Raw genomic sequence first — 57,390 nt, 5'->3', positions numbered from 1 at the left:
CGGTCGCATTGAATGAACGTTTACCGCCCGGGTTGGCGGGCTTGCCTCCAGAGCGACGCCCTGATGTTCGCCATCAAGCGGGCAAAGACCGAGATGTGGCGACGGCAAGCGCCTACGTCGAGCATGGAATTGTGGCAGATGTCACTCCTTTTATTGACGATATGGCGGCTGCGTATAAGTGGGCAGATTTAGTCGTTTGCCGTGCCGGAGCGCTAACAGTGGCAGAGCTTGCCGCAGCTGCAAAGCCCGCCTTGCTAGTGCCGTTTCCATTTGCTGTTGATGATCATCAGCGAGTCAATGCTGGCGTTTTAGTAAAGGCCGGGGCGGCACTTTGTGTCACACAGTCTGAACTGACCCCCGAGCGATTAACACACTATTTAGATGAGCTATTAGTCCCGAGCGTTTTGTCAGATATGGCTTCTAAAGCCCGCCAAGCGGCTTGCTTAGAGGCGACTGAGCGTCTTACAAAGGGATGTTTAGCGCTGGTTAAACAAGGAGAGACTGCGTGACCGACTCTATTAATAATACGTTGCACTCAGGTGTCCGTCCAAGCGGCCCTGGTATGCGCCGTATTAAGCGTTTGCACTTTGTTGGTATCGGTGGCGCAGGTATGTGTGGAATCGCGGAGGTGCTCGCGAATCAGGGTTACAGCGTCAGCGGTAGCGATATGAAGGCATCGAATGTTGTTGAGCGCCTTCGTCAGTGTGGCGTTAACGTTGCTATCGGTCATGCTGAAGAGAATGTGGTAGGCGCTGACGTCGTGGTTGTCTCCAGCGCCATTGATGCAACAAATCCTGAAATTCGTTGGGCTCATGAGCATCGTGTGCCCGTGGTTAGGCGTGCTGAAATGCTGGCCGAACTAATGCGCTTTCGCCATGGTATTGCTGTCGCAGGAACCCATGGCAAGACGACTACAACCAGTTTGACGGCAACGCTGCTGGCGGAAGGCGGATTGGATCCCACCTTTGTGATTGGTGGAAAACTCACCAGTGCTGGCGCTAACGCTCGGTTGGGGGAGGGTGATTATCTAGTCGCTGAGGCTGATGAATCGGATGCGTCTTTTCTTCATCTTCAGCCAATGGTCTCTATTGTGACGAACATAGATGCAGACCATATGGCGACCTATGGTGGGGATTTTGAGCGCTTAAAAAGCACATTCATCGAGTTTCTGCATAATTTGCCGTTTTACGGGCTGGCAGTGCTGTGTATTGATGACGCTAACATTCGGTCGATGCGTGATCAGGTGAAGCGTCAGTTTGTCACCTACGGTTTCGATGAAGATGCTGATTACCGCATTGTGGACTTCACTCAGCAAGGCGGTGAAGTCTCGTTCACCGCAGTGCGTCCTGGGGAAGCTGCTCCATTAGCTATTCGGCTAGCAATGCCTGGTCGCCATAATGCGTTAAACGCTATGGCGGCGATTGTTGTAGCAACGGATGCTGGGGTCAGCGACGATGCCATTCTTCGTGGGCTTGCAAGTTTTGCTGGTGTAGGACGCCGTTTTCAAGTGCATGGCCACTTCAGCGCCCCCAAGGCTGATGGCGAGATCATGTTAGTCGACGATTATGGGCACCATCCCCGTGAAGTTGACATGGTCATTCAGGCGGTTCGTGCAGGTTGGCCGGATCGTCGACTGGTCATGTTGTACCAGCCGCATCGCTACAGTCGCACCCGCGATCTTTATGAAGATTTTGTTCGTGTGCTTTCTCAAGTGGATACGCTCGTTCTATTGGATGTTTATAGCGCTGGGGAAGCCGTGATTCCAGGCGCCGAAGGCCGCACCCTTGCTGGGTCTATTCGTCAGCGAGGAGAAGTCGATCCAGTGTTCGTTGAGCATAAACAGGAGCTACCTGCACTGTTAAGCAAACTTCTGCGCCCTGGGGATATCTTTATTACTCAAGGTGCCGGTGATGTGGGTGGTATTTCGCTGCGTTTCGCGCAAGCCAAGTTGGCGCTAGATAAGGTAGAGCTATGAGTACAGCAATGTCATTGAATGACCCCTTGGCACGCGTCGTTGTTGTTTATGGTGGTACTTCAGCAGAGCGCGAAGTGTCGCTTAAAAGCGGTGCAGCTGTGCTTGACGCATTAAAGCGTCAAGGTATCGATGCCATTGGCTACGATCCAAAAGAAGAGGGTTTGGTAGGGCTAGAACGCCTTGCCCCAACGGCTGTTTTTGTGGCTCTTCATGGTCGTGGTGGTGAAGATGGTACGCTGCAGGGAGCGCTAGAGCTTTTAGGGCTGCCTTACACCGGCAGTGGGGTGCTGGCGTCAGCGTTAGGAATGGATAAGCAGCGTACGAAGCAGGTTTGGCAGGCTGTAGGGTTACCCACACCTGAAAGCATCATGCTCAGCGAGACATCTGATTGGTCTATGGTGGTGTCGCAATTAGGTTTACCAATGATGGTAAAGCCTGTTCACGAAGGTTCCACGCTGGGGATTAGTATCGTTAAAAGCCAGGAAGCATTAGAAGCTGCTTATCACGAGGCGGCGAACTATGACGCCCGTGTTATGGCTGAGCGGTTCATTGTAGGTGAAGAGTATACCGTTGCTCTGCTTGGTAATGACGTGTTGCCGGCAATTCGTGTCGAAGTCCCAGGCGGTTTTTATGATTACGAAGCGAAATACATTGCTAACACTACTCAGTATCACCTGCCCAGTGGCTTAGCATCTAGTGATGAGCAGGCCTTGGCAGAACTATGCAAGAAAGCGTTTGATGCTGTAGGTGGCGAAGGCTGGGGGCGTGTAGATGTGATGCGCGATGCGATGGGCAAGTTTTGGCTGATTGAAGTTAATACTGTGCCAGGAATGACGGATCATAGTTTAGTGCCTCAAGCGGCGGCGCATGCGGGCATAGAGTTTGATCAGTTGGTGTTGAGTATATTGAATACTGCGGTTCAACGCAGCTGCTCATGAAGAAGCGTAATGCGTGGTTAGGCCTCATATTGCTGACACTGTTGCTCGGTGCTGGTGGGCGTGCCTTATGGCTATGGTTAGATAAGCCTATTGAGCGTGTGTCTATTCGTGGCGAGTGGGAGTATGTGAGTGCTGATTACCTCCGTACTCAGCTAGCGCCGCTCGTTCAAGAGGCAACTTGGCTCTCGGCAGATTTAGGTGAGTTGCGTAGGCGTGCGTTGAGAATTGGCTGGCTGAATGAAGTTAGAATTTCCAGAGAGTGGCCAAATGCACTTGTATTTGAGCTGGTAGAGCAAACGCCAGTGGCCCGCTGGAACGATGATTTTCTACTTAACCCCAAAGGTGAGTCGTTTGCGTTTGCGCCACTAGGCGTGCCTCAAGGGCTTCCTGATTTGGCTGGGCCGACGGGAAGTGGTGAAGAGGTGCTTACCTATTATCGCCGCTTAACGCCTCATTTCCAGGGATTATCGTTGTCACTTTCTCAATTACGCCTAGAACCCCGTGGTGCATGGCGGCTCCAGTTAAGCAATGGTGCCTGGGTAATGTTAGGAAGACGTCAGCATGAAATCCGACTAGCTCGTTTGTCGGCATCGTGGCAGCGTGAGCTTGCTCAGGTTGGGGAACATATTCGCTATATCGATTTGCGTTACCCCAATGGTGTTGCAGTTGCCTGGCACGGAGAAAGTGACTTTGCAGAAGAGAATGAGTAATAAGCGACTTACAATGTGCAAAAAGTAGGTAAATGTAAGTGGTTGCCAACAGCGAAAAGCCATGAATAGGGTTTAAATCGCACACAAAGGCGATTATCGTAGGCGTGCGCTAGTCGTATTGTCAGTATTGTTTCTATACTATGTTATAGCTGATGTTTTTTTATGGGCTTTTTTATTTAATTACGATCAGCATTTGGCTTGATATTACGGTAGGCGTCAATGTTATTACGTGTGATTTTGTATCGCCGTTTTAACAATGTTGGCGCAGTTACGACTAACAAGTTTTTTTAAAATTTTTCTAGGAGATTATCCGACTCATGGCAGGCTCACCCAACGCATCCAATATGGTTGTCGGGCTGGACATTGGAACGTCCAAAGTCGTCGCGATAGTCGGTCAACCCACCGATGACGGCGGGATTGAGATAGCGGGTATCGGCTCTCATCCATCACGCGGCATGAAGCGTGGTGTGGTCATTAATATCGAATCAACAGTGCAATCTATTCAGCGCGCTGTTGAAGAAGCGGAATTAATGGCTGGTTGTGATATTCACTCTGTCTATGTCGGCGTTGCTGGTAGCCATATCAGTTCAATGAACTCAGACGGCGTGGTTGCGATTAAAGAAAGGGAAGTCACACCATCCGATATTGAGCGCGTTATTGACTCAGCCCGCGCACGTGCGGTCTCGGAAGGGCAGCGTGTATTACATGTATTGCCCCAAGAGTTCTCAATCGATGCTCAAGGTGGTATCCGTGAACCTTTAGGAATGTCAGGCGTTCGTTTAGAGGCGCAGGTTCACCTTGTGACAGCGGCATTGAACGCCGTTCAAAATATTGAGAAATGTGTTCGGCGATGTGGTCTGGCCGTTGACGCAATTATTCTTGAACAGCTAGCTTCTAGTATGGCGGTGCTTACCGAAGACGAGCGAGAATTAGGCGTTTGTATGGTGGATATTGGTGGGGGGACCACTGATATGGCCATTTTCAGTGAAGGTGCCATTCGCCATACTGCCGTTATACCGATAGCGGGCGACCAAGTCACTAATGACATAGCAATGGCATTGCGCACGCCAACGCAGCATGCCGAAGAGATTAAAGTTAAATACGCTTGCGCACTGACACAGCTAGCGGCAAGCGATGAAATGATTAAAGTTCCCAGCGTAGGAGATCGTCCGGCTCGTGATTTATCGCGACAGGCACTTGCTGAAGTGGTTGAGCCGCGTTACGAGGAACTATTTACGTTGGTGAGAGACGAATTACGCCGTAGTGGCTATGAAGATATGGTGGCTGCTGGTGTTGTGCTCACTGGTGGCACCTCGCGTATGGAAGGGGTTAGCGAATTGGCAGAAGAGATTTTTCATATGCCTGTTCGTATTGCATGTCCGCAAAATGTCAAAGGGTTGGCTGATGTGGTACGCAATCCAATTTATGCAACAGGTGTGGGTTTACTGCATTATGCATTGCAAGAAGCGCGACATGGGCAAGGCCTAGAAAGCCACGGGGAAGTCGTTGCTGCGCATAAAGGGCGCAACGAAGTCGTCAGGCGTGATATCAAGGAAGGTCAATCGGCGCTGGTAAGAATTAAAGGCTGGTTCAAAGGAAATTTCTGACAGGGCCGCAAGCGCGGTTCAGGAGACGGGGCTTATGTTCGAATTGGTAGATAACGCACCCTCGAGCAGTGCGGTCATCAAAGTGGTCGGTGTTGGCGGTGGCGGTGGCAACGCGGTCAACCACATGGTCGAAAGTAATATCGAAGGCGTTGAGTTTATCTGCGCTAACACCGACGCTCAAGCGCTTAAGCGAGTGTCTGCAAAAACAGTCTTGCAGCTTGGTGGTGAAATCACCAAGGGGCTTGGGGCCGGTGCCAATCCTGAAGTCGGCCGCCAAGCAGCCATGGAAGACCGTGATCGCATCGCTGAGTTATTAACCGGTGCAGATATGGTATTCATCACGGCTGGCATGGGTGGTGGTACAGGTACCGGCGGTGCGCCTGTCGTTGCTCAGGTTGCCAAAGAGTTAGGTATTTTGACGGTTGCTGTGGTAACTCGGCCCTTCCCGTTTGAAGGGCCGAAGCGCATGCGCGCCGCAGAAGAAGGTATGAAAGAGCTTTCTGAGCACGTTGATTCGTTGATCACTATTCCAAACGAAAAACTGCTTTCTGTGCTAGGAAAGAACGCCACACTGCTAACCGCCTTCAGCGCTGCTAACGATGTGTTGTTGGGAGCCGTTCAAGGTATCGCAGAGTTGATTACCAGTCCGGGCATTATTAACGTCGATTTTGCTGATGTACGCACCGTTATGTCAGAAATGGGCATGGCGATGATGGGCACAGGTGGAGCAACTGGCGAAAATCGTGCTCGCGAAGCGGCTGAAAAAGCCATTCGTAGCCCGCTGCTTGAAGACATTGATCTGCACGGTGCTCGCGGTATTTTGGTTAATATTACTGCCGGTCCCGATTTGTCGATCGGTGAGTTCAATGACGTAGGCGCTACAGTTCAAGAGTTTGCCTCTCAGGAAGCGACCATTGTGGTGGGTACCTCTATCGACATGGAAATGTCCGATGAGCTGCGTGTGACCGTGGTGGCTGCTGGGCTGGATGGTAACAAAGGTAAAGTTGCTTCACGTGAGCCAGTGCGTCGGTCTGCTGCTGAAGCGTCATCAGATTACCGCAAGTTGCAACAGCCAACTGTCATGCGTCAGCAGGCAACGGCGCGTAAGGAAGCGCCTGAGCCAGCTGCGAAGCCTCGTTCCGAGAAGCGTCGCACCCCTGATGCAGATGACTATTTGGACATTCCCGCATTTTTACGCCGTCAGGCAGATTAACTGACGCTATCGGGGTCATTGAAACAGTAAACGAGAGTTTTATTGGTTAAAACGCTCGTTTGCTGTTAAAGTGAACACTGTTTCTTAACCTTCTTTCCCCTAGCGGTACTTGTCGGCACTTTTGCCGGTGACCGCCGTCATTAGAGTTCGACCACTGCCCATGATCAGACAACGCACATTACAAAACGTCATTCGCGCTACCGGAGTGGGTCTGCACTCTGGCAAAAAAGTCCACTTGGCTTTGCGCCCGGCGCCAGCTAATACCGGAATTGTGTTTATCCGGACCGACCTGGAGCCTGTGGTTCACGTACCGGCCCGTGCCGAATTGGTGGAAGACACCACATTATGCACTGCTCTTTCTTACAAGGGTGTGAAAGTCGCGACGGTCGAGCATTTGATGTCGGCATTTGCTGGATTGGGCATTGATAATGCCTATGTCGATGTAAGTGCGCCTGAAGTGCCTATCATGGACGGCAGCGCCAGCCCTTTTGTGTTCTTAATTCAGTCGGCGGGCATTTTAGAGCAAGATGCGCCTAAGAAATTCATTCGAATTAAGCGCCGCGTTGCCGTCAGTGATGGCGATAAAGAAGCCGTTTTTTTGCCGCATCAAGGCTTTAAAGTTTCTTTTGCAATTGACTTTGATCACCCTGTGTTTGAGCAGCAAAAACAAACTGCGTTGATCGATTTTTCAACGACGTCGTTTGTTAAAGAGGTTTCTCGTGCACGTACCTTCGGGTTTATGCGCGATCTCGAATTTTTACGCTCCAATAATCTTGCGCTTGGTGGTAGCTTAGATAATGCTATTGTTGTGGATGACTACCGCATCGTGAACGAAGGTGGTCTGCGTTACGACGATGAGTTCGTCAAGCATAAAGTGCTGGATGCTATTGGTGATTTGTACCAGCTGGGCCACAGTTTGATTGGCGAGTTTCAGGGTGTTAAATCGGGACACGCGCTCAACAACCAGTTGTGCCGCGAGCTATTGGCGCAGCCCGACGCCTATGAAATCGTCACTTTTGAAGAAGATAAAGCGGTTGCGCCTATCTCTTACTCGGCACCTGCAATGGCATAGATTGAACGCTTGTTGGGCGGGTGAGTAAGCATACAGCAATAGTAAAAAGCACCGCTTTAGCGGTGCTTTTTGCGTATTGGCACTGGCAATACGTGGCTATGAATGTTTGTCATCTGAATGATTAGGTGCATGCGCCGCAAGGCGCTCCAGGGCGTTTTTAAGTGAGGGGTTGTCAGTGTCTTTAGCGCATTCGGTCAGCGTTTTTCCTGCATTTTCTGAGAGGGTGCGCGTGTAGCGTTTGGGGCTTTCAATTGGCCGAACGGGCCGCACTTTCAGGGTAAAGCCGGTAACGCTTTCAAACCCTGGCAATTGATGCAGTAGGGTTAGCAATCGCGGCTGTTCATAGCGTAACCACGTTAACCAGCTTGCTTGGCCACTTATTAACGTCAATCGGCCGTCCCGAAAGCCCCCGACGAAAATATGCTCACGCATTGCTTCAGGAAGGTGGGCGCGTAAATGACGCTGAGCCTGATCAATTAAGCGGGACTGTCGCATAAGCTGTCCAGCGCTGCCCGACTTGGTCAGCAGTTGGGTAATGGGCTGTGCGCGGGATCGCTTAACCTTTATACTCATTAACTTGATTCCTGGAACGTTGCTGGCTGCGCCACACTCACGGTTGCCACCAGCGTTCTGTATTGTCTTTTAATTGATAGAGCCTAACACGCTCGGGAGCCAGTCCACAGCATGTCATCAACGCCAGATGTTTTGTCTGCTTCGCCGCGGCGGCAACGCCGAAATGGCCTAGCGCGTTGGTGGCTGGCAGGCCTCTTAGTGAGCTGTTTGTTACCTGCTAGTTTACATCCTTCAGATGCATTTCGTAGTGGTGAACGCGGCGTCATCATCTGCTTTTGGGTACCCGCAATGCTGCGTGCCCAATCTGAATGGATCGCTAAGAAGCGCTTTGCGCTGCGCCGCTGGGTAAGAAAAAAAGCGCGTATCCATCCTGTCGTCTTGCACTGTTCCCGCTACTTTCTTCATATCCCACGTCGATTGGTTGCCGCGATTGATGTGCTGACCCCTCGTGGCCCGCCAGCTCAGCTGTCCGTTTACTAAATTTACCCTTATTTGCCTTATATAAAGGGCGCGCCTGAATGGAGCGCTCGTGAAGATTTGGAACTTTCATGATTAATAATTTGTTACGTAAAGTCGTTGGCTCTAAAAATGATCGCGACGTTAAACGCATGCAAAAAAGTGTGCTCAGTATTAACGTTTTAGAGCAAGCGCTTGAAGGGGTGAGTGACGCTGAGTTGCAGGCAAAAACAGGGCTGCTCCGTCAAAAATTAGCAGAAGGCGCGTCTGTTGATAGTTTATTGCCCGAAGCGTTTGCCGTCGTGCGAGAGGCCAGTAAGCGGGTAATGAAAATGCGCCACTTTGACGTCCAGATGGTCGGTGGCATGACGTTGCATCGTGGCCGTATTGCGGAAATGAAAACCGGTGAGGGTAAAACCCTGGTGGCGACGCTTGCCGTCTATTTAAATGCGCTGCCAAGCAAGGGTGTGCATGTTGTCACCGTTAACGACTACCTTGCTCGCCGTGATGCTGAGTGGATGCGGCCCTTGTATGAGTTTCTTGGGCTATCGGTAGGCGTTATCTATGCTGGTCAAACGGGTGAAGAGAAGCGCCATGCCTATCAGTGTGACATCACTTACGGCACTAACAATGAGTTTGGTTTCGACTATCTGCGCGACAACATGGCATTCGCGCTTGAGGATAAAGTGCAGCGTGGTCTGCATTACGCCATTGTCGATGAAGTTGACTCTATTTTAATTGATGAGGCCCGTACGCCGTTAATTATCTCAGGCGCAGTGGATGAAAACACTGATTTGTATGGCATTGTGAATCGCCTGGCTCAACAGTTAGAGCAAGGTGAAGCCTCTGAGGACAGTGATGCGCCGGTCACGGGAGATTTCCTGCTTGATGAAAAACAAAAGCAGGTAGAGCTTACCGAGCAGGGGCATAACAAAGTTGAAGAGCTAATGCGTGCCGAAGGGCTGTTGGGCGAGGGCGAATCGCTTTATGCCGCACAAAACCTAAACTTGCTTCAGCATATGCATTCCGCGCTGCGCGCACGGCATCTTTATCATTTAGACGTTGACTACATCGTATCTGAAGGCCAGGTCGTCATCGTTGATGAGCATACTGGGCGTAGTATGCCGGGACGCCGTTGGTCAGAAGGGCTTCACCAAGCGGTTGAAGCGAAAGAAGGGGTGACGGTTCAGCGAGAGAGCCAGACACTGGCATCGACTACTTTCCAGAACTATTTCCGTTTGTATGAAAAGCTCGCAGGTATGACCGGCACCGCTGATACCGAAGCGTTCGAATTTCGGCAAATTTATGGCCTGGATGTGGTCGTCATTCCAACGAACCGACCGCTTGCTCGTAAAGATCTGAATGATTTGGTTTATCTGAGTGCGGAAGAGAAATACGAAGCGATTATTAAAGATGTGAGGGCCGAAACCGAAGCGGGACGCCCTGTTCTAGTCGGTACTGCTTCGATTGAAACCTCTGAGTACCTAGCTCGCCTTATGCGCGAAGCTGGCCTGGCGTTTAATGTGCTGAATGCTAAACAGCACCAAAGCGAAGCAGAAATCATCGCTCAAGCAGGTCGTCCTGGCGCCATTACTATTGCAACGAATATGGCGGGTCGTGGTACCGATATCGTCCTGGGGGGGAACTGGGAAGCAGAAGCAGCTAAGCTGCAAAATCCTACCCAAGAACAGATTGATGCTCTCAAGGCGGAGTGGCAGAAGCGTCATGACGGTGTTTTAGAAGCGGGTGGTTTGCATGTGATTGGTTCTGAGCGCCATGAGTCCCGTCGTATTGATAACCAGTTGCGTGGTCGTGCGGGACGTCAAGGTGACCCAGGCTCTACACGCTTCTTCCTCTCGTTAGAAGACAGTTTGATGCGTTTGTTTGGTTCTGACCGAGTGAAGCGCTTGATGCTGGCTCTCGGGCTAGAACGCGGTGAGGCGATTGAGCACAAGATGGTGTCTAACGCTGTTGAGCGCGCCCAGAAAAAAGTAGAGGGGCGTAACTTTGATATCCGCAAGCAGTTGCTCGAATACGATGATGTCGCTAACGACCAGCGCCGAGTTATCTACGAACAGCGAAATGAAATTCTTTCCGCTGATGAGGTTTCCGACGCCGTTATCGGTATTCGTGAAGAAGTCATGGAAGATGCCATCAGTGATTATGTGCCACCTCAGAGCCTGGCTGAGCAGTGGGATTTGCCTGGGTTAGAGGCGCATCTTAAAACTGAATTCAATCTTGATGCTCCTGTTACCCAGTGGGCGGCAGAGGATGAGCGCTTCAGTGAAGAGAAGCTGCGTGAGCGTTTACAAGCGATGCACCGCGATGCGTATCAAGCCAAAATTGAGGCTGCTGGTGCCACGTTGATTCGCCGTTTTGAAAAGCAAGTAATGCTCCAGGTATTGGATACCCGTTGGAAAGAGCATCTTCAGTCGATGGATCACTTGCGTCGCGGCATTCATTTGCGTGGCTACGCCCAGAAGAACCCTAAGCAAGAGTACAAGCGAGAGTCCTTCGAGTTGTTCCAGCATCTGCTAACGAACATCAAAGCTGACGTTACGCGTATTTTAAGCCATGTTCAGGTCCGTCAGCCTGAAGAGGTTGATGCGTTAGAGCAAAAGCGCCGTGAAGAGTCAGTACGTGAACGTGCGACAGCAGCAAGCCGCCACGACGACCCTAATGCCCAGCAGGACGATGTTTCACAGGAAGCGCCAGGGACTGATGGTCGTCCGCTGCGTCGTGAAGGGCCGAAAGTAGGGCGCAATGATCCGTGCTCATGTGGGTCCGGTAAAAAATATAAGCAGTGCTGCGGAAAACTAAGCTAATCACGCGTGGCGAAATTGAGCGCAAAGGAGAAAAACATGGCGGTGGGAAATCTTGCTTTTCCGGAATTGCCACCCCTTAATGGGGTGCGCCTGGGTAGTGCAATGGCAGGTATTAAAAAGCCGGATCGCCGTGATGTTGTGGTGATTGAGCTACCTGAAACTGCCACGGTAGCTGGGGTTTTTACTCGTAATGCGTTTTGCGCTGCCCCAGTGGTCGTTGCGAAAGCGCATCTTGAAGCGTGTACAAGCGCAGGGCGTGTGCCTCGCTACTGGCTGGTAAATACTGGCAATGCCAATGCTGGTACTGGCGCATCAGGCTTGCAGGATGCTTATGCCAGCTGTGAAGCGCTTGCTGAGCAAATGGGCGTTGATAAAAGCCAGGTCTTGCCCTTTTCAACCGGCGTGATAGGTGAACCTCTGCCCATGACGCGCCTGCTTGCCGGTATACCCCATGCGCTAAATTCCTTAACGGATACTAGCCTTGCTTGGCAGCAAGCGGGTGAGGGAATTCTAACCACGGATACCCGTGCCAAGGGCGCAACGGCAACCGTTTCAATTGGCGATCAGCAGGTCACGATCAACGGTATTACCAAAGGTTCAGGCATGATTAAGCCTAATATGGCTACCATGTTGGGCTTTGTGGTAACGGATGCGGCGATTGCGCAGCCGTTGTTAGCAAGTTTGTTACGTGAAACGGTAGATCACTCCTTTAACTGCATCACTGTCGATAGCGATACATCAACCAACGATGCGTGCATGTTGGCAGCGACAGGTACCGGCGCTCGCATCGAAAATGAAGAGCAGGTGGCCATTTTCCGCAATGCGCTGCAATGCGTCATGACCGAGCTTGCTCAAGCGATTATTCGTGATGGTGAAGGGGCAACTAAGTTTGTGACGCTCCAGGTGGATGAAGCGACCACTCGGCAGGAAGCCTTGGATGTCGCTTTTACCGTTGCTCATTCGCCGCTGGTGAAGACTGCGCTCTACGCTTCTGATGCTAACTGGGGGCGTATTCTAGCCGCTGTTGGGCGCGCGCCGGTTGAGGCATTCGATGTTAATCAAGTCGTGATTGATTTAGGTGACGTTCGCTTGGTTGAACAGGGCGGCCGTGCCGACAGTTATACAGAAGCAGCGGGCAGCGCTGTCATGGCGCAGGAAGAGATCATCATTCGCATTAATTTGGGCCGTGGTGAAGAGAGTGCCACTGTGTGGACCTCGGACCTATCTCATGACTATGTGACTATCAACGCGGATTACCGTAGCTGAAGCGCACTGAAAAGTAGCCAAAACAGTTGCAGTGACGTGCTAATGCAGCGAGATAGCGTCGTCTTTGGTTAGGGCGGCGCGCAAAAAGTGGGTAAAGACGTAATGAGTGTAATGGTAAAACGACGAGTTCATGTCGCGGCGGCTGCAATGATCAGCGCCGATCAGAAGCGGGTGCTGATTGCGCGTCGGCCCTCTAATGTCGATCAAGGCGGCCTATGGGAGTTTCCTGGGGGCAAGCTGGCGCCTTATGAAACAGGGTTGGAAGGTCTCAAGCGTGAGCTTCACGAAGAGCTTGGCGTCGAGATTGTACGGGCTCGGCCACTTATCCGCGTTCATCATGAGTATCCTGATAAGCACATCCTGCTAGATGTTTGGCAAGTCCAAGAGTTTGCAGGTGAGCCGTTTGGCCGCGAGGGGCAGGCTGTGCGCTGGGTGCCTATGGAAGAGTTGGTGAACTATCCTTTCCCTGCCGCTAACTTGCCTATTTTGCGTGCGGTGATGTTGCCCACTGATTACCTGATTACCGGCGAAGAAGCTGACGAAGAGCGTTTCGATAGCTTGTTAGAAAGAGCGCTTAGTGAAGATGGTGTCAGACTCGTACAGCTGCGGGCAAAAAATCTTGATGAAGCGGCATACATTGCCCGTGCTGAGCGCGCGCTGCGCCTTTGCCGTCAGTACGATGCGAAGCTGTTGCTGAATGGAGAGCCTGCACTACTTGACGCTGTTGATGCTGACGGTATTCATTTAACTAGCGCACGGTTAATGGACCTTGAGCGTCGCCCGATTGCAGAAAATAAATGGCTCTCGGCGTCGACTCACGATCAAAAGCAACTTTCTCAGGCTGCGGTTTTGGGTTGTGATTTTGTCACGCTGTCGCCGTTGCGCACTACGCCTTCGCATCCTGAAGTGGCGCCACTGGGGTGGCATGACTTCCAGCAGCTAGTGGAACGTGCTGGTATGCCGGTATTTGCACTGGGTGGTATGACACGTTTTGATGCTAACCATGCACGCGCTGTTGGCGCTCAGGGAATTGCGTCTATTCGTGATTTTTGGAAGTAAAGCCAAAGCCAATCGCCACACGTTAGCATTTTGAACGCTGCGCCTGCTCTCGATGAGAGCAGGCGTCTATGTTTTTACCTGCTTATGTTTTTACCAGCTTGTGTTTTTACCAGCTTGTGTTTTTATCAGTCGAGATTGGTTATCTAGCGAGTGGGTTATCAATCGCGATAGCGGCGTGTTAAGTCACCGTAAGCATCAATGCGGCGGTCGCGCAAATAAGGCCAAATACGCCGAGTGTTCTCGCTACGCGCCATATCGATGTTGACGACTAGTTGCTGCGTCTCTTCACCTGCATGCGCTAGCATTTCTCCCTGTGGGCCGCATACAAAACTTCCTCCCCAAAACGCAATGCCGTTACCAACGCCAGAGTGGTCGGGTTCAAAGCCGACTCGGTTAGCGACCAGCACGGGCAGCCCGTTAGCGACGCCATGGGAGCGCTGTATAATTGTCCAAGCATCTTTCTGGCGGGCTTTTTCAGCGTCATCATCACTTGGATCCCAGCCGATGGCCGTGGGGTAGAGAAGCAGCTCCGCACCACTTAGTGCCATTAAGCGTGCCGCTTCCGGGTACCATTGATCCCAACAAACCAGAATACCTAGCCGCCCAACAGAGGTGTCAATAGGCGTGAAGCCTTGGCCACGTCCGTCGTCAGAATCACCAGGGGTAAAGTAAAACTTTTCGTAAAAGGCCGGATCATCTGGGATGTGCATTTTACGGTACTGTCCTACACGTCCTTTTGCGCGGTCATAAACGACGGCTGTATTGTGGTAAAGCCCTGCCGCACGCTTTTCAAACAGCGACCCCACCAGCACAATATTCAACTCCTTGGCTAATTCGGCCAGGTGCTGACCAGTAGGGCCGTCTAGTGGTTCAGCCAAATCAAACAGTGCAGGGTCTTCGTACTGGCAAAAGTAGTGCGTGGCATGCAGCTCCTGAAGCAACACTAATTGTGCGCCTTGGCTAGCAACTGAGCGTATGCCTGCTTCGCTGGCAGCAAGGCTACGTGCTTTATCTGGCCACGCTGGCTGTTGAACAATACCGGCGGTTAAGCTGTTAGACATGATGGCTCCTTAGGATTGACTAAGCGCAGGGGCAAGGGTGCCTTTCGGTAGCTGCATGGTTAAACAGTGAAGGCTGCCATGCTGACGAATGACGCTATTACACTCGATAGGAATCAGGGTGTGTTCTGGAAAGGCAATACTCAACGCTTGCAGCGCGACCAGATCGGCGGGATCGCCGTACGTGGGCACCAGTACGGCATTATTGATAATTAAAAAATTAGCGTAGGTAGCCGGGAGACGATGACCATCTTCAGGATCAAAGCAGGCTTGTGGCCACGGCAAAGCAATTAATTGGTAGGGCTCGCCGTTGCGTTGGCGAAACGCCATGAGCTCTTGCTCCATTGCGTTTAGCGCTGGATAGTGAGGATCGGTCGGGTCGTCGCAGCGGACATATGCAATGGTAAAGGGATTGCAAAAGCGCGCGAGCGTATCAACATGACTGTCAGTATCGTCACCTTCAAGATGCCCATTTGCTAGCCATAGGACTCGATCGACGCCAAAATCTTCCGCTAACTGGGCTTCAACATCCGTACGCGAAAGCGACGGATTGCGGTTGGGGTTCAGTAGGCAGGCCTCAGTGGTTAGCAGTGTGCCCTCTCCGTCGGTTTCAATCGCGCCGCCTTCTAGCACCATGCTGCGTGGAGCGATGGGGCAGGTCCACACCCCTGCATCATCCAGCCACTGAGTGAGGCGATTGTCATGCTCGGCAGGAAATTTACCGCCCCAGCCAGTAAACGTGTAATCCAGCATGAGTGGCTGCTGCGCTTCGTCCACCACGGTGATCGGCCCATGGTCTCGGGCCCAAGTGTCATCCGTGGGAGCGACAATGAGCATCAGTTGTTGTTGGGCAATGCCATAGGCCTCAAACGTCTCAGCCAAGCGGCGCTGGGTGGTGTCATCAGGAACGCTGATTAACACGCGCTGATAGCGTGTCGTGGCAATCACGATACGCTCAAGTGTTGCTTCGATGCGCGATAACAGCGGTGCCCAGTCGCCGTCTGGGCGGGGCCAAGTCAGTTGCAAGCCGTCTTGGGGGGACCACTCGGGCAATAAACGGTAAGTCTTGTTAGCCAACGTCACGAATGCTCTTAATAGTCGAAAAAATCCTTGCCCTAACGACAAGAAGAATGGGCGCAATTTAGGGGCTTGCTTAGCAACATGCAAGCGTTACCGTGCTTGAGGGAACGGTAGGCAGACTTGTTACTCTAACGCAGCGTTCGTACATGCACCCATGCTAAAAAAACCGTACCATGGACGCTTATTACTAAGGAATGATGCCATGCTTGATCGTTTGCCTTTTCTGGTGGGGCTGCGCTACGTGCGCGCTAAACGCCGGAACCACTTTATTTCATTTATTTCGCTAACTTCAATGCTGGGGTTGATGCTTGGCGTGGCAGTGCTCATTCTTGTGCTGTCGGTGATGAATGGTTTTGATCACGAGCTCCGTACTCGAATTTTGGGAATGGTGCCTCACACTAAAATTGAATCACAAGCAGGGTTAGTTGAGTGGGAGGCGTTAGCAGAACAGCTTGTTGAGCGAGAGCGAGTCATTGGTGCAGCGCCTTATGTTGAACAGCAAGGAATGTTTTCAGCGGGTGGTAGAAACCAAGGCGCTATGGTGAATGGCATCCATCCAGACTGGGAAGATCAAGTGTCGATTATTGGTGAGCATATGCGCCAAGGTCAGCTTTCTGATCTGGTGCCTGGTGAGTGGAACGTAGTGCTGGGGTCTATGCTGGCACGTCGGTTGGGCGTTGGGGTAGGTGATCGCGTCACGCTACTTGTTCCAGAGGCATCGATTACGCCTGCGGGGGTTTTTCCAAGACTCAAGCGATTTACTGTTAGCGGTATCTTTAGTGTAGGCGCTGATTTAGACGCTAATCTGGCCTATGCCAATATTGAAGATATGCAAACGTTAGCGCGCCTGGGCGACGCGGTGGGTGGCCTACGGCTGGAACTAGATGACCTGTTCGTGGCTGGCAGTGAAACGCAAGCGATCGTTAACGAACTTGGCGCAGGGTACCGCGGTACGGATTGGACTGCTTCCCATGGCAGTCTATTTCAAGCGATACAGATGGAAAAGCGCATGATTGCATTGCTGCTTACGGTCATTATTGCCGTTGCCGCGTTTAATATAGTGTCTACGCTAGTGATGGTAGTGACCGATAAGCGAGCGGATATTGCCATTTTACGAACCATAGGCGCCACCCCACGTTCGATCATGGGGATTTTTATCGTGCAAGGGCTCACCATCGGTCTGATAGGTATTGCGATTGGCGTTACTGTGGGTGTTCTCCTGGCACTGACTATCTCTGATTTGATTAGTTGGTTTGAAACAACTTTCGGTATTCAGTTCTTGGATGCCGGGGTTTACTTTATTAGTGACTTGCCCTCTCAACTGCAGTGGGGTGATGTGCGTGATATTGTCATCGCTGCCTTTGGTCTGACCTTCCTCTCGACGCTTTATCCCGCTTGGCGGGCCGCTCGGGTTCAGCCTGCCGATGTACTGCGTTATGAATAAGGAAGCAACGATGACCTCAAGTACACAGCACTCAACAACAGTTATGTTGGAATGTAACAGCCTGACACGGGTATATAGCGAAGGCCCTCAAGATCTTACCGTATTAGATCAGCTTGAGCTTAAGGTACATGCTGGAGAGCGTGTTGCCATTGTAGGGAGCTCAGGCTCGGGTAAAACAACGCTGTTAAACCTGCTGGGAGGGCTCGATCGGCCTAGCGCTGGTAGCGTAGTGATTGCTGGTGAGCCGTTAGCCGGTCTTAACGAAGCGGCACTAGGCCGTTTTCGAAACCGCTATATCGGCTTTGTCTATCAGTTTCATCACTTGCTAGCTGAGTTCACTGCGGTAGAGAACGCCGCGCTGCCGTTAATTATTCGTGGCCAGTCTAAAAAGGCAGCGGAGCAGCGCGCTATGCAGCTGCTTGAGCGGGTGGGCATGAAGGCGCGGGCTGATCATAAGCCTGGCGAGCTTTCGGGTGGTGAGCGTCAGCGGGTGGCCATTGCTCGTGCGTTAGTGACAGACCCTAGTCTTGTGCTGATGGATGAGCCTACTGGGAACCTTGACCAAACCACGGCAAGTACCATATTAGCGCTTATGGACGAATTGGCTAAAGAGAGCGCCTGCGCGTTTGTTATTGTGACTCATGATGTCAGTTTGGCTGCCCATCAGGATCGGGTATTAAGGCTGGATAGTGGGCAGTTAATTGAGCAGAACAACGACTAATACCCTAGGGGGTTAGTCGTCGAACTCTGATTCAATACAAGCTCGGCGCTGCCGTCTCTTCAGGCGGCGGCGCTTCCAGTGATGGGAAACATGCCAGCGCCAAATTAGCCGTATGACGATATTGGCAATCATGGCTAATAGTAAGGCAGAAATTAATGATCCAAGCATTAGCGGTGGCAGGATGTCGTGCATTTGTTCTGCAATCCAGGGTGTTGATATGCGCGATGGCGCCTCCCTTACTGGTGCTTCTAACAGAAACGTGCCAATCCGATAATTAAAATAAAAAATAACCGGCATAGTGAGCGGGTTCGTAATCCACACCAACCCTACTGAAAGTGCCAGGTTGCAACGGCTAAATCTTGCCCCTAGTGCTGCAACTACCATTTGAAACGGTATAGGCAGCATGGCGCAAAAAAGCCCCACGCTGAACGCGTTTGCGACGCTTCGACGTGTTAAAAGCCATAACCCAGGATCCGCAATTAACGGCGCAATAAAGCGTAGTGAGCGCTGTCGCCTTAATGTGTCGGGTTTTGGCATGTAGCGCTGCAGGAAACGGCGCGGCATGTCAGGTACTCTTTCAATTGGTATATCCTATTATCCATATAGCAGCGTGCTTCGGCTATGGCGTGGGTATGAATGACCCAGTTCCAAGGAGGGGATATGCAATTAGGCGCTGCACTACCTGCTGCCTTGGCAGCATTGATGGGTGCGCTAGCAGCGTGGTTAAGCGGTCCTGAAGCGCATCTACAGGTTCTCTTGCCTAGTGTGTTGGTGGTGGCGCTTTTCGGGGTTGTTTTTCGCCGTAGCTTATTAATTTGGTTGGTTATTTCAAGCTGGGTTTTTATCAGCGTGCAGCAAGAGTGGGGGTACCGTTTGCCATCTGGGCTCAGTGGTGAAGATGTCACTCTGCAGGCTCGAGTAATCAATGTTCAAACGGAAGCGGGGTCGTCACGCATACGTCTGGCAGTTGAATCCTGCCTCTCTCCTGAAGGGCTTCCGAGCTGTAGCGCACTGCGTAGCGTGCGAGTAAGTGCCTATGGCAACCAACGCTACCTCGTTGGGGAGCGTTGGCGGATGACGCTGCGGCTCCGCCCTCCCAGTGGCTTTACTAACCCACATACGTTTAATTTCCAGCAGTGGTTGTGGCGCGAAGGCATACATGCAACGGGCTATGTGCGGCAAGAGCCTACGCCTGAACGCTTGTCGGGGGCTACGCAAACACTTCGTCAGAAAGCAATTGAAACGCTGTCTAGCCAACCGTTGCATGAGCGAACTCGACGCTGGCTTGCGGCGCTAACGCTGGGTGATAGTGAGCAGTTGTCTCAAGAAGATTGGACCTTACTCAACGCAACAGGTACGACGCATTTAGTGGTTATCTCTGGATTGCATGTTGGGCTTGTCGCTTCATTTGTGCTGCTGCTGGCTCGTTTTAGTGCCAGGCTGATGACGCCTACCAATTGGCGTCTGCGTGTTTGGCCCTGGTGGCTAGCAGGAGCGGCGGCTGTGGGGTACGCCATGTTAGCTGGACTAGCGCCTCCTGCCATGCGAGCTATGATCATGACGCTGTTAGGCTTGTGGGTGCTTAGCGGACGGCATGCACCAGGAGCTTGGCAAGGTTGGTGGCTTGCACTTGGGATAGTGTTAGTGGTTGATCCGCTTGCACCGTGGCGGCCCGGTCTATGGCTATCGTTTATTGCGGTAGGTTGGTTGATTATTATTTGGCAAGGCCGCCCCCGCCCACAAGGGCTCAAAGGGTGGTGCTGGGCGCTACTGCGTTCTCAACTACTCATCGCACCGCTGATGGCGGCAGCAGTGCTGGTGGCGTTTGGCAGAGTTGCCCCTGCGGCCCCGCTGATTAATCTTGTTGCTGTACCTTGGGTCAGCTCCGTCATGGTACCCAGTGCGTTATTGGGGTGGGTGCTATCGCCACTGCCTGGAATAGGGCTTTTTGTGTGGTGGTGTTTTGAGCAGGCACTGCAGATTTTTCATCAGTTGCTAGTCATTACCGTGCAGTGGGCGCCGCTTTGGCAGCCACCGTCAATATTGGTATTCCCGTTGGTAGGTGCACTGTTATTAATTTCGCTGTGCTGGGGGCTTCCTAATGTTCCGGGGTGGCTACGTATTGGCGCGACCCTGCTACTGTTAAGCTTTCCGTGGTGGTCAGCGGATGAGCAGCTTAACCAAGGTGAGCTACGCGTCATTGTTTATGATGTCGGGCAAGGCCAGCTGATTGAGTTACGTAGCGCCAACTATCGATTGCTGTACGACACAGGACCTCGCTTTCGCAGTGGTTTTATGCCATTGCAAACTCTTTGGCCTCCAGGTCAATCGTTCGATCACGTTATTGTCAGTCATGCCGATACCGACCATGCGGGAGGGATTAGTGCGCTCTTAAAAGACCATCAAATAACGCAATGGTGGGCTCCCCATGGAGAGCTTCTGCCTGTTGCTAGTACAGAGTGTGTTCAAGGACAGCAGTGGCGGCGTGATGGCATTGACTACAAGATGTTATGGCCCCCAAAGGGAGATAACGTACTGTCCTCAAATGATCGCTCCTGTGTGCTTCAGGTAAGCGTTGGTGAGCAGAGTTTGCTGATCACGGGAGATGCGGGCAAGGACATCGAAAGGAGAATCTTAGCGAATGTTACTATGCCGATTAGCGTGTTAGTGGCTGGGCATCATGGCAGCAATACAAGTTCGGGTGTTCAGTTCGTTCAAGTAAGCCGTCCTCGGCATGTCATTTTTAGTGCCGGGAAAGATAATCCCTTTAACCATCCGGTCGACGCGGTAGTGCGCCGCTTTCGGCAACAACAGAGCTGCTTGTGGAGTACCGCCCAGGATGGCGCTCTCGAATTTAGCCTCACAGCGACTCAGCCAATTCAGATCATTCCCATGCGAAAGCAACAGGGCGTTCGTAAGCGGTGTTGATGCGCGTCACCATAAGGTAGAATTCTCGCAACTGCACACTATGGCCGGGAGCGCGTGTGACTGATTCAGGTTGGGTTCTCTACAAGCGATTATTAACTTACGTCAAACCTCACTGGCGCGCATTCGCGTTAGCGATAATAGGGTTTGTTATTTATGCTGCATCGAGTACAGCATTGGCCGAAATGATGAAGCGATTGATTGATGGCATCCAGAACCCTGATGCTGCCTTTCGTTTCTTTTTGCCTTTGTTTGTCGTGATTATGTTTGCGGCGCGAGGGCTAGGGACATTTTTAAGTACCTACTTTATGGCGTATGTGGGGCGCTATGTGATTCATACGCTGCGCTGTGATGTGTTTGCTCATTTACTACACCTACCTGGGCGGTTCTTCGATCACCATTCCAGCGGCCATTTGGTATCGCGGGTGACTTATCATGTGGAGCAAGTAGCGGGTGCAGCTACCAACGCGGTTACCATTATTCTTCGTGAAGGATTATTTGTTATTGGGTTGATTACCTATTTGTTCTGGACTAACTGGATGTTAACGCTGCTTTTTTTAGGTGTAACACCAGTGATCTCTGTTGTAGTGGGGTATGTTAGTAAGCGTTTTAGGCGTATCTCTAAGCGTATCCAGCACTCTATGGGAGATGTTACTCACGTCGCTTCTGAAGCGCTCTCCGGCTATCGCGTCGTGCGCACGCATGGTGCTGAGGAGTATGAAAAACAGCGCTTTGAACGAGTAAGTGAAGAAAATCGTCGTCAAAGTATGAAAGAGGCGATGACGCGTGCCGTTAGCTCACCTGTGATTTTGATGCTGGTAGCGATTTCCATGGCTATTCTGGTTTGGCTTGCCATGGCGCCTGCGCTTATGGAAAACATGACGCCGGGAGAGTTTGTTGCCTTTATTACCGCGGCAGCGCTAATGATCAAGCCTGTGCGCCAGCTCACAGAAGTGAATAGTGAGATTCAAAAAGGCATTGCGGCGGCTTCTGAGCTATTTGGCTTGCTTGATTTGACCCCTGAACAGGATGAAGGTAAGACAATTCCCCATCAGCTAACAGGCAGCGTGGTGATCGATAATGTCAGTTTCCGCTACGCTGATGATCAGCCTAATGTATTGCACGATATTAATATAAGCGTTGCACCGGGTGAGTTAGTGGCGATTGTTGGCCGCTCTGGCAGCGGTAAATCAACATTGGTCAGCCTGCTGCCGCGTTTTTATCAGCCCAGCGAAGGACGCATTTTGATTGATGGTGTGAATGCCGGTGATTATGCGTTAGGCCCTTTGCGCCAGCATATTGCATTGGTATCGCAACAAGTCACGCTATTTAATGCAACCATTGCTGACAACATTGGCTATGGCGTTACTAACCCAGACCCAGCCGCTATTGAAGCGGCTGCTCAGGCGGCTTACGCCAGTGAGTTTATTGAGAAGTTGCCTCAGGGCTATGCAACGGTGGTAGGTGAAAACGGTGTGATGTTATCCGGTGGCCAGCGCCAGCGCCTAGCAATCGCTCGGGCGATTTTTAAAGATGCACCTATTCTTATCCTGGACGAAGCGACATCGGCACTGGATACCGAATCCGAGCGCTATATCCAGAAAGCGCTGGAGCATGTGTGTGAAGGGCGTACCACATTGGTCATTGCCCACCGTCTATCCACTATCGAACGGGCTGACCGTATTTTGGTGATGGATCAAGGGCGCATTATTGAGCAGGGTACCCACCAGGCGTTGCTAGATGCGGGAGGGGCCTACGCGGCACTGCATCAGCTCCAGTTTCAGGAGAGTGAATGAGCCTGGAGCAACGTTGGCTTAAGGCGGCCTATCACGGAAGCAAATGGCTAACGCCACTGTATCCGCTGGGTGCTTTATACCGTTATCTTATGACGCGCCGTAGCTCTCACTACCATGCTGGTAAAAAGCTAGCTGTTAAAGCATCCGTACCCGTTATCGTGGTGGGTAATATTACCCTTGGTGGAACCGGCAAGTCGCCGCTAGTGGCATGGCTGGTCAACTGGCTAGTAAGGCAAGGGTGGTCGCCAGGTATTATTACCCGTGGTTACGGTGGTAAAGCATCGCACTATCCGTTACTGGTAACCGCAATCACTGACCCTGCGCAAAGCGGCGATGAGCCATTAATGTTGGCGCAACAAACGGGCTGCCCGGTCGTGGCTGATCCGCGCCGTCCACGAGGCGTTCAAGCCCTGGTTGATAGTGGGTGCGACATTATTGTCAGTGATGATGGGTTACAGCATCTGGCGTTAGGACGTGATATTGAGTTGGTTGTTGTTGATGGAGCCAGGGGGTTAGGGAATGGGCGCTGCTTACCTGCTGGGCCGCTGAGAGAATCACCCAGTAGATTGGCTCAAGTTGATGCTGTGATTATTAATGGTCAGCAGTGTCGCCCTCTGCCTATAGAGGGAGTATCGATGCAACTAGCGCCGCTAAGCTGGCGCCGAGTACAGGATGGTCAACGTATGCCGCTTACCCCTCTGCCATTTACGCTACCTGTGAATGCTGTGGCGGGAATTGGCCATCCTGAGCGTTTTTTTAATACGCTGCGCAGTTTAGGGGTGGACGGCGAGATGCGTCCGCTAGCAGATCATCAGCGTTTTGATGACCAGACTTTCCGTTTTAGTCATCAGCGCCCCGTTGTGATGACCGCCAAAGACGCAGTGAAGTGCCAAGCGTTAGCGCCACCCGATAGCTGGGTGCTAGAGGTAGAAGCCGTGCTTCCACCAGAGTTTGAACACTGGCTGGCAGCTAAATTGTCAGCGCTTTCTGAAAAGGGATACACCGATGGATAAAGAACTACTGGCAATGCTGGTTTGCCCGCTTTGCAATGGCAAGCTCAAGTATAATCGTGAAGCCCAGGAGCTTTGCTGCCACTACGACGGTTTGGCGTATCCTATTCAAGAAGGCATCCCTGTAATGCTTCCTGAAGAGGCGCGCGCGATGGATGCCGATGAAAAGTTACCTATCTCGCCTGGTCGTACCGGAGAGGTGTAATGTCAGTCGCTAAGACCGAATTTATTGCAGTTGTTCCCGCGCGTTTTGGCTCATCCCGCTTGCCGGGTAAGCCACTGCTGGATATCGCGGGTGAGCCTATGGTTGCCCATGTCTGGCGAAGAGCCTGTCAAAGCCAAGCAAGTCGTGTCGTGGTAGCAACTGACGATCCTCGTATACGTGATGCGATGTTGCCCTACGGTGCGGATGTCGTTATGACTCGCGCGGATCATCCTTCTGGTACCGACCGACTGGCCGAAGTGGCAGAGCAGCTCGGGCTAAGCGACGACACTTTAGTGGTGAATGTGCAAGGCGATGAGCCGCTTATCCCACCGGCCTTAATTGACCAAGTGGCGATGCGTTTAGCCGAAGATCGAGAAGCGGCCATTGCGACGCTTGCTGAGCCTATTACTGATGTTGAAACGTTATTTAACGCTAACGTCGTCAAAGTTGTTCGCTCCTTGCAGGGGCGTGCTCTGTACTTTTCTCGTGCTCCCATTCCTTGGGATCGAGAGCAATTTAAAGTCCAACCCGCGCTTTTATCCACCGATGCATGGTTGCGTCATATTGGTATATACGCCTACCGTGCCAGTTTTCTTGCCGCTTACCGTGAGCTGGTGCCGTCGAGCCTTGAGCAGTTGGAGCAGCTAGAGCAGCTGCGCGCGCTACAGCATGGCTATGCCATTCAAGTTGCGCTAGCCAGCACTATCAATCCTCCTGGTGTGGATACGCCGGAAGACTTATCCAGGGTGAGAGCGCTTCTGGCGAGTGAAAGTGAAGGTGGAAGCGAATGAAGCGCGTCCTATTTGTCTGCTTGGGCAATATTTGTCGTTCGCCAACGGCCGAAGGCGTCTTTTGGCACGCTGTTGAAGAGGCTGGCTTAAATCGTCATATCAGCGTTGACTCTTGTGGTGTAGGTGACTGGCATGTCGGAAAAGCGCCAGACAGCCGTGCCCAGGTAGCTGCTTTACAGCGTGGTATCGATATTAGTCATTTGCGCGCTCGTCAGCTAAGCGCCAGTGACTTTCTTGAGTTCGACTATGTGCTAGGCATGGATCGCGACAACCTCGAGGCAATGCGAGCGCTACAGCCGAGTACCAGTCGTGCCCATGTAGGGCTCTTGCTAGATTTTGCCGACTTGCCTGATGCTGAAGTGCCTGACCCTTATTACGGTGGTGATGAGGGCTTTGAACATGTCCTGAATTTAATTGAGGCGGCTTCTACAGGGCTAATTGCCCAGCTGAGAAATGACGGGCTGAGAAATGACAGGTTGTGAAAGAAGTAATAATGATCTGCTTAGTCGTTGCCAGTCAGTCGATTTAACCTCCGCGAACACGCTGCGTTTACCCTGTCAGGCGGAGCGGTATGTTGCCCCTAAAACGCTAAGTGCACTCCAGCATGTGGTGCGTGAAGCCGTTGCTAAGCAGTGGCACATTACGCTCTTGGGAGGTGGCAGTAATGTGCTGCTTCCCGCTAAGCTGAAAGGCATTGCGATTCGGCCTGCTATGCAGCAGTGGTGGCTAGAAAGTTGCGGAGAGTCTGTTGTTGCTCATGTGGGAGCTGGCGTTAATTGGCATTCGTTAGTAATGACGCTATCGGCTCGCGGCCTGTGGGGCATTGAAAACTTAGCGCTGATTCCCGGTGATTGCGGCGCAGCGCCAGTACAGAACATTGGTGCATACGGTGTCGAGCTTAAAGACGTTCTGGTAGGGGTGCAGGCAGTAGAGTTGGCGTCGGGTAATGTACGTTGGTTAAGCGCCGATGCTTGCCAATTTGGTTACCGAGATAGCATCTTCAAAAAATCGCTAGCGGATAAAGTCGTCATTACTCAGTTGGCGCTTCGGCTATCAAAAACGCCGCTGCCAAGACTGGGTTATGGAGATTTAGCTGCCCGAGTAGCCGCTTCGGCGAATTGCCTGGCGGTGGCTCAAGCAGTGTGTGCTATTCGTCAGGAAAAACTGCCGGACCCTCAGGTGCTCGCAAATGCGGGTAGCTTCTTTAAAAACCCACTAGTTAACAGCGATCAGTTATCGCGCTTGCTACAGGCATTCCCTAGCATGCCATATTTTCCGCAGGTTAACGGTCAAAGCAAGCTGGCAGCGGGGTGGTTGATTGATCAGTGTGGGTTGAAAGGGATTCGGCAAGGGGCTTTCGGTGTTCACGCGCGGCAGGCCTTGGTGCTTGTGCATTTTGGCGGTGGTGATCGGTGTGAGCTACTGCAGTTTGCAGAGCATATTGCCCACAAGGTCTATAATCAATTTGGTGTTGAGTTAGAGCCTGAGCCACGCTTGGTACAAGCATAAAAAAACCCCGCTTAGCGGGGTTTTTTAGTGCTAGTGTCGAGTGCTAGCGATCACTCATTAGTCGTGTTCTGTGCTTGTTTGCGCAGTTCACGAGGATCGTTATGAGCGCGACGACGGCGGCGACGTGGCTTAGGCGCCTCGTCTTGGGTAGAAGCAGCAGGCGCTTGCTTTGCTTCTTCAGATGTTGCTGTTTCAACGGTGGCTTCTGATGAAGGTGTTTGAGCCTCTTCATTAGTCGCCAATGTAGGCTGCTCTGTGCCTTCTTGAGCAGCAGCGCTGTCATTCGCGGTTTCTGAAGCAGCTTTTGAAACAGTTTCTGACGCAGCTGTCGTGTCTGAAGCAGGTGTGTTACTCACTGCGTCCTTGTCTAAAGAAGGTGCTTCCGGCTGTTCAGCAAACTCTGGTGAGCTTGCTTCAATGCTAGCTGCTACGCTTTGCGAGAGTGTCTGAGTGTTAGCGTCACTGTCAGCAGTCTCAGCAGTCTCAGCAGTCTCAGCAGTCTCAGCAGTCTCAGCAGTCTCAGCAGTCTCAGCAGTCTCAGCAGTCTCAGCAGTCTCAGCAGTCTCAGCAGTCTCAGCAGCTTTCGGCGCTTCTGCATGTGTGTTGGCGTCTGCGGATGTCTCTTGTGCCGTCTCCTGCGGTTCTTGAGACAATACAGGTTCCTGACGCACAAGTTCTTGAGACTCAGCAGCTTGAGATGCCGACTGCTGGGGCTTGTCAGTCTCTTTTGCAGTTTCTTCGCCACGTGAGCTTACTGATTCGCTGTTGGCGGTATCAAGCTCTTTCACGTTTGAACTACTCTCTTCCTCCAGCTCTACTCCCGCATCAGCTTTCACAACCTCAGACGAACCGCTAGCCGCCTCTTGGGGCGCTTCTTGAGCAGCAGTTGCGTCATCAGTTGGCTGTTGAGGTTTGGCCTCAGCGCTTTTCTCTACACGTTCCTCTGCTTCAGGTTCCGCTTTCTCTGCCGCTTGCTGAGGTTGGCGACGCTGGCGCGTAGCCTTGCGTGCTTTCTCCGCCTTTTCGGCAGGGCGCTCAGCCGTTGTTCCATCGGCAGCTGCTGATTCCTCTACAGCTGGTTCAGGCGCTTCAGTCACTGCTTCGGCAGTTGGTGCAGCTGTTGTACTGGCCCCATCTTGTAAAGAGGGGCTGGCCGGCGCTGCTTTACTGCTGTTCACTTCAACAGCAGGCGCTTCAACAGCAGGTGATTCAACAGCAGCCTCAGCAGAAGGAGCGTCTGCAGAGGGAGCTTCAGCCGCTGCGGCTTGCAGTTTCAGCTGTTCCGCTTCGGCTTGAGGATTAACGGCCTGTTTACGCGTGCGGTTGCGCGGATTGTTACGCGTGCGTTTCGGCTTGCCGTCATCCTGTTTGTCGTCCGTTTGTGATGCAGACTCACGGGTAGCTTCGTTTTTCGGCTTGGCATCACGTGGTTTGTCGCGACGATTTTCTGGTTGAGCAGTAGGTTTAGCCGCCTCATCTTTAGGTGACTCTTTAGCCGCTAGGTTTGTCTGCTGCTCTTTTTGACGACTGCTCTTTTGATCATTGTCCTGGAGCTTGGCATCGTCTTGCTGAGGGTGGCGTCGACGGTTGCGAGTACGACTAGGACCGCTACGTTTATCGTTAGCGTCGTCGTTATTATCAGCGTTGCGCGGTTGGCTAGGCTGCGGGTTACTCGGCTGTTGATTGCTCGATTGCTGCTGACTGCGTTGCTCGTTTCTGCTGGCACTTTCGCCACGTTCACGGGCAGGCTTTGGCTTGCTTTCGCTGCGCTGTGAGCGATTTTTGCTCGTTCTTTCAGGCTGCTTGCGGGCAACAGGAGCTTCCGGTTCAGGCTGGCTCGTGCTGGTATCTTCACCGCCTAGCAGTTTGGCGAAGCCTCTGATAAAGCGGCCAATCACACTGGGTTGCTCTTCAGTGGAGGGGGGAGTCGCTGTAACGGCTTTATCTGCTTTGGCAGCTCTCTCTGCCTTCTCTTCAGTCTGAAGAGAGGCGGGCGCTGGTGCGTTATGTACAACGCTTTTAACCGCTGCTTCAGCGCGCATGGCGGGCGGAGTGAAGCTAGGATCGGGTTCTTTACCTACTTCAGTATCAGTCGAAAGCTCGAAGCTGGATAGCGTCAGGCTTTCATCATCGTCTAGGTGGTCATCACGTAGTCGCTGAACGTCGTAATGCGGCGTATCCATTTCGGGATTCGGCAGTAGAACTACGCGTACGCCTTGACGTGATTCGATGTCTGCTAGAACGCTGCGCTTTTCATTCAGTAGGTAGGTCGCGACAGGTACTGGAAGAATGGCGCGGATTTGTGCGCTGCGCTCTTTCATAGCTTCTTCTTCAATCAGGCGCATGATAGAAAGCGAAAGCGAGCGAACATCGCGAATAGTGCCTTGGCCGTTACAGCGCGGACAAACAACGCCGCTGGTTTCGCCTAGCGAGGGGCGCAGCCGCTGACGTGACATTTCCATTAAGCCAAAGCGAGAAATCCGACCAATCTGAACGCGAGCACGATCCAGCTTCAGGGCATCGCGCATGCGATTTTCAACCTCGCGCTGATTGCGCGCAGGGCCCATATCGATAAAGTCGATAACGACGAGGCCACCGATATCACGCAGGCGCAACTGTCGAGCAATCTCATCGGCTGCTTCAGAGTTGGTTTGCAGCGCGGTTTCTTCAATATCGCTGCCACGTGTAGCCCGGGCAGAGTTGATATCAATAGAGACCAGCGCTTCGGTGTGATCGATAACAATGGAGCCACCAGAAGGAAGTTTTACTTCGCGCTGGTAAGCAGTTTCGATTTGCGACTCAATTTGGAAACGCGAGAAAAGCGGAACTTCATCGGCGTAGAGTTTAATTTTCTGCTGGTAAGAGGGCATTACCTGACGAATAAAGCCCAGTGCTTCTGCATGAATCTCGGGGCTGTCAATTAACACCTCGCCAATGTCTTGGCGTAGATAATCGCGCATGGCGCGGATAATGACATTAGACTCGCGGTAAATCAGGAATGGGGCTGAGCGCTTGCCAGCTTCAGTGGTAATGGACTCCCACACTTGGACGAGGTAATCCAAGTCCCACTGCAGCTCTTCTGGGCTACGGCCGATACCGGCGGTGCGAACGATCAGGCCCATTTTGTCTGGCACTGTCAGTTGGCCCATGGCATCTTTCAACTGGCTGCGGTCATCACCTTCAATGCGGCGTGAAATGCCGCCTGCACGGGGATTGTTCGGCATCAGAACGAGAAAACGGCCCGCTAAGCTGATAAAGGTAGTCAGTGCTGCCCCTTTATTGCCACGCTCTTCTTTATCAACTTGGACGATGACTTCCTGGCCCTCTTTCAGCACCTCTTTGATGCTGGGGCGACCAGACACATCTTTGATAAAATATTCGCGGGAAATTTCTTTTAGTGGCAGGAAACCGTGGCGTTCGGCGCCAAAATCAACAAAAGCGGCTTCAAGGGAAGGTTCTACCCGGGTGATTTTACCCCGGTAAATATTGGCTTTCTTCTGTTCTCGAGCGCCAGATTCGATGTCTAAATCGTAAAGGCGTTGCCCGTCTACCAGCGCAACCCGCAGCTCTTCTGGCTGGGTTGCGTTAATCAGCATCCGTTTCATATTGTCTCACATAGCATTGCGAGCCGACGAGCCGTCTGGGCGTGGCGTAGACGAATCGCTGGGTGCTGCGTGCTTGTGCTCGGCGCATTGCTATGCTGACGCATTAAGCCGGGAAGGCAATCATGCCGACCCGGCCGTAAGGGCGTTGAGTACGTGGCGGAGGCAGAACATGTTTCGGTGGCTGTCACGTCCATCCGGCTCTGCTGACACCGCCAACACCTGGCATTCATCGATTCGTCAACGCCGGTCATCGGCACAGCGTTGAACTTGGCGCCCCAAGTCAAGCGTCACCTTGTGACGAACAGGATAGGCTGCTTGGGGCGTGACGTTTGTTAATTCAATTGCCTGCCATTGCGGGCGAAGCAAAAGTGTCTCTGCCGTCAAAAAGCATGCGACAGAGTAACTGTATATCCAGTACGTAAGGCGTGTGGGTAATGCGTACACTACGCCATTTTGCCTGTGCTCTGGCCTGCGTGTTTGTCGGGCAGGCGCTTGGCAAGCGTGGTAGTACTCCCGTTACGACGTGTCTGTTTACGGGTAAGCCACACTTGGCCGCTGAACGTTTTGGAATATAACAGTAAAGACAACTACCAGCAATTGACGCAATGCGCATTGGTCTACGCTAGAATGCCGTTTTTAGCCTGTCGCTATTAGATCACACCAGGAGTGAGCGTTAATGTCCGAAGGGCGGGAAGTACAGTGGGTGGATATCGCCCCGGAACAAGCAGGTCAGCGAATCGATAATTTTCTGATGACGCGTTTAAAAGGTGCTCCTCGTGCATTGATTTATCGCATTGTGCGGAAAGGCGAAGTAAGGGTTAATAAAAAACGCGTCAAAGTAGATTATCGACTTCAAGCGGGTGATCTGGTGCGTGTGCCGCCGCTGCGATTAGCGCCGAGAGAAGCGGTTAAAGAGGTGAGTGACAACTTACGTGATTTATTAATTGGTAGCGTCATTATGGAAGGGCCCGATTGGATGGTGATTAACAAACCATCCGGATTGGCAGTCCATGGCGGAAGTGGCGTCAAAATTGGCCTCATTGAAGCGCTTCGGCAAGTGCGCGATGACCTTACTTTTTTAGAGCTTGTCCACCGATTGGATCGTGATACATCGGGCTGCTTACTGTTGGCAAAATCTCGTGATGCGCTCGTCACACTCAACGAATCGCTGAAAAAGCATGCAATGGACAAACGCTACTTAGCGTTAGTGAGTGGTCGTTGGCCTGCTCGGAAGAGCTATGTGAGTGCTCGCTTAGACCGCTTTGATGCGGGTAATGGTGAAAGGCGAGTGCGGGTAGATCCAAATGGCAAGGTTTCACGGACTCACTTTGCGGTAGTGGAAACCTTTGAAAAGGTCACGCTGATAGAGGCGGAGCCTGTGACAGGCCGCACCCACCAGATTCGTGTCCATGCGGCTCATGCTGGGCACGCCTTATTGGGTGACGATAAATACGGTACCCGCGAAAGTAATCATATGGCGCAGCGCCTTGGTTTGGGGCGTCTATTTCTTCATGCCCGTGCATTAACGTTTCCTGAGCCTGGCAATGGTCGACCCGTTACGGTGAAAGCACCGCTGCCTGAGGCATTGGAAGAAACGTTAAAACGCGCTCGTAAATAAGGAAGCGAAATGCGCTATGAGCTAATTATTTTTGATTGGGATGGCACATTGATGAACTCTGTGCCGAAAATTGTCGCCTGCATGCAGGCCGCTGCTTCTGATGCCGAGTGGAATGAGTTAGACGTCAGTGCTATCGAGAATATTATTGGCCTGGGCCTGCCTGAGGCGATAGCGACGTTATGTCCTGGTATTGAAGCGGTTCAGGCCGAGCGCTTGCGTCAACGCTATGCCTACCATTTCGTTCATGGTGATTCGACGCCCATGCCTTTTTTTGAAGGCGTTAAAGAGCAAGTTGCTCGTCTGCGTGAGCGTCCTTATCAGCGTTTGGCGGTGGCGACGGGGAAGAGTCGTCGTGGTCTAGATCGGGTTTTTACCGAAACAGCGTCAGGTGGTTGGTTTAATGCCAGTCGAACAGCAGATGAAACACGTTCTAAGCCTCATCCGCAGATGCTCCTTGAACTGCTCGAAGAGCTAAAAGTGCCCGTTGAGCGTGCTGTGATGGTGGGGGATACCGAGTATGACCTTGAGATGGCAAGGTCTATTAATATGGATCGTGTAGGCGTTACTTACGGTGTGCATGCCCCCACTCGGTTGGCGACTAGTCAGCCTGTGTGGCTGGCGGATGATGTAGATAGCCTGTTCGACTGGCTTCACGGTTAGCGGCGTTAGCAACCACTGTGGGTAGTGGTTGTACGATCAAGCGAACACTAGGAATCGTATATGAGTGATGAGCAGCAGCGCGATGGAAGCGGTGATGGTAGAGGCGCTCAGGCGGGTGATAATTTTCCTGGCCAGGAGAGTGGTGACCGTTGGACCGATGGACCGGAGGTTGTCCGGCAGGCCAAAAAGCAACCGCTACCGGGAGCGGAGAGTGATGATGCCGAAACACTGCGCGAGCGCCAGCGGTTAGCGCAGTTGGAGATGATGGACCGCTGGGTTGGCGGTGTTTTAACGGAACAGCGCAGAACCCGGCGCTGGAAGCTGTTCTTTCGTTTGATGTTGCTGGCGATTGTATTGATATCGTTAACAACAATGCTGTACCGCGTGTTTCTCGCTGAGCCAACGGCCTCATTGCCCACCGAGAGCCACATAGCACTGGTGGAAGTACATGGTGTGATTGCCAGTGATGCGCCAGCAAATGCTGAACGCATCATTAAGGGGTTGGATCGCGCATGGTCATCAGAGAGCGCTGCTGCTGTTGTGTTGCACATTGATAGTCCTGGTGGAAGCCCTGTGCAATCGCAGCGTATTTACGACGAAATTATGCGGCTGCGTGATCAGGGCGACAAGCCCATTATTGCCGTGATAGAGGATATTGGTGCGAGCGGCGCTTACTACGTTGCTTCTGCTGCCGATAGCATCGTGGCGTCCCGTGCAAGCTTAGTTGGCTCTATTGGTGTTATCTATGCTGGCTTTGGCTTTCAGGAAGCGATCAACCAGATTGGCGTAGAGCGTCGCGTAATGACTGCCGGTGAAAACAAAGCCTTTTTGGATCCTTTTCAGCCGCTTGATGAAGAGGCTGCTGATTTCTGGCAGGGTGTTCTGACTCAAACCCATGAGCAGTTTATAGACGATGTGAAGGCAGGGCGTGGTGATCGTTTGAGCAATAGCCCTGAGATTTTCTCAGGGCTTATCTGGAGCGGTGAGCAAGCGTTAGAGCTAGGTTTGATAGATGAGCTGGGCAGTCTTGAACAAGTCGCTCGTGAGCAGGTAGGCGATGCTGAATGGGAAAACTATACGCCTAGCTTAGACCCCTTCGAGCGTTTGACACGCCGCTTTACTCAAACAGCTGCTGAAGTGCTAGGGCTTCAGCATGCGCATGCTCCTTTGCGCTTTCAGGCTCAGTAACGACTAAGCGTCGCCGAGTGGGTTCATGCCTGCTTGGCGAAGCATGTCGCATAGTGCGATGAGTGGAAGCCCTATGAGTGCGTTTGGGTCTCGGCCTTCGAGTTTTTCAAACAAGCTAATCCCCAGTCCTTCCATGCGGAAGCTGCCAGCGCTGTCTAAAGGTTGCTCAAGGGCAACATACCGTGCAATTTCTTGCTGGCTCAGTGAGCGAAAGAACACCTCAAACGGCTCGATATGGACGTGATGCCGTTGGTGGCGGGTATCAACTAATGCTAAGCCTGTCAAGAAAGTCACTTTTTGGCCAGAAAAGCGTGCCAGATTCTCCCGAGCGCGCTCTTCCGTATGGGGTTTGCCTAGAATGTCGCCCTCAAACAGAGCTATTTGATCAGAGCCAATGATGCAATGGTTGGGGAAGCGCTCAGCAACGGCGTTGGCTTTGCTGAGCGCCAAACGGTGCACTAAGGCATTGGGCGTTTCATTAGGGTAGGGCGTTTCGTCGATGTCTGGAGAGCAGCATTGATAGGGCAGTAATAGCTTGTCCAGTAGCGCTTGGCGGAAGCGAGAGCTTGATGCAAGGACAAGTGGCGCGTTATTGGTTTGAGGCACAGTGTTCTCCTTAATAGGTCTGGTTGAGCATTAATCGGCGTTCAAGCGAGTGTAACGAAACCTTGTTAGCCTGCCTATTTACGTGGTTTTGGGAGATAATCTCGTAAGAATTGCACCGACAGCTTTGACAGCAGGGGGGCGAGTGCCTATCATTGCGCGCCTATGTTGACCTCACAAATCCCCAGCCGGGTTGAGCCTTATAAGCTTGCAGCCCGCCGCGAACGACTAGAAGGCATTGTGGCGCTGAACAAGCTGCCACGCCTAGCTGAAGAAGCAGGTGACCAAACCGGCGACTGTCATGTCGTACTCGAGTTTGGCGTTGATGCCCAAGGCCGTCGCGAAATTCGTGGCCATTTGCAAGCGACCCTGGCGTTGCCTTGTCGCCGTTGTCTAGTGCCGCTAAGCCAAGACGTTTCCAGTGATTTCTTATTAGGAATGATTGCAGACGAAGCTTTGGCTGCCGAGCTACCTGCTAGTCATGAGCCGGTGCTGGTGGAAAATGAACAGCTGGACTTGCTGACGGTAATAGAGGATGAACTTATCCTTAGCTTGCCGCAGGTGGTCTATCACGATGAGACCGAATGCCATGTCTCGGCGGAGCAGCTGGTCAGCAAGACCGAAGGCACGGCGGAAGACTCCGCTCCGGCCAAGAACCCTTTCGCAGTGCTTAATGCTTTGAAAAGCAGTGGCGCTTTGAAAGGCAAAAAGTAAGCATCACTTACCTTAATTACCTTGGAGTAAACACCCATGGCAGTTCAACAGAACCGTAAAACTCGTTCCAAGCGCGGTATGCGTCGTAGCCACGATGCGCTGAGCGCACCGACTCTGTCTCAGGACAAAGAAACCGGTACTACTCATCTGCGTCACCACGTTTCTCCCGACGGTTTCTATCGCGGTCGTAAAGTGGTCGAAGTTTAAGCCTTAGCGCTTTTATGAGCGGCAAAACAGGGTGGGTGCTGTGTGCGCCTAGCGATTGATGTAATGGGGGGTGACCAAGGCCCCCGTGCCATTATCGAAGGCTCCGCAAGGGCGGTTGTTGAACGCCCCGACTTAGCATTAACTCTGTTTGGTCCGCGTCAGCAGATTGATGCTGAACTTTCGCGTTTGCCGCAGCCTTTGGCTGCGGCAACGTCACGTTTGGTGGCAGCCGATGCTCCAGAAAGCGTTTCTCAAGCGGCAACTGCTGCCTGGGCAATGCGCCGCGGAGGCGCTACCAGCATGGCGTGTATGCTGCGTAGCCTGTCTTCAGGTGAAGCGGTTGCAGGCGTGAGTGCGGGAAATACCGGAGCTTTGGTCGCTTTAGCGAGGCGCGAACTTGGAATGTTGCCTGGTATCTCAAGGCCGGCAATCAGTACTGCAATCCCCGCGCGTGGAGGGCGACGCTGTTATTTGCTTGATTTAGGGGCAAATGTAGATTCGCCTGCATCCAGGCTGTTTGATTTTGCCATGATGGGTGCCGCCATGGCTCAGTGTATGGATCGCATTAGGCGGCCTCGTGTTGCCTTGTTGAATGTGGGTTCTGAAGCCACGAAAGGAAGTGCGAGTGTGCGCGAAGCGGATCGTTTGCTGCGTGAAAGTGCCAGCGATTTAAGCTTTGATTACCTTGGTTATGCCGAGGGTGGGGATATTTTTCAGGGTGATCTTGACGTCGTGGTTTGCGATGGCTTTGTTGGTAATGTCACGTTGAAAGCCAGTGAAGGCTTGACTCGTATGTTGGTGGAACGTGTACAAATGGCGTTTGAATCACGCCTGAGTGGGCGTTTGGCAAGTATACTGGCCAGGCCTGTACTGAAGAGGCTTAAGCGGGAGCTAGACCCTGTACGTTATAATGGGGCCAGCCTCTTGGGGTTGCAGGGTATTGTGGTGAAAAGCCACGGCAGCACCCAAGCGGATGGTTTTTATTATGCAATTCAGCGTGCATTGCAAGAAGTGGAGCATGATTTGCCTGTACGAATTGCAGCGCGCTGGTCGTGTTCTTGAGCGCTATCAGCGCAGTAGATAATAAGACGTTATATATTTTTGCGGGCTATTGGTGGTAGCAGGATGTGCCAAAAGCTGTTTTAGCAACGGCGCCAATAGCACGCTTATCGCTCAACTGAGCAAATGCCTACAAGAGCAAAGGTGAACGACATGTCTCAACCCCTTGCCCTCATTTTTCCCGGGCAAGGCTCTCAGCAACTTGGAATGTTGCGAGAGCTAGCCGAGCGCTACAGTGTGGTGGGAACTACATTTGAGGAAGCGTCAGACGCTCTGGGCTACGATTTGTGGAAAGTCGTCCAGGAAGGTCCAGAAGAAGCGTTGAATGCGACGGCATGCACTCAGCCGGCACTACTTGCCTCCAGCGTAGCTATCTGGCGTATCTGGCAAGAGTTGGAAGGGCCTCGCCCAAGTGTCATGGCCGGCCATAGTCTTGGTGAATATAGTGCTATGGTTTGCGCTGGAGTGATGGGGTTCGCTGAAGGCGTGCGCCTTGTTCGCCTGCGTGGTGAAGCCATGCAGGAAGCTGTCCCTGCAGGAGAAGGTGGCATGGCGGCGATCCTGGGGCTTGACGATAGCGCAGTTGAAGCGGCCTGTGCCCAAGCGGCTGAAGGAGAAGTGGTATCTGCCGTTAATTACAACTCGCCTGGGCAGGTTGTTATCGCAGGTGGCAAAAATGCCGTGGAGCGTGCTATCGCAGCCTGCCAGGAAGCGGGAGCCAAGCGAGCGCTTTCACTGCCGGTGTCAGTACCTTCCCATTGTGCGTTAATGCGGCCAGCTGCTGAGCGACTTTCCGAGGCTATGCAAAAAATTGAGCTGCGTGCCCCTCGTTATGCGGTTATCCAAAACGTCGATGCGCAAGCCCATGCTGATATTGAGACATTGCGTACGCGCTTAATCGAGCAGTTGTATCAGCCCGTTCGTTGGTCATCTTGCGTTGAAGCGATGGTCGAGCAAGGTGCTAATGTGTTCATTGAATGTGGGCCTGGTAAAGTGCTTACCGGATTGAATAAGCGCATTGTGCGTAGTGCCAAAGGGTTGGCGGTAAATGATCCTGATAGCCTGGATTCAGCCCTTGAGTTAGCACGTGAGGCGTCGGCGGGTGGTGCGTGAAAAATGGTGCGTGATAAGTCACTATTTTCCGCTACCCTTGCTTAGTTAGGTTGAAGGAAGAACGTTATGACTCAAGAACGAAGAGTTGCGCTAGTTACTGGTGCTAGCCGAGGTATTGGGCGAGCCATTGCCCATGAGCTTGGGCGTCAAGGACGTATTGTGGTGGGAACTGCCACTAGCGAATCGGGTGCTGAAAAAATTGATGCGGATCTAAAAGAGCATGGCATTGAAGGTGCAGGTATGTGCCTTAATGTTACTGATCAGCAGAGTATTGATCAGGTGCTCAAAACAATTGGCGAACGTTTTGGTGCGCCCACGATTTTGGTCAATAATGCCGGTATTACCCGTGACAATTTGTTAATGCGCATGAAAGAGGATGAGTGGGACTCCGTGATGGATACCAATCTCAAATCTGTTTATCGCGTTAGTAAGGCATGTCTGCGTGGTATGACAAAGGCGCGCTTTGGGCGTATCGTGTCGATAAGTTCTGTAGTGGCAACGATGGGTAACCTAGGCCAAACTAACTACGCCGCTGCCAAAGCAGGAATGGAAGGTTTTAGTCGTGCTTTAGCGCGTGAAGTCGCTTCCCGTGCTATTACGGTTAATGCGGTTGCGCCTGGGTTTATTGCAACGGATATGACAGAAGCGTTGCCTGAAGCGCAGCATGAAATGCTGCTTAAGCAAATTCCTCTTTCGCGTTTAGGCGGGCCTGAGGAAATTGCCGCTGCCGTTGGGTTTTTGACAAGTGATGCTGCAGGTTATATCACTGGCGAAACGCTACACGTTAACGGCGGCATGAATATGCGTTGATGGCCTTAGGTTTGGCGGTTGCGTCAGCTTAAGGGCGTCTATAAACTACCCCGCAGCTTTTGGCTTGCGGTTTCCAAATGGCTGGTTATCAAAAACGGCTAATGTGAACGACTGGAGTACGTTGATGAGTACTATTGAAGAGCGCGTTAAGAAAGTTGTGGCAGAGCGCCTGAACGTTAAAGAAGAAGATATCCAGAATAGCTCTTCTTTTACTGAAGACCTGGGTGCTGATTCTCTTGACACCGTTGAACTGGTGATGGCGCTTGAAGAGGAATTTGATACTGAAATTCCTGACGAAGAAGCTGAAAAAATCACCACGGTTCAAGAAGCTATCGACTACGTAAACGCCCATCAGTAAGGGTTGAGTCGAAGCAGTGAACCAGGGTGGGGTGCTTACCCACCCGTATGAAAAGCCGTCCTGAGTAGGGGCGGCTTTTTTGCTTTGTTGTCACAATGAATATAACGTTCAATCTCCGTTATACTAGTCACCGAATTTCTGCAGCAAATGACCCAGATGGGTCGTGTCACCATGGATGCCTGGAGGAAAGCTAATGGCGCGAAGAAGGGTAGTGGTAACTGGGTTAGGCCTGGTGACCCCAGTGGGTAACAGTGTTAATGAGTCGTGGGCAAATATTGTCGCCGGCAAAAGTGGCATAGCGCCGATTGAGCACTTTGATACAAGTGGCTTCAACACGCGTTTTGGAGGATCGGTTAAAAATTTCGATATTAGCCCCTATCTGAACCCTAAAGACGCACGCAAGATGGATTTGTTTATCCAGTACGGCATGGCGGCAGGAGCCCAGGCCGTTCAGGACTCGGGGCTTGAATGTACCGAAGAGAATGCTGAGCGCATTGGGGTGGCTATTGGTTCAGGCATTGGTGGTTTGCCGATGATTGAACATAACCATAATGCGCTGAATAAGGGTGGCGCACGCCGCGTCTCGCCGTTTTTTGTGCCAGGTTCAATCATTAATATGATTTCTGGCAACATGGCGATTCAGCACGGCTTCAAAGGCCCGAATATCGCGATTACCACAGCGTGTACAACGGGTACCCATAATATTGGCTACAGTGCTCGCACGATTGCATACGGCGATGCCGATGTAATGATCTGTGGCGGTGCGGAAATGGCCACTACCCCATTAGGGTTGGGCGGGTTTTCGGCCGCGCGAGCGCTCTCTACTCGCAATGAAGACCCTCAGGCGGCGAGTCGCCCGTGGGATACTGATCGTGACGGCTTTGTGCTGTCAGACGGTGCGGGTGTGCTTGTTTTGGAAGAGTACGAGCACGCTAAAGCGCGTGGTGCCAACATCTACGCAGAGCTTGCAGGCTTTGGTATGAGTGATGATGCCTATCATATGACGGCGCCGCCGGAAGATGGGCGTGGTGCTGCACTTTCCATGAGCAATGCCATTAAAGATGCGCGTATTGATCCAGCGGATGTGCATTATATTAACGCGCATGGCACGTCTACCGCAGCGGGTGACTTAGCAGAAAGCCGGGCGATTGAAAAAGTGCTTGGTAGCGCAGCTCAGCAGGTTGCCGTGAGCTCTACCAAATCAATGATTGGCCACCTGTTAGGTGCTGCAGGAGCGGTTGAAGCGGTGTTTAGTATTCTGGCTATTCGAGACCAGATTGCGCCGCCGACCATTAACCTGGATAACCCACAGGAAGGCTGTAATCTTGATTACGTACCGCACACCGCGCGGAAGATGCCCATTGAAATAGCGCTCTCAAACTCGTTTGGGTTTGGTGGTACCAACGGTTCACTGCTGTTTAAAAAGGTATAACACGCAATGCCAATGCCCCAGGTGCCGTTTGACGACCGAGGGCTTGCGTATGGTGACGGAGTATTTGAAACAGTGCTGCTGCGCGCTGGTGTCCCTGTGTTATGGGATTATCATTACGCACGCTTACTGCTGGGCTGTCAGCGTTTGAATATTCCGTTGCCCTCCATGGAGCAGCTGGTCGCCACCTGGCAATCTCCGTCTCGCGCCGAGCTTGAAATACTCAAACTAATCCTAACCCGAGGAAGCGGTGGGAGAGGGTATGCAACGCCGGATAGCTCTCAACCTCGCTTGCTTAGCCGTAGAACGCCTTTTGTGGTAAATGCTGACCGTTGGCATGAGGGAGTTAACGTACGGATTTGTCAGTTGCGTTTGGGGCATCAGCCGCTTTTAGCAGGCATTAAACACCTTAATCGATTGGAAAATGTACTCGCGCGCCAGGAGTGGAGTGATCCCGACATCGCGGAGGGGTTGCTTGGAGATGCTGATGGCTGGCTGGTGGAAGCCACCAGTATGAATGTCTTTTGGCAGCAAGCAGGAGTGCTCTTCACACCGCCATTATCGCAGTGCGGCGTGGCGGGTACGCTGCGAGCGGCATTATTGGATCATGGCGTGGTACAGGAAGCCCCTATTGCGCTGAACGCTATCCATGAAGTTGAGCGTCTTTGGGTAGCTAACTCGGTACAAGGTGTGTGGCCAGTGAATAAGCTGTTAAGTGAAACAGGTGAAGTTCTGCAGTCCTGGTCGCTGACAGGCCAAGATAGGCTGCAAGCAATAGGCCATGACTTACTTGGCTATTCGCCGACATCCCGTTAGGCAGAATTTTATCAACATTATTGAGGTGTCATGGTGAAACGGTTTTTAGCTGCCGTAGGTGTCGTGGTCGTGGTTGGATTCGCAGCCGTTGTGGGCGGCTATGCTTACTGGCAGCAGCGCTTATCGGCACCTGTCACACTTGAGGAGCCCGCGCTTTACCAGGTTCCTGCGGGTGCTGGGTTCAATCAGGTCGTTCGAGAGCTGGAAAGCCAGGGTTTTATTGAAGATGCTTGGGCATTTCAATTATTGGCGCGTGTTGAACCTGAGCGTGTACCACGCTTACGGGTGGGGGAGTATCAGCTAACCCCAGGCATGAGCGGTCTTGAACTGATTGCTCTATTGGGGAGCAATAACGTTGTCACTTATCCTTTAACGATTCCCGAAGGCTGGACGTTCCGCCAGATGCGCGAGCTGTTGGACAGTGCGCCAAAACTTGAGAATCGGACGGCAGAGTTAAGTGACGACGAAATTATGTCGTTGCTGGATCGAGAGGGGACTTTTCCTGAAGGCTGGTTTTTCCCTGATACCTACCGCTACCACCTGGGTATGAGTGACGTTGATATTCTACGTCAGGCGCTTTCCCGCATGGAGCAGATTCTAGCAGAAGTCTGGGACGGGCGTGATGATGACCTGACCATCGACACACCTTACGAAGCGCTCATTATGGCATCGCTCATTGAGCGTGAAACAGGCGCGCCGGAAGAGCGTCGGGAGATTGCAGGCGTCTTTAAACGTCGTATGGAGAAGGGGATGCGCTTGCAGACAGATCCCACCGTCATTTATGGCATGGGCGAGCGCTATGAAGGGAGGATTACGCGTGCGGATTTACGTGAGGCGACTCCCTATAACACTTATGTGATTGACGGTATGCCACCAACGCCGATTGCCTTACCCGGGCGTGCCTCCCTTGAGGCGGCTGTGAGTCCGCTACCTGGAGAAACGCTTTACTTCGTCTCGCGCGGTGATGGTACCCACCATTTTTCACGTACGTTACGTGAGCACAATAATGCGGTTAATCGCTATATTCGTAATCGCTAATTAGGTTGAGTCATTGTTTAACTGCGATGTGTTTTTTTCGAATTTACTGAGTAAGGGGCTTCAATGAGCAAGCGCGGACGCTTCATCACCCTTGAAGGTGGTGAGGGAGTCGGAAAATCTACTAACGTGGCGTTTGTAGAGACATGGCTACAAGAGCGCGGGATAGAGGTTGTGCGAACCCGTGAGCCCGGGGGGACGCCACGCGCTGAAGCGATTCGAGGATTGCTGCTTGATCCCTCTTTCGATGAGCCCTTGCACAGCGATGCCGAATTGCTATTAATGTTTGCCGCGCGAGCCCAGCATCTAGCGCAAAAAATAGTGCCAGCCCTTGAACGCGGTGCTTGGGTGATCTGTGATCGTTTTACCGACGCTACCTTTGCTTACCAAGGTGGTGGCCGCGGTATTGCGATAGATCGGATTGCGCAACTGGAACAGTTCGTGCAAAAAGGTCTCTCCCCAGATCTAACCCTGTTACTCGATATGTCACCTGAGGCTGCGAAAGAGCGTCTTGAAGGGCGTTTAAGAGACCAGCAAACGCAGCGTGATCGCTTTGAACAAGAGCAAGTAACCTTTTTCGAAGCAGTGCGGCGGGCTTACTTAGAGCGTGCCGCTGCCGCCCCCCAGCGTTTTGCCATTGTTGATGCGGGGCAAGCGCTTGATCAAGTCCAGGCGTCTCTAGCTCAAGCGCTAGAAGAGCGAGTGGCTATATGGCAATAGCGGGAGTGCTGCCTTGGCATCAGTCTACGTGGCAGCAGTTGATTCGTCTCACCAATGAAGGACGACTGCCGCATGCACTGTTAATCAGCGGTGCTCACGGAGTTGGCAAGCAGCAGTTGGCGGAAGCGTTGATTGCTCGAACGTTATGCGCCCAGCCTGGCGAGCTAGCCTGCGGCCACTGTCATAGCTGTGCCATGCTGGCTTCGGGCTACCACCCCGACTTGATGCGCATTTCTCCCGAAGAGGGTAAGCGTCAGATTCGCATTGACCCCATACGTGATGTAAACCGCTTTGTTTCGCAAACCGCGCAGCAGGGGGGGTATCGTGTGATCGTGATCTCTCCTGCGGAAGCAATGAATATTGCAGCGGCAAACGCACTGCTCAAAAGCCTTGAAGAGCCCGGCGATAAAACGCTATTTATTCTGCTGTCAGACGTGCCTTCGCGCACGCTACCCACGATTCGTTCCCGCTGTCAGCAGTGGCCATTAGCCAGTGTCCCCTTTGAGGATTGCCAAGGCTGGTTGACTGAAAAACTTGGCAGCGACGAAGCACATTTTTGGTGGCGAGTGTCGGGTGGTTTGCCGCTGCTGGCAGTGGAATTAGCAACGCCAGAGGAGCGCGCACTTCGCCATCAAATTCATGACAGTTTCGAGCAGTTAGTGCGTGGTGCTGAGCCTGTTTCAGAAGCTGCCAGGCTTGATCGTCAGGCCATTGATGCCATCTTGTGGTACGGTATTGCTTGGCTTGAAGACCTGATCCGGCTGGGCTTGTCTGGCGAAACTACGGTGCTGCATAACCCTGATTTAGAGCCGTTATACCGTCAAGCGATGAAAAATGGACGGGTGCAGGATTGGTTCCGATTACTGGATTATGCTCGAGAGCAGCGCCGTTTATTCGCAGTCGGCGCTAACCCGAACCCTCAGCTAGTGCTTGAAGCGTGGCTGGTACGCTGGTCGGCGCTGTTACGCTCCTAGGGCTGTTGCTAAATAGGGTTGTTGCCAAGGAGGCTGTTATGACGGTTCAAAAAGCACTTTCTTTGACAATGCCGGATATACCGACGTTACTTTCCGCGTATATGCCTTTTCTAGATAGAGGCGGTATTTTTGTCCCGACTAAAGCGCTTTATCGACTTGGGCAGCAGGTCTATCTATTGCTGACCCTGCCAGGAGAGAGTGAACGTCTTTCTATCTCCGGCCATGTTGTTTGGGTTTCTCCTGAGGGCGTGAGTGGACAGCGAATGCCAGGTATTGGGGTACATTTCAGCCAGCAGGACTACTCAGTACGTGATCGCATTGAAACGTTGTTGGCTGGCCAATTAGATAAAGCACCTCCGTCCTTTACGCTTTGATAGCCGCGAGTTAGCACCGCAATAACACTGAACAAAGCCTGCCCTTCACCTGTTTACGAGAATTTAAGAGAGCTGCATGTTTGTTGATTCCCACTGCCATTTAGACCGTTTATCTGAGCTAACCCACGACGGCGATATTGCCGCAACGCTGGCGGCTGCTCGTGCTGCTAATGTGAACCAGTTCTTGGCTGTTGCGGTGACGCTTGAGGAGATGCCGGGGTTGGCGGCAATCGCTCGTGAGCACCACGACGTGGTTATTTCGGCGGGACTGCATCCACTTCATCAGGCTCCGAAAGAGCCAAGCGTTAGCGATATTGTTGATGCTGCTGAACAGTACGGTGCCGTCGCCATCGGTGAAACAGGGCTGGATTACCACTATCAGGACAGCGTGCCTGTAGAGGTTCAGAGCGAGCGGTTTAAGCGCCATTTAATTGCGGCCAATGAGCTAGAGCTGCCGGTAATTATTCATACCCGTGAAGCGAAAGAAGACACGTTAGCGTTGCTACGTGAGCACACTAATCCGGAGGTAGGCGGCGTATTACACTGCTTTACTGAAGATTTAGACATGGCGCGTGAAGCTGTGCGGCTTGGGTTCTATATCTCGCTATCGGGTATTATTACCTTCCGTAATGCTGCGTCGCTTAGAGAGCTGGCCAGAAAACTGCCGCTTGATCGGCTGCTGATTGAAACCGATAGCCCTTATTTGGCGCCTGTTCCTTATCGTGGAAAACCCAACGAACCTGCTTGGGTGGTTGAGGTGGCAGAGTGTATCGCTAAAGAACGAGGGATCAGCGTTGATGAAGTGGCGATGCAAACCACCGCCAATTTTTATCATCTGTTCCGCGCTGCCGTACCCGATGCACCTGGTAACGTAAAGGAAGCGTTGGCGCAGTCCGGTTTAGTGGTATAAGTGGCTGTAAGCACAGCCTGGGAGGTAAGCGATGAATATTGATCGGCTTATGCAGCAATTTAACGGTTCGGCGACGATTCCCCCCGTTGATCAGTGGCAGCCAGCACTTAGTGGCGATATTGATATCGTTATTCAGGCTGATGGCACGTGGCTGCATGAAGGAAAGCCGTTTGAGCGCCTTGCCATACCACGGTTGTTAGCGAGCCTATTACGACGCGATGCCGATGGCTATTGCCTGGTAACGCCTGTTGAACGTTGGCGTGTCACCGTGGTTGACTGCCCGTTCGTGGCGGTAGAAGCAGATTTTCACGATGATGCCTGGTGGCTGACGACCCAGTTCGATGACGTTGTTCGTGTGGATGCAGAGCACCCGCTTCGTCTCTCCAAAACGCCTGAGGGTGTCCTTGCTCCTGAGTGTGCCGTGCGCTTTGGGCTAGCGGCTCGCTTGCATCGCAATGTGTATTATCGATTGGTCGAGCAGGCCACGCTGAGCGAAGCAGACGACGGCGAATGCCAATGCCGACTCTACAGCGCAGGATCTTGGTATGTCTTAGGTCAGTTTAATGCCAATGATGCGATGCCAGGCGAGGTGACGTGAAGTTAACCGCTGAACAGCAAGCCGTTGTCCATCATCGCGAGGGGCATGCCCGCGTAGCGGCTGTCGCGGGGGCGGGTAAGACCACTACCATGGCGGCAAGGGTGCTCCACCTATTGGCGTCTGGTGTGTCGCCGAAGCGTATGCTGGTGCTGATGTTTAACCGCTCAGCTCGAGACGATTTTCAACGTCGCCTGATCAGCATGGCGCCTCAAGGGCAGCCATTGCCAGATGTGCGTACCTTTCACTCCCTTGGTCATCGGTTGACGCAGAGTCTGTGTCGCTGGGGGGCGCTTGCGCCGAGACGCCTGCTGTCTGCTGATTGGCAGCTAGAGCGCCTGTTACGTCAGGCGAGCCTGAATGTGCTTCACGATGCCGTTGAGCGTCGCGATGCGGCTATCGAAGGTGACCGATTAGAAGCGCTTGCTCACTTCTGTGGGCTGGTAAAAGCGGAAATGCTATCGGCTGATGTACTTTACAAGCGTCTTAATTACGAGCCGGATACTGACTACTTTCCCAGAGCATTTGATGAAGCTGAACGGTTGTTGCACGTTGAAGGCGTCATGACCTACGCTGACTTGCTCTATCGACCCCTGCAAGTGTTAGAAGCTGAACAGACCTTGCGCAGTCGTGTGGAAGGTTTTCTTGATCATGTGATCATTGATGAATATCAGGATATTAATACGGCCCAGCAGCGGTTGCTGGCGGTATTGGCGGGCTCCAGCGCCAATGTGATGGCGGTAGGTGATGCGAATCAGTGCATCTACGAATGGCGGGGCGCACGCCCTGACACCATGCTGGAGAACTTTACCGCCACGTTTGGCAGCGCCACAGACTACCCGCTCTCTATCACGTTTCGTCATGGCCACGCGCTGGCGCTGACCGCTAACCATGCCATCATGGCTAATCAGCGCCGACCAGACCAGCTCTGTTTAGCGGATGCTAATAATCCTGAGACCCATATATCTGTCGGCCAGGGCAGCCGACTGCTGCTCGATGCCTTAGTTGATTGGCAAGCGCAGGGGCGCGCGTTGAGCGATGTTAGTCTGCTGGTGCGTAGTTGGGCACTGTCGGTGCCTTTTCAGTTGGCGTTACTGCAGGCGGGTATTCCATTTCGTCTTCAACGAGAAGACCGTTTCGTTTTCCGACTCCCTCTCGTGCAGGCATTGGCTGGCTATTTGAAACTGTCTCGCCAGCCAGAGCTGCTGCACGACCCAGAGCAACTCTTGCTTTTGCTCTCTCAGCCAACGCCTTTTGTTGCCCGTGAGCGGCTTCAGCAGCTCGCTTATCAGCTGGCCAGCACCCAGCGCTGGCCTGAACGCCACGAGCCGGTACTAACCTCTCTAAAGCCGCTGCAGCGCCGCACGCTCAAAAAACGCTGGGCGCTGCTATGTGAGCTGCCCAAATTAAGTGGTTGGCCGCCTGCAAGGCTGCTGAGTCATGTGGTGGAAACGATCGAAGCGGAAAAAACCTTAAAGCGAGCAGCGGCAAGACGCGATAAGGGCGAAGAGGACGTTCGTCTATTGGATGTGCTTATCGAGCAAGCCGATAGCGTGAAAGATCCAGATGCGTTTATCGAACTGCTCGAACGTCCAGTAGAGAACCAAGCTGGCGGTGTTCTGATTAGCACGGTTCACGGAGCGAAAGGTCTGGAGTGGCCGTTGGTCGCCGTTGCTGGAGTGAACGAAGAGGACTTTCCGCACTACAGTCGCGACAATCCGCTCAATGACGAGAGGCTAGAAGAAGAGCGACGGCTGTTTTACGTAGCGATTACGCGGGCTCAAGAGCAGCTGCTGGTGTTGCACGATGGTGGTGTTCATCGGCCTAGTCGCTTTATTGCAGAGAGCGCTTGGCAGGATAGTTTGCGGGTGGCGTCATGTTTGTCGCGTCAAGAGGCGCCCGCCACGGCTGTGCAGGTAACATCGCCAAGTTTGGTGAAGCGCTATCTTGAGCGGTTAGGGCGAACGGATATTGAGCTGGCAGCGCCGCAAGTCAATGAGGCAGCGGCAGGTTATCGGGCTGATGCACACTTTTACCCTGGGCAACGCTTGATACATGCCGTGTTTGGGGAAGGGGAGGTAGCCTCGGTGGAAGGTAACCCCTCCGATCCTGTTATCGATGTGCGCTTTGCACAGGCGGGTCGGCGTCGTCTTATTGCTCGACGTGCGCCGATTGAGTGCTTAGAGCCACCGGCGCAGCCAGCGTAACTGGCCGCGCCGTATGACCCTCTAGTAGTGCGAATTACATATTGGGGTAGTTAGGCCCGCCGCCGCCTTCTGGTGCTACCCAGGTGATATTTTGGGCAGGGTCTTTAATGTCGCAGGTTTTGCAGTGCACGCAGTTCTGGAAGTTGATCTGGAAGCGTGGCTTGCCTTGATCATCTTCCACTACTTCATAAACTCCCGCAGGGCAGTAGCGTTGGGCCGGTTCTGCATAGGTTGGCAGGTTGTCGCGAATCGGCAGTTCTGGGTCTGCTAGGCGCAGATGACAGGGCTGGTCTTCTTCGTGGTTGGTGTTGGACAAAAAGACGGAAGTCGATTTATCAAACGACAATTTGCCATCGGGCTTCGGATAAGTGATTTTTTCGAACTCAGCAGCAGGCTTCAGCGCGCCGTGGTCGGTGGTGGTGTCATGAACATTGGGTAGCTTATTGCCCAGCAGTTGATTGGCGAAGTTGTAAGCACCGCCGCCTACCGTGCCATATTTATGGATAGCAGGGCCAAAGCTTGCGCTCTCTTTCAGCTCTTCATAGGCCCAGCTGGCTTGCCATTTCTCAGTGAAGCTACTTAGTTCCTGAGCACCTTCATCGCCCCCCTTAATGGCTTCAAAGACGCTTTCTGCAGCGACCATGCCAGATTTCATCGCCGTGTGCAGGCCTTTGATTTTGGCAAAGTTCAGCGTGCCCGCATCGCAGCCAATCAATAGACCACCCGGGAAAGTCATTTTCGGTAGGCAATTAAAACCGCCTTTCGTAATGGCGCGCGCACCATAAGCAACCCGTTTGCCGCCTTCTAAATATTGGCTAAGCACTGGGTGATGCTTCATGCGCTGGAATTCATCAAAAGGTGACAGCCAAGGGTTCTTATAACCAAGATCCATAATGAGGCCAACGACGACCTGCTGGTTTTCTGCGTGGTAAAGGAACCAGCCGCCGTGAGTGTCTTTCTCAAGCGGCCAGCCCGAGCCGTGAAGCACAAGCCCAGGTTCATGTTTGTCGGCGGGAACATCCCACAGTTCTTTCAAGCCAATCCCATAGTGTTGTGGGTCACGACCAGCATCTAGTGAGAACTCTTTGATTAACCGTTTACCCAAGTGGCCGCGGGCACCTTCGGCAAATAGCGTGTATTTCGCGCGCAGTTCCATGCCTGGCATATGGCCATCTTTGGGAGTGCCATCTGCGCTAACACCCATGTCACCAATGAGGATGCCGCGTACTGCACTATCTTCGATAATTACGTCCTGGGCAGCAAAACCAGGGAATATTTCCACCCCAAGGGACTCGGCTTGCTCTGCCAACCAGCGGCATAGGTTGCCTGCGCTAATCACATAGCGGGTAAGCTCGCCGCCAGTGTTATGCATGCTTTTTGGCACTAGCGCATTAGGGATTTTTTGCGCTTTTTGAGCATCTTTTAATAGATAAACATCGTCACGAACGGCAGGTGTGTTAAGCGGTGCGCCGCGCTCTTCCCAATCAGGAAATAGTTCTGCCAGTGCGCGGGGCTCAAAGACAGCACCGGAAAGAATATGGGCGCCGACTTCGGAGCCTTTTTCTACTACACAAACCGTCAACTCTTGTTCCGCTTGATTTGCCTGTTGCATTAGGCGGCAAGCGGAAGCTAGGCCAGAGGGGCCAGCCCCGACAATGACTACATCGAAGTCCATGACATCGCGTTCAACATTTTCCACCCGGCTTCTCCTTATTCTCATAAGAGCCATTATTTACAAAAACTAGCCTGTACAAACGTCAAATGAGCGTTATGAGAACTAGCTTATAAAAAGATGGCCTTAATTTTAAACGGTCGTTTGCTTCTGGTTATGCTCCATGATAGGCATAATACCCCTGTAAGGTCACCCCTACGATGGCAAAAGCACCATTTATCCATGGAGTTTACATCGCTGCTACGACCAAGGCCGTAGTTAATCGGTGTTGTCGCTAGTCACTAGGTTGTGGCAAATTGATAGGGTTTTTCATTTACAGACCTATCAAACGCTTGCATGAATTTTTTTAAGGTGTCGTTTTAAATACACGTCGCCCCTATTTTAGAAGCATCAGTTGGTACGGTGCTGAGACAAGCTAACGGCTTCCATCACAAGCCAAGCGAGGGATCTATGAAAGTACTCGTCGCGGTTAAACGCGTCATCGACTATAACGTCAAAATCCGTGTGAAAGCGGACAACTCTGACGTTGATCTTACCAACGTCAAAATGGCGATGAACCCCTTCTGCGAAATTGCCGTAGAAGAAGCGGTGCGCCTCAAAGAGAAGGGTGTTGCGACAGAAGTCGTGGCTGTTACCGTTGGTCCCAAGGCGGCTCAAGAGCAGTTGCGCACCGCGCTAGCGCTTGGGGCAGACCGTGCTATTCATATTGAAACCGACGAGCGCGTTGAGTCGCTTGCGGTAGCCAAGTTGCTTTCTAAGGTTGTTGACGAAGAGCAGCCTGGTTTAGTGATTCTCGGTAAGCAAGCCATCGATACCGACAACAATCAAACGGGGCAAATGCTGGCCGCGTTGACCAATCTACCCCAAGGTACTTTTGCCTCTGAGGTTGCTGTTGACGGTGACAAGGTCAACGTCACTCGCGAAATCGATGGTGGTCTGCAAACCGTAGCGCTTTCGCTGCCCGCTATCGTTACCACCGATTTGCGTTTGAATGAGCCGCGTTACGCGAAGCTGCCCGACATCATGAAGGCTAAGAAGAAGCCGCTGGATACCAAAACGCCCGCTGATTACGGGGTTGAAGTGGCCTCCAAGGTTAGCCTGCTCAAAGTGGAGTCACCGGCAGAGCGCAAAGGTGGTGTTAAAGTCGCCTCGGTAGATGAATTGATCGACAAACTGAAAAACGAAGCCAAAGTGCTTTAATAGGAGCTGATCTCATGAGCATTCTGGTACTTGCCGACCTTCATGAAGGTCAGTTAGCGGGCGCAACCGCTCACGTAGTTGCTGCTGCCAAGGCGATTGGTGGTGACATTGACGTCTTGGTAGCTGGTGAAGGCGTTCAAGCGGCGGCTGATGCTGCTGCAAAACTTGAAGGCGTCAATAAAGTTCGCGTTGCCGATAACGCTGTTTACGCCCATCAGCTTGCCGAGCCAATGGGCGCGCTATTGGTTGAATTGGCTGGCGACTATACCCACGTGTTGGCTAGCGCCTCTACCACCGGCAAAAACGTACTGCCGCGTTTGGCTGCCTTAAAAGATGTTAGCCAGCTGTCCGACGTGATTGGCGTTGAAAGTGCTGACACTTTCCTGCGTCCCATCTATGCGGGCAACGCCATCGCCACAGTAAAAAGCGACGACGCACTGAAAGTGATGACCGTGCGTACCACTGCGTTTGATGCGGTCGAGAGCACGGGTAGCGCCTCTGTAGAAGCGGTAGAAGTAGTGGTCGAAAATGGTCAGTCTAGCTTTGTTAAGCAAGAGCTGGCGCAATCCGACCGTCCGGAACTTGGCGGTGCCAAAGTAGTGGTGTCTGGTGGTCGTGGTATGGGCAACGGCGAAAACTTTAAGCTGCTTGACGGCATTGCTGACAAGCTGGGTGCTGCCATTGGTGCATCTCGAGCGGCCGTAGACGCTGGGTTTGTGCCCAATGATATGCAGGTTGGCCAAACCGGTAAGATTGTGGCCCCTGAGCTGTATATTGCTGTGGGTATTTCTGGTGCTATTCAGCACTTGGCGGGCATGAAAGACTCTAAAGTCATTGTTGCGATCAACAAAGACGAAGAAGCGCCCATTTTCCAAGTCGCCGATTACGGCTTGGTGGGTGATCTCTTCGAGGTCCTGCCGGAGCTTGAAAGCAAGCTATAAGCCACTGAATCTAAACTGGCTAAAAGCCGACTTCATCAGAAGTCGGCTTTTTTATTGGCGATGAATTCGATAAACTGCCAATAGTTGACTAAGGTACTGGGGTATAAGATGTATCGGTTATCAATAATCGCTACTCACGGTGATTAATTATAGCCGTGATGGTTGAAAAAGGTGGGGTAAGACCACACTTAGTTATGTGAACGTAACAAAAGCCACTTAAGGAGAAGTTAGCATGGCACATACACTTCCAGAATTACCGTACGCTTATGACGCGCTTGAGCCGCATATCGATGCGATGACGATGGAGATTCACCACTCTCGTCACCACAACACTTACGTCACTAGTCTGAATGCTGCGCTTGAAGGCACGGGCCTTGAAGACGTGCCGGTAGAAGAGCTGGTTGCCAATCTTGATCGTGTACCTGAAGAGAAGCGTCAAGCCGTTATTAACCACGGCGGCGGCCATGCCAACCACTCTATGTTCTGGCAAATGATGTCACCTAATGGCGGTGGCCAGCCTCAGGGTGATGTAGCAAAAGCTATTGAAGCTGAACTAGGCGGTCTTGATGCGTTCAAGGAAGCGTTCAAGAAAGCAGCGTTGGGTCGCTTTGGTAGCGGCTGGGCATGGCTTTCCGTTACACCTGAGAAAAAGCTGGTCGTTGAAAATACCCTGAACCAAGACAGCCCGCTAATGCATGGCAACACGCCGGTATTGGGTCTGGATGTTTGGGAGCACGCATACTACCTGAAGTTCCAAAACAAGCGCCCTGATTACGTAGAAGCCTTTTTTAACGTAGTCAATTGGGAAGATGTTGAGCGTCGTTATCAGGCGGCTATCGCCTAAACTCACGCGCTGTGAGAAAGGCGCCAAGCTAGTTGGCGCCTTGGAAAAAAACCGCTTCCATTGAGAAGCGGTTTTTTTGTTTTTGGGAGAAGGTTTAGCTATTTCTGAAGCCGCTCTTGTGATGGCCCTAATGAGAGCTATTGAGAGCGTTCCTGGGGTGGTTAGGGGAGGGGTGTTTTAGACGGCTATTGAGAGGCTGCTGGGTATGATGTTGGGTACGAGCTGTCAATAACCTGTGGATGAAAAAATACCATATATGCTTGAATTGATTTTCTCATGGTCTATATATAGTATGCGTTGTGTCTTCCAGAGAGGGCGAGCACAAGATATGCTCTACCCGAAAAACACCGCTATGAAAAGGAAAAAATAGCCATGGATATCCAAATTTATAGCAAGCCTGCTTGTGTTCAATGCACTGCTACCTACCGTGCGCTGGATAAGCAGGGCCTAGAATATACCGTTATCGATATTACTGCTGAAAGCGGTGCCCAGGAGGAAGTGGAAGCGCTGGGTTATCGTCAGTTACCCGTCGTGGTTGCGGGTGAGGATCATTGGTCTGGTTTTCGTCCTGACCGCATTCAAGCACTAGCGTAAAACGTCGCTATGCAAAACGCTGATGTGGAAGCTGGGCGTAATCGTTCTTTAGTTTATTTTTCCACTAAGTCAGGCAATACCCACCGTTTTATACAAAAGCTTGGCTTAAGCGCTCAGCGGCTGCCACTAAACCGTGAAGAACCGACACCACGCATAGAACAGCCCTACATATTAGTGACACCTACCTATGGTGGCGGCTATGCCGAAGGGGCAGTGCCGGGGCAGGTGATCCGATTTTTAAACGATGAGCACAATCGACATCTCTTACGGGGTGTTATTGCCGCTGGTAATACGAATTTTGGTGAAGCATATGGGTTGGCAGGGCGAATCATTGCCCAAAAGTGCCAAGTGCCGCTGCTTTATCGATTTGAACTGTTTGGCACTGACGACGATGTCGCCAAGGTCCGCAAAGGAGTAGAAGAGTTTTGGAAACGTCAAGCTCAGTCTCTAACAACGTAGCTTCTAACAACGTTGCTACAAAAAACTCGGCAGAAACAAAACGGCCTACTGCGGGGGCATCCGAGGCGCGTACCCTGGATTACCATGCGCTGAACGCGATGTTGAATCTATACGGTGCCAACGGTGAATTGCAGCTCGATAAAGATCGCGAAGCCGCCCGCCAGTATTTCCTGCAGCACGTTAATCAAAACACCGTGTTCTTCCACTCGTTGGAAGAGAAGCTCGATTACCTAGTGGAAGAGCAGTATTACGAGGCAGAAATGCTGGCCCAGTACAGCTTTGCCTTTATTAAGGCGCTGTTTGAGCAGGCATACGCCTATAAATTCCGTTTCCCGAGCTTCTTGGGCGCTTTCAAGTATTACACCAGCTACACGCTGAAAACGTTCGACGGTAAGCGTTACCTTGAGCGCTATGAAGACCGTGTCTGCATGGTGGCGTTGACGCTGGCGCGTGGCGATGAGGCATTGGCCAAGTCACTGGTTGATGAAGTTATTAGCGGCCGTTTTCAGCCTGCTACGCCGACTTTCCTGAACTGCGGTAAACAGCAGCGCGGTGAGCTGGTTTCCTGCTTCCTGCTGCGTATTGAAGACAACATGGAGTCGATTGGTCGCTCGATTAACTCCGCGTTGCAGCTCTCTAAGCGCGGCGGCGGTGTTGCCTTCTTGTTGACTAATATCCGCGAGTCCGGCGCACCCATTAAGCGTATCGAGAACCAGTCCTCGGGTATTATCCCGATTATGAAACTGCTGGAAGATGCCTTCTCCTACGCTAATCAGTTAGGTGCGCGCCAGGGCGCAGGTGCGGTTTATTTAAATGCTCACCACCCGGATATTCTGAGTTTTCTCGACACTAAGCGTGAAAATGCCGATGAAAAAATCCGCATTAAAACGCTGTCGCTGGGCGTAACGATTCCGGACATTACCTTTGAGCTGGCCAAGCGCAACGACGATATGTACCTGTTCTCGCCCTACGATGTTGAGCGGGTTTATGGCGTGCCGTTTGGGGATATCAGCGTGACCGAGAAGTACCATGAAATGGTCGCGGATGCGCGTATTCGTAAGCACAAGATCAATGCACGTGCATTCTTCCAAACCCTGGCCGAGCTACAGTTCGAATCGGGCTATCCGTACATCATGTTTGAAGATACGGTTAACCGTGCGAATCCGATTGCCGGTCGTATCAATATGAGCAACCTTTGCTCTGAAATTCTCCAGGTGAATACGCCCACCGAATACGATGACGATCTTGGCTATCGTCAGGTCGGTCAGGACATCTCCTGTAATCTTGGTTCGATGAACATCGCTAAAGTGATGGACTCAGGCGATATTGGCACCAGCGTTGAGATTGCCATTCGTGGTTTGACCGCGGTTTCTGAGATGAGCAACCTGCGCAGTGTGCCTTCCATTGCTGAAGGTAACGCCAAGTCTCGCGCCATTGGCCTCGGGCAAATGAACCTGCACGGTTTCCTGGCGCGTGAACACATTTATTATGGTTCGGAAGAGGGCTTGGACTTTACCAATCTCTACTTCTACTGCGTGGCATTTCATGCGATTCGTGCGTCTAACCAGTTGGCGATCGAACACAGCGAAGCCTTTGCAGGGTTTGAAGACTCCACCTACGCATCGGGCGCTTTCTTTGATAAGTACACAGATCAAGCGTGGCTGCCGAAAACTGAGAAAGTGCGTCACTTGTTCGAGCGTAGCGGTATTGCATTACCTACCCAGGAAGAGTGGCAGGCGCTAAAGGCATCGGTAATGGCGCACGGACTGTATAACCGTAACCTGCAGGCGGTGCCGCCAACGGGTTCTATCTCATATATCAACCACTCTACCTCTAGTATTCACCCGGTGGCAGCGAAAATTGAGATCCGTAAAGAAGGCAAGCTGGGGCGTGTTTATTATCCGGCTCCATTCTTGAACGAGGCGAACTTCGATTATTTCCAGGATGCCTATGAAATTGGCCCTGAGAAAATTATCGATACCTATGCTGAAGCGTCTAAACACGTTGATCAGGGTCTGTCGTTGACGCTGTTCTTCCCTGATACCGCCACTACGCGGGATATCAACAAAGCGCAAATTTACGCGTGGCGTAAGGGCATCAAGACGCTTTACTACATCCGTTTACGCCAGAGCGCGCTTGAAGGTACGGAAGTAGAAGGCTGCGTCTCCTGCTCGCTGTAATCGTATATCGCTTTTATTAGATCATGTTGGTGAGAGAATTCTGATGACCACTATGCAACGCTTATCGCGGGTCGATGCGATCAACTGGAACCGCCTTCAGGATGATAAAGACCTGGAAGTGTGGAACCGCCTGACCAGCAATTTCTGGCTGCCGGAAAAAGTGCCGCTCTCCAACGATATTCAATCGTGGAACACCCTGACACAGCAGGAAAAACAGCTGACGATTCGCGTGTTCACTGGCCTGACGCTGCTCGATACAATCCAGAGCAGCGTGGGAGCGCCGGTATTAATGGAGGATGCACGCACACCCCATGAAGAGGCGGTTTATACCAATATTGCCTTTATGGAATCGGTGCATGCGCGCTCATACAGCTCGATTTTCTCAACACTGTGCGCGACGCGGGATGTAGATGATGCGTTTCGCTGGAGTGAAGAAAACCCGACGCTGCAGGCGAAGTCTGAGTTGATTCTTGAGCGTTACCGCTCCGACGATCCGTTAATGCGTAAAGTGGCTAGCGTCTTCCTTGAGTCATTTCTGTTCTACTCGGGTTTCTATCTGCCGATGTACTGGTCGAGCCACGCCAAGCTGACCAACACGGCTGATCTGATTCGTTTGATCATTCGTGATGAAGCCGTGCACGGCTACTACATTGGCTACAAGTTCCAGCAAGCGCTGGCAGAAGCCACGCCCGAGCGCCAGCAAGAAGTGAAAGACTACGCTTATGAGCTGCTGCTAGAACTTTACGACAACGAAGTGCGCTACACCGAATCGCTCTATGATGAGGTGGGTTTAACGGAAGACGTGAAGAAATTCCTTCACTACAACGCCAATAAAGCGCTGATGAACCTCGGGTTTGAACCGTTGTTCCCCAGCAGCGTCACCGACGTCGATCCAACCATTATGGCCGCGCTTTCTCCGAGTGCGGATGAAAACCACGACTTCTTCTCCGGTTCTGGTTCTTCCTACGTGATTGGTAAGGCCGTTGCCACCGAAGACGACGACTGGGCGTTTTAAGCTTACCATCGGCGGCTTTTCAACGTCGTTGATAGCTTGATGAGGCAAGGAGGGAGCAGTGTCGGGCAATATTGATAAGGCGCAGAATTTGCTGAAAATAGCAGCGGCAGTCGTGAGCGACTCTTCAGGGCGCTTGCTACTAGTACGCAAGCAGGGCACGCGATTTTTTATGCAACCAGGCGGTAAAATTGAGCAGGGAGAGGAAGCCATAGCGGCACTCTGCCGTGAGTTAGAGGAAGAAGTTGGCTTACGTATAGCAAGTGATCAGTTACTTCCTTTGGGCATGCAGCGTGCTTTAGCAGCCAATGAGCCAGACACCGTGATTGAAGCGCAGTTGTTCAGTCTGGTGATTGATCAGCCTGTCCATGCTGGGGCGGAGATTGCTGAAACGGTTTGGGTAACCCGCGAAGAGGCATTAAAGCTGCCGTTGGCACCGCTGACCAAACAGCATGTTGTGGTTGCTGCTTAGAAGCGCTTTCCCTGTATTTTACTGCCCCTGTGTTTTTACTGAACCTGTATTTTTACAGACCCTATGTCTTTACTGAAGGGCGCCACTTGGCGCCCTTTTTTATGCTGGAGTGACGGTCTGCAGCGAAGCACTATTGAATGCTAATGATAAATATTGTCATTTATTCTATTAGTGTTAGGCTATGCACTGCTTAAACGAAACGCAAATCGTTCATTATACCTAATGAGTTTCTAGCGCGCCGTTAATGGCGACGTGCTAATCAGTAACGGAGACGTAACGTGCTGAAAAGGCCTTTCTTTGCCTTGCATGGAGGCTGGCTTGCCGGAGTGCTGGTCAGCGGTACGCTAATGGCAAGTGATGAGACAGTCGATCAAGCGGCCCAGAGTGTCGAGGCCCAGCAAGCGCAGTCCGCACTTCAGCAGCAAATTGATGAGGCTGATGACGCCACGCGTTCAGCGATTGAAGAGCTACGCCGCCTAGAGCGGGAAACCCGCCAGATGGAAGCATCCAATGCTGCTTTAAGTGGCCGCCTGGCCAGTGAAGCCGAGCGCCAGCAGCGCCTTGGTCAGGCGCTCGATACGTTAAGCGACACGCGCGCCGCGCTGCCTGCTGTTGAGCAGGATATGACAGAGCAGCTAATCAGTTGGATCGAGTCTGACCTGCCGTTTCTGAAAGCCGAGCGTTTGGCGCGTGTTCAACCCACTGAGCAGCAGCCTTCAGAAAGTGCGGCGCGCATTGCCAATTTGCTGGAAGCTTGGCGTGCCGAGTTGGCGTATGGCCGTGAAGTG

The 57,390-nt window shown here is 52.3% G+C and carries 55 protein-coding genes (2 of these 55 cut by a window edge); 48 read left to right on the top strand and 7 right to left on the bottom strand.

The window, feature by feature from the left end; translation table 11 throughout:
- From murG to lpxC, 7 genes are all read left to right on the top strand, one after another.
- Positions 1-509, top strand: the 3' portion of a protein-coding gene (murG, locus tag K7H08_RS02420) for an undecaprenyldiphospho-muramoylpentapeptide beta-N-acetylglucosaminyltransferase (RefSeq protein ID WP_084183740.1). The gene continues 589 nt to the left of window position 1, outside the view; only the last 509 of its 1,098 coding nucleotides appear in the window; its start codon lies beyond the left edge, outside the window; the stop codon is at positions 507-509.
- Positions 510-562: 53 nt separating this feature from the next.
- Positions 563-1,975, top strand: coding sequence for a UDP-N-acetylmuramate--L-alanine ligase (gene murC / locus K7H08_RS02415; RefSeq protein ID WP_095603312.1), 1,413 nt, complete (start codon positions 563-565; stop codon positions 1,973-1,975).
- Positions 1,972-2,913: a D-alanine--D-alanine ligase gene (locus K7H08_RS02410; RefSeq protein ID WP_231657111.1), complete on the top strand. Its 942-nt coding sequence runs from the start codon at positions 1,972-1,974 to the stop codon at positions 2,911-2,913. The genes murC and K7H08_RS02410 overlap by 4 nt, the downstream gene beginning before the upstream one ends.
- A complete protein-coding gene (locus tag K7H08_RS02405) occupies positions 2,910-3,623 on the top strand; it encodes a cell division protein FtsQ/DivIB (protein ID WP_038485394.1) in 714 nt (237 codons plus the stop codon). Before K7H08_RS02410 ends, K7H08_RS02405 begins: the two co-directional genes overlap by 4 nt.
- 317 nt (positions 3,624-3,940) lie before the next feature.
- Positions 3,941-5,230, top strand: a complete 1,290-nt coding sequence (ftsA, locus tag K7H08_RS02400; RefSeq protein WP_038485391.1) for a cell division protein FtsA — start codon at positions 3,941-3,943, stop codon at positions 5,228-5,230.
- Positions 5,231-5,264: 34 nt separating this feature from the next.
- The gene (ftsZ, locus tag K7H08_RS02395) at positions 5,265-6,443 is read left to right on the top strand and encodes a cell division protein FtsZ (protein ID WP_038485387.1); all 1,179 of its coding nucleotides are present in this window, start codon (positions 5,265-5,267) and stop codon (positions 6,441-6,443) included.
- 160 nt (positions 6,444-6,603) lie between these two features.
- On the top strand, positions 6,604-7,515 hold the full coding sequence (lpxC, locus tag K7H08_RS02390; protein WP_038485384.1) for a UDP-3-O-acyl-N-acetylglucosamine deacetylase: 912 nt from the start codon (positions 6,604-6,606) through the stop codon (positions 7,513-7,515).
- Between the two features lie 96 nt (positions 7,516-7,611).
- Here the strand turns inward: lpxC and K7H08_RS02385 are convergent, their stop codons facing one another.
- A complete protein-coding gene (locus tag K7H08_RS02385; protein ID WP_038485381.1) occupies positions 7,612-8,088 on the bottom strand; it encodes a DUF721 domain-containing protein in 477 nt (158 codons plus the stop codon).
- Positions 8,089-8,199: 111 nt separating this feature from the next.
- On the opposite strand from K7H08_RS02385, the gene K7H08_RS02380 reads away from it, so the two are divergent.
- From K7H08_RS02380 to K7H08_RS02365, 4 genes are all read left to right on the top strand, one after another.
- On the top strand, positions 8,200-8,568 hold the full coding sequence (locus K7H08_RS02380; protein WP_038485379.1) for a hypothetical protein: 369 nt from the start codon (positions 8,200-8,202) through the stop codon (positions 8,566-8,568).
- Between the two features lie 68 nt (positions 8,569-8,636).
- Entirely contained in the window at positions 8,637-11,369 is a 2,733-nt protein-coding gene (gene secA, locus K7H08_RS02375; RefSeq protein WP_038485376.1) for a preprotein translocase subunit SecA, read from the top strand.
- Positions 11,370-11,405: 36 nt separating this feature from the next.
- Positions 11,406-12,635, top strand: a complete 1,230-nt coding sequence (gene argJ, locus K7H08_RS02370; RefSeq protein ID WP_038485373.1) for a bifunctional glutamate N-acetyltransferase/amino-acid acetyltransferase ArgJ — start codon at positions 11,406-11,408, stop codon at positions 12,633-12,635.
- Positions 12,636-12,746: 111 nt separating this feature from the next.
- Positions 12,747-13,694, top strand: a complete 948-nt coding sequence (locus K7H08_RS02365) for a Nudix family hydrolase (protein ID WP_038485369.1) — start codon at positions 12,747-12,749, stop codon at positions 13,692-13,694.
- 158 nt (positions 13,695-13,852) lie between these two features.
- On the opposite strand, the gene K7H08_RS02360 is transcribed toward K7H08_RS02365, so the two are convergent.
- Entirely contained in the window at positions 13,853-14,755 is a 903-nt protein-coding gene (locus tag K7H08_RS02360; RefSeq protein WP_231657110.1) for a carbon-nitrogen hydrolase, read from the bottom strand.
- Positions 14,756-14,764: 9 nt separating this feature from the next.
- The gene (locus K7H08_RS02355) at positions 14,765-15,835 is read right to left on the bottom strand and encodes an agmatine deiminase family protein (protein ID WP_231657109.1); all 1,071 of its coding nucleotides are present in this window, start codon (positions 15,833-15,835) and stop codon (positions 14,765-14,767) included.
- A 199-nt stretch (positions 15,836-16,034) separates the two neighbouring features.
- Here K7H08_RS02355 and K7H08_RS02350 point away from each other — a divergent pair, with 199 nt between their 5' ends.
- Positions 16,035-17,276, top strand: a complete 1,242-nt coding sequence (locus K7H08_RS02350; RefSeq protein ID WP_231657108.1) for a lipoprotein-releasing ABC transporter permease subunit — start codon at positions 16,035-16,037, stop codon at positions 17,274-17,276.
- A 10-nt stretch (positions 17,277-17,286) separates the two neighbouring features.
- Positions 17,287-17,997, top strand: a complete 711-nt coding sequence (locus K7H08_RS02345; RefSeq protein WP_198349121.1) for an ABC transporter ATP-binding protein — start codon at positions 17,287-17,289, stop codon at positions 17,995-17,997.
- 12 nt (positions 17,998-18,009) lie between these two features.
- Here the strand turns inward: K7H08_RS02345 and K7H08_RS02340 are convergent, their stop codons facing one another.
- Positions 18,010-18,561 carry a DUF2062 domain-containing protein gene (locus K7H08_RS02340; protein ID WP_198349120.1) on the bottom strand — a complete coding sequence of 184 codons (552 nt, stop codon included), beginning with the start codon at positions 18,559-18,561 and terminating at the stop codon, positions 18,010-18,012.
- Positions 18,562-18,657: 96 nt separating this feature from the next.
- Between K7H08_RS02340 and K7H08_RS02335 the strand changes: the two genes are divergently transcribed.
- The 7 genes from K7H08_RS02335 to murB are packed head-to-tail and all read left to right on the top strand — an operon-like array spanning position 18,658 to position 26,233.
- On the top strand, positions 18,658-20,925 hold the full coding sequence (locus K7H08_RS02335) for a DNA internalization-related competence protein ComEC/Rec2 (RefSeq protein WP_231657107.1): 2,268 nt from the start codon (positions 18,658-18,660) through the stop codon (positions 20,923-20,925).
- A 56-nt stretch (positions 20,926-20,981) separates the two neighbouring features.
- Entirely contained in the window at positions 20,982-22,718 is a 1,737-nt protein-coding gene (gene msbA / locus K7H08_RS02330; RefSeq protein WP_231657106.1) for a lipid A export permease/ATP-binding protein MsbA, read from the top strand.
- Positions 22,715-23,731 (top strand): tetraacyldisaccharide 4'-kinase, encoded by a 1,017-nt coding sequence (gene lpxK / locus K7H08_RS02325; RefSeq protein ID WP_231657105.1) that lies wholly within the window; start codon positions 22,715-22,717, stop codon positions 23,729-23,731. Before msbA ends, lpxK begins: the two co-directional genes overlap by 4 nt.
- Positions 23,724-23,933, top strand: coding sequence for a Trm112 family protein (locus tag K7H08_RS02320; protein WP_038485341.1), 210 nt, complete (start codon positions 23,724-23,726; stop codon positions 23,931-23,933). The genes lpxK and K7H08_RS02320 overlap by 8 nt, the downstream gene beginning before the upstream one ends.
- Complete coding sequence (gene kdsB, locus K7H08_RS02315) at positions 23,933-24,724, top strand: 3-deoxy-manno-octulosonate cytidylyltransferase (RefSeq protein ID WP_231657104.1); 792 nt, start codon at positions 23,933-23,935, stop codon at positions 24,722-24,724. The genes K7H08_RS02320 and kdsB overlap by 1 nt, the downstream gene beginning before the upstream one ends.
- Positions 24,721-25,206 (top strand): low molecular weight protein-tyrosine-phosphatase, encoded by a 486-nt coding sequence (locus K7H08_RS02310; protein WP_038485335.1) that lies wholly within the window; start codon positions 24,721-24,723, stop codon positions 25,204-25,206. The genes kdsB and K7H08_RS02310 overlap by 4 nt, the downstream gene beginning before the upstream one ends.
- The gene (gene murB, locus K7H08_RS02305) at positions 25,193-26,233 is read left to right on the top strand and encodes a UDP-N-acetylmuramate dehydrogenase (RefSeq protein ID WP_231657103.1); all 1,041 of its coding nucleotides are present in this window, start codon (positions 25,193-25,195) and stop codon (positions 26,231-26,233) included. Before K7H08_RS02310 ends, murB begins: the two co-directional genes overlap by 14 nt.
- A 50-nt stretch (positions 26,234-26,283) precedes the next feature.
- On the opposite strand, the gene rne is transcribed toward murB, so the two are convergent.
- Positions 26,284-29,838 carry a ribonuclease E gene (gene rne, locus K7H08_RS02300; RefSeq protein WP_231657102.1) on the bottom strand — a complete coding sequence of 1,185 codons (3,555 nt, stop codon included), beginning with the start codon at positions 29,836-29,838 and terminating at the stop codon, positions 26,284-26,286.
- A 434-nt stretch (positions 29,839-30,272) separates the two neighbouring features.
- Here rne and K7H08_RS02295 point away from each other — a divergent pair, with 434 nt between their 5' ends.
- The 4 genes from K7H08_RS02295 (at position 30,273) to sppA (ending at position 33,304) form a co-directional block, all read left to right on the top strand.
- Entirely contained in the window at positions 30,273-30,413 is a 141-nt protein-coding gene (locus tag K7H08_RS02295; RefSeq protein WP_167457118.1) for a hypothetical protein, read from the top strand.
- Between the two features lie 101 nt (positions 30,414-30,514).
- Positions 30,515-31,456 (top strand): RluA family pseudouridine synthase, encoded by a 942-nt coding sequence (locus tag K7H08_RS02290; RefSeq protein ID WP_038485329.1) that lies wholly within the window; start codon positions 30,515-30,517, stop codon positions 31,454-31,456.
- A 9-nt stretch (positions 31,457-31,465) separates the two neighbouring features.
- A complete protein-coding gene (locus K7H08_RS02285; RefSeq protein WP_231657101.1) occupies positions 31,466-32,116 on the top strand; it encodes an HAD-IA family hydrolase in 651 nt (216 codons plus the stop codon).
- A 60-nt stretch (positions 32,117-32,176) separates the two neighbouring features.
- Positions 32,177-33,304, top strand: a complete 1,128-nt coding sequence (gene sppA / locus K7H08_RS02280) for a signal peptide peptidase SppA (RefSeq protein ID WP_231657100.1) — start codon at positions 32,177-32,179, stop codon at positions 33,302-33,304.
- Positions 33,305-33,307: 3 nt separating this feature from the next.
- Here sppA and K7H08_RS02275 read toward each other — a convergent pair whose 3' ends face one another.
- Complete coding sequence (locus tag K7H08_RS02275) at positions 33,308-33,910, bottom strand: Maf family protein (protein WP_120386780.1); 603 nt, start codon at positions 33,908-33,910, stop codon at positions 33,308-33,310.
- 162 nt (positions 33,911-34,072) lie between these two features.
- Here K7H08_RS02275 and K7H08_RS02270 point away from each other — a divergent pair, with 162 nt between their 5' ends.
- The 15 genes from K7H08_RS02270 (at position 34,073) to K7H08_RS02200 (ending at position 47,228) form a co-directional block, all read left to right on the top strand.
- Entirely contained in the window at positions 34,073-34,621 is a 549-nt protein-coding gene (locus K7H08_RS02270) for a YceD family protein (protein ID WP_038485316.1), read from the top strand.
- A gap of 36 nt (positions 34,622-34,657) precedes the next feature.
- The gene (gene rpmF, locus K7H08_RS02265) at positions 34,658-34,828 is read left to right on the top strand and encodes a 50S ribosomal protein L32 (protein ID WP_009099300.1); all 171 of its coding nucleotides are present in this window, start codon (positions 34,658-34,660) and stop codon (positions 34,826-34,828) included.
- Between the two features lie 42 nt (positions 34,829-34,870).
- Positions 34,871-35,890 (top strand): phosphate acyltransferase PlsX, encoded by a 1,020-nt coding sequence (gene plsX, locus K7H08_RS02260; RefSeq protein WP_198349112.1) that lies wholly within the window; start codon positions 34,871-34,873, stop codon positions 35,888-35,890.
- Positions 35,891-36,040: 150 nt separating this feature from the next.
- Complete coding sequence (fabD, locus tag K7H08_RS02255) at positions 36,041-37,000, top strand: ACP S-malonyltransferase (RefSeq protein WP_095603137.1); 960 nt, start codon at positions 36,041-36,043, stop codon at positions 36,998-37,000.
- A gap of 66 nt (positions 37,001-37,066) precedes the next feature.
- Positions 37,067-37,810, top strand: a complete 744-nt coding sequence (gene fabG, locus K7H08_RS02250; protein WP_038485281.1) for a 3-oxoacyl-ACP reductase FabG — start codon at positions 37,067-37,069, stop codon at positions 37,808-37,810.
- A 124-nt stretch (positions 37,811-37,934) separates the two neighbouring features.
- A complete protein-coding gene (gene acpP, locus K7H08_RS02245; protein ID WP_008956801.1) occupies positions 37,935-38,168 on the top strand; it encodes an acyl carrier protein in 234 nt (77 codons plus the stop codon).
- 193 nt (positions 38,169-38,361) lie between these two features.
- A complete protein-coding gene (fabF, locus tag K7H08_RS02240; RefSeq protein WP_038485274.1) occupies positions 38,362-39,600 on the top strand; it encodes a beta-ketoacyl-ACP synthase II in 1,239 nt (412 codons plus the stop codon).
- A 6-nt stretch (positions 39,601-39,606) separates the two neighbouring features.
- Entirely contained in the window at positions 39,607-40,413 is an 807-nt protein-coding gene (gene pabC, locus K7H08_RS02235) for an aminodeoxychorismate lyase (protein WP_038485272.1), read from the top strand.
- A 30-nt stretch (positions 40,414-40,443) separates the two neighbouring features.
- A complete protein-coding gene (gene mltG / locus K7H08_RS02230) occupies positions 40,444-41,451 on the top strand; it encodes an endolytic transglycosylase MltG (RefSeq protein ID WP_038485269.1) in 1,008 nt (335 codons plus the stop codon).
- A 63-nt stretch (positions 41,452-41,514) separates the two neighbouring features.
- Complete coding sequence (tmk, locus tag K7H08_RS02225) at positions 41,515-42,168, top strand: dTMP kinase (protein WP_198349111.1); 654 nt, start codon at positions 41,515-41,517, stop codon at positions 42,166-42,168.
- Positions 42,159-43,142 carry a DNA polymerase III subunit delta' gene (locus tag K7H08_RS02220; RefSeq protein WP_198349110.1) on the top strand — a complete coding sequence of 328 codons (984 nt, stop codon included), beginning with the start codon at positions 42,159-42,161 and terminating at the stop codon, positions 43,140-43,142. The genes tmk and K7H08_RS02220 overlap by 10 nt, the downstream gene beginning before the upstream one ends.
- A 38-nt stretch (positions 43,143-43,180) precedes the next feature.
- Positions 43,181-43,516 (top strand): PilZ domain-containing protein, encoded by a 336-nt coding sequence (locus K7H08_RS02215; protein ID WP_095603132.1) that lies wholly within the window; start codon positions 43,181-43,183, stop codon positions 43,514-43,516.
- Positions 43,517-43,592: 76 nt separating this feature from the next.
- Entirely contained in the window at positions 43,593-44,426 is an 834-nt protein-coding gene (locus K7H08_RS02210) for a TatD family hydrolase (protein ID WP_231657099.1), read from the top strand.
- 31 nt (positions 44,427-44,457) lie between these two features.
- The gene (locus K7H08_RS02205; protein WP_198349109.1) at positions 44,458-45,024 is read left to right on the top strand and encodes a DUF1285 domain-containing protein; all 567 of its coding nucleotides are present in this window, start codon (positions 44,458-44,460) and stop codon (positions 45,022-45,024) included.
- Positions 45,021-47,228, top strand: a complete 2,208-nt coding sequence (locus K7H08_RS02200) for an ATP-dependent helicase (RefSeq protein WP_231657098.1) — start codon at positions 45,021-45,023, stop codon at positions 47,226-47,228. Before K7H08_RS02205 ends, K7H08_RS02200 begins: the two co-directional genes overlap by 4 nt.
- Before the next feature lie 34 nt (positions 47,229-47,262).
- On the opposite strand, the gene K7H08_RS02195 is transcribed toward K7H08_RS02200, so the two are convergent.
- On the bottom strand, positions 47,263-48,927 hold the full coding sequence (locus tag K7H08_RS02195; protein ID WP_231657097.1) for an electron transfer flavoprotein-ubiquinone oxidoreductase: 1,665 nt from the start codon (positions 48,925-48,927) through the stop codon (positions 47,263-47,265).
- Positions 48,928-49,350: 423 nt separating this feature from the next.
- On the opposite strand from K7H08_RS02195, the gene K7H08_RS02190 reads away from it, so the two are divergent.
- From K7H08_RS02190 to K7H08_RS02150, 9 genes are all read left to right on the top strand, one after another.
- Positions 49,351-50,100, top strand: a complete 750-nt coding sequence (locus tag K7H08_RS02190) for an electron transfer flavoprotein subunit beta/FixA family protein (protein WP_231657096.1) — start codon at positions 49,351-49,353, stop codon at positions 50,098-50,100.
- Positions 50,101-50,114: 14 nt separating this feature from the next.
- Entirely contained in the window at positions 50,115-51,041 is a 927-nt protein-coding gene (locus K7H08_RS02185; RefSeq protein ID WP_095603128.1) for an electron transfer flavoprotein subunit alpha/FixB family protein, read from the top strand.
- Positions 51,042-51,273: 232 nt separating this feature from the next.
- Positions 51,274-51,885 carry a superoxide dismutase gene (locus K7H08_RS02180; RefSeq protein ID WP_198349106.1) on the top strand — a complete coding sequence of 204 codons (612 nt, stop codon included), beginning with the start codon at positions 51,274-51,276 and terminating at the stop codon, positions 51,883-51,885.
- Between the two features lie 372 nt (positions 51,886-52,257).
- The gene (nrdH, locus tag K7H08_RS02175) at positions 52,258-52,479 is read left to right on the top strand and encodes a glutaredoxin-like protein NrdH (protein WP_009722061.1); all 222 of its coding nucleotides are present in this window, start codon (positions 52,258-52,260) and stop codon (positions 52,477-52,479) included.
- Positions 52,480-52,488: 9 nt separating this feature from the next.
- Positions 52,489-52,938, top strand: a complete 450-nt coding sequence (gene nrdI / locus K7H08_RS02170) for a class Ib ribonucleoside-diphosphate reductase assembly flavoprotein NrdI (RefSeq protein WP_051626497.1) — start codon at positions 52,489-52,491, stop codon at positions 52,936-52,938.
- Entirely contained in the window at positions 52,905-55,118 is a 2,214-nt protein-coding gene (gene nrdE / locus K7H08_RS02165) for a class 1b ribonucleoside-diphosphate reductase subunit alpha (RefSeq protein WP_269438755.1), read from the top strand. Before nrdI ends, nrdE begins: the two co-directional genes overlap by 34 nt.
- Positions 55,119-55,161: 43 nt before the next feature.
- Entirely contained in the window at positions 55,162-56,133 is a 972-nt protein-coding gene (gene nrdF, locus K7H08_RS02160; RefSeq protein ID WP_038485235.1) for a class 1b ribonucleoside-diphosphate reductase subunit beta, read from the top strand.
- Between the two features lie 58 nt (positions 56,134-56,191).
- Positions 56,192-56,602: an NUDIX hydrolase gene (locus tag K7H08_RS02155; protein ID WP_051626496.1), complete on the top strand. Its 411-nt coding sequence runs from the start codon at positions 56,192-56,194 to the stop codon at positions 56,600-56,602.
- Between the two features lie 278 nt (positions 56,603-56,880).
- Positions 56,881-57,390: the 5' portion of a DUF3450 domain-containing protein gene (locus tag K7H08_RS02150; RefSeq protein WP_231657095.1), read on the top strand. Its footprint extends 273 nt past the window's final position; only the first 510 of its 783 coding nucleotides appear in the window; the start codon lies at positions 56,881-56,883; its stop codon lies beyond the right edge, outside the window.

The sequence above is a fragment of the Halomonas sp. IOP_6 genome (assembly GCF_021151565.1).
GTDB classification, from domain to species: Bacteria; Pseudomonadota; Gammaproteobacteria; order Pseudomonadales; family Halomonadaceae; genus Vreelandella; species Vreelandella alkaliphila.
Note: the sequence above shows the minus strand (reverse complement) of the source record. Positions and strands in the feature narration are given on the sequence as shown.

Excerpts from the sequence above, each read along its gene's own strand:
- K7H08_RS02335 (WP_231657107.1), top strand. The coding sequence starts at position 18,658 with ATGCAATTAGGCGCTGCACTACCTGCTGCCTTGGCAGCATTGATGGGT.
- K7H08_RS02190 (WP_231657096.1), top strand. The coding sequence starts at position 49,351 with ATGAAAGTACTCGTCGCGGTTAAACGCGTCATCGACTATAACGTCAAA.
- murB (WP_231657103.1), top strand. The coding sequence starts at position 25,193 with ATGACAGGTTGTGAAAGAAGTAATAATGATCTGCTTAGTCGTTGCCAG.
- fabD (WP_095603137.1), top strand. The coding sequence starts at position 36,041 with ATGTCTCAACCCCTTGCCCTCATTTTTCCCGGGCAAGGCTCTCAGCAA.
- K7H08_RS02380 (WP_038485379.1), top strand. The coding sequence starts at position 8,200 with ATGTCATCAACGCCAGATGTTTTGTCTGCTTCGCCGCGGCGGCAACGC.
- rpmF (WP_009099300.1), top strand. The coding sequence starts at position 34,658 with ATGGCAGTTCAACAGAACCGTAAAACTCGTTCCAAGCGCGGTATGCGT.
- nrdI (WP_051626497.1), top strand. The coding sequence starts at position 52,489 with ATGCAAAACGCTGATGTGGAAGCTGGGCGTAATCGTTCTTTAGTTTAT.
- ftsZ (WP_038485387.1), top strand. The coding sequence starts at position 5,265 with ATGTTCGAATTGGTAGATAACGCACCCTCGAGCAGTGCGGTCATCAAA.
- pabC (WP_038485272.1), top strand. The coding sequence starts at position 39,607 with ATGCCAATGCCCCAGGTGCCGTTTGACGACCGAGGGCTTGCGTATGGT.
- K7H08_RS02285 (WP_231657101.1), top strand. The coding sequence starts at position 31,466 with ATGCGCTATGAGCTAATTATTTTTGATTGGGATGGCACATTGATGAAC.
- K7H08_RS02215 (WP_095603132.1), top strand. The coding sequence starts at position 43,181 with ATGACGGTTCAAAAAGCACTTTCTTTGACAATGCCGGATATACCGACG.
- K7H08_RS02360 (WP_231657110.1), bottom strand. The coding sequence starts at position 14,755 with ATGTCTAACAGCTTAACCGCCGGTATTGTTCAACAGCCAGCGTGGCCA.
- nrdH (WP_009722061.1), top strand. The coding sequence starts at position 52,258 with ATGGATATCCAAATTTATAGCAAGCCTGCTTGTGTTCAATGCACTGCT.
- mltG (WP_038485269.1), top strand. The coding sequence starts at position 40,444 with ATGGTGAAACGGTTTTTAGCTGCCGTAGGTGTCGTGGTCGTGGTTGGA.
- K7H08_RS02295 (WP_167457118.1), top strand. The coding sequence starts at position 30,273 with ATGCGTACACTACGCCATTTTGCCTGTGCTCTGGCCTGCGTGTTTGTC.
- acpP (WP_008956801.1), top strand. The coding sequence starts at position 37,935 with ATGAGTACTATTGAAGAGCGCGTTAAGAAAGTTGTGGCAGAGCGCCTG.
- lpxC (WP_038485384.1), top strand. The coding sequence starts at position 6,604 with ATGATCAGACAACGCACATTACAAAACGTCATTCGCGCTACCGGAGTG.
- fabG (WP_038485281.1), top strand. The coding sequence starts at position 37,067 with ATGACTCAAGAACGAAGAGTTGCGCTAGTTACTGGTGCTAGCCGAGGT.
- K7H08_RS02290 (WP_038485329.1), top strand. The coding sequence starts at position 30,515 with ATGTCCGAAGGGCGGGAAGTACAGTGGGTGGATATCGCCCCGGAACAA.
- kdsB (WP_231657104.1), top strand. The coding sequence starts at position 23,933 with ATGTCAGTCGCTAAGACCGAATTTATTGCAGTTGTTCCCGCGCGTTTT.
- lpxK (WP_231657105.1), top strand. The coding sequence starts at position 22,715 with ATGAGCCTGGAGCAACGTTGGCTTAAGGCGGCCTATCACGGAAGCAAA.
- murC (WP_095603312.1), top strand. The coding sequence starts at position 563 with ATGCGCCGTATTAAGCGTTTGCACTTTGTTGGTATCGGTGGCGCAGGT.
- K7H08_RS02405 (WP_038485394.1), top strand. The coding sequence starts at position 2,910 with ATGAAGAAGCGTAATGCGTGGTTAGGCCTCATATTGCTGACACTGTTG.
- K7H08_RS02320 (WP_038485341.1), top strand. The coding sequence starts at position 23,724 with ATGGATAAAGAACTACTGGCAATGCTGGTTTGCCCGCTTTGCAATGGC.
- K7H08_RS02220 (WP_198349110.1), top strand. The coding sequence starts at position 42,159 with ATGGCAATAGCGGGAGTGCTGCCTTGGCATCAGTCTACGTGGCAGCAG.
- K7H08_RS02365 (WP_038485369.1), top strand. The coding sequence starts at position 12,747 with ATGGTAAAACGACGAGTTCATGTCGCGGCGGCTGCAATGATCAGCGCC.
- K7H08_RS02340 (WP_198349120.1), bottom strand. The coding sequence starts at position 18,561 with ATGCCGCGCCGTTTCCTGCAGCGCTACATGCCAAAACCCGACACATTA.
- ftsA (WP_038485391.1), top strand. The coding sequence starts at position 3,941 with ATGGCAGGCTCACCCAACGCATCCAATATGGTTGTCGGGCTGGACATT.
- nrdF (WP_038485235.1), top strand. The coding sequence starts at position 55,162 with ATGACCACTATGCAACGCTTATCGCGGGTCGATGCGATCAACTGGAAC.
- fabF (WP_038485274.1), top strand. The coding sequence starts at position 38,362 with ATGGCGCGAAGAAGGGTAGTGGTAACTGGGTTAGGCCTGGTGACCCCA.
- K7H08_RS02185 (WP_095603128.1), top strand. The coding sequence starts at position 50,115 with ATGAGCATTCTGGTACTTGCCGACCTTCATGAAGGTCAGTTAGCGGGC.
- K7H08_RS02410 (WP_231657111.1), top strand. The coding sequence starts at position 1,972 with ATGAGTACAGCAATGTCATTGAATGACCCCTTGGCACGCGTCGTTGTT.
- argJ (WP_038485373.1), top strand. The coding sequence starts at position 11,406 with ATGGCGGTGGGAAATCTTGCTTTTCCGGAATTGCCACCCCTTAATGGG.
- K7H08_RS02310 (WP_038485335.1), top strand. The coding sequence starts at position 24,721 with ATGAAGCGCGTCCTATTTGTCTGCTTGGGCAATATTTGTCGTTCGCCA.
- K7H08_RS02210 (WP_231657099.1), top strand. The coding sequence starts at position 43,593 with ATGTTTGTTGATTCCCACTGCCATTTAGACCGTTTATCTGAGCTAACC.
- K7H08_RS02270 (WP_038485316.1), top strand. The coding sequence starts at position 34,073 with ATGTTGACCTCACAAATCCCCAGCCGGGTTGAGCCTTATAAGCTTGCA.
- sppA (WP_231657100.1), top strand. The coding sequence starts at position 32,177 with ATGAGTGATGAGCAGCAGCGCGATGGAAGCGGTGATGGTAGAGGCGCT.
- K7H08_RS02385 (WP_038485381.1), bottom strand. The coding sequence starts at position 8,088 with ATGAGTATAAAGGTTAAGCGATCCCGCGCACAGCCCATTACCCAACTG.
- rne (WP_231657102.1), bottom strand. The coding sequence starts at position 29,838 with ATGAAACGGATGCTGATTAACGCAACCCAGCCAGAAGAGCTGCGGGTT.
- tmk (WP_198349111.1), top strand. The coding sequence starts at position 41,515 with ATGAGCAAGCGCGGACGCTTCATCACCCTTGAAGGTGGTGAGGGAGTC.
- K7H08_RS02205 (WP_198349109.1), top strand. The coding sequence starts at position 44,458 with ATGAATATTGATCGGCTTATGCAGCAATTTAACGGTTCGGCGACGATT.
- K7H08_RS02180 (WP_198349106.1), top strand. The coding sequence starts at position 51,274 with ATGGCACATACACTTCCAGAATTACCGTACGCTTATGACGCGCTTGAG.
- K7H08_RS02350 (WP_231657108.1), top strand. The coding sequence starts at position 16,035 with ATGCTTGATCGTTTGCCTTTTCTGGTGGGGCTGCGCTACGTGCGCGCT.
- secA (WP_038485376.1), top strand. The coding sequence starts at position 8,637 with ATGATTAATAATTTGTTACGTAAAGTCGTTGGCTCTAAAAATGATCGC.
- K7H08_RS02345 (WP_198349121.1), top strand. The coding sequence starts at position 17,287 with ATGACCTCAAGTACACAGCACTCAACAACAGTTATGTTGGAATGTAAC.